General features: G+C 50.8%; 58 protein-coding genes, 1 tRNA gene, 2 rRNA genes and 1 riboswitch. Of the genes, 59 read left to right on the top strand and 2 right to left on the bottom strand.

What is annotated here, in order from left to right; translation table 11 throughout:
• Both CBW46_RS19585 and rrf read left to right on the top strand, forming a co-directional pair.
• Positions 1–81: ribosomal RNA gene (locus CBW46_RS19585) — 23S ribosomal RNA — on the top strand; the annotation flags it as partial.
• Between the two features lie 152 nt (positions 82–233).
• Positions 234–350 (top strand): 5S ribosomal RNA (gene rrf, locus CBW46_RS19590).
• Between the two features lie 304 nt (positions 351–654).
• Here rrf and CBW46_RS21070 read toward each other — a convergent pair.
• The gene (locus tag CBW46_RS21070) at positions 655–1185 is read right to left on the bottom strand and encodes a hypothetical protein (protein WP_165842384.1); all 531 of its coding nucleotides are present in this window, start codon (positions 1183–1185) and stop codon (positions 655–657) included.
• Here CBW46_RS21070 and CBW46_RS21075 point away from each other — a divergent pair.
• The 12 genes from CBW46_RS21075 to rsmI all read left to right on the top strand — a co-directional run bounded on the left by CBW46_RS21075 (position 1178) and on the right by rsmI (position 9857).
• A complete protein-coding gene (locus tag CBW46_RS21075) occupies positions 1178–1546 on the top strand; it encodes a hypothetical protein (RefSeq protein WP_165842383.1) in 369 nt (122 codons plus the stop codon). The genes CBW46_RS21070 and CBW46_RS21075 overlap by 8 nt on opposite strands.
• Before the next feature lie 110 nt (positions 1547–1656).
• Positions 1657–1839: a hypothetical protein gene (locus CBW46_RS19600; protein WP_089201654.1), complete on the top strand. Its 183-nt coding sequence runs from the start codon at positions 1657–1659 to the stop codon at positions 1837–1839.
• Positions 1840–2349: 510 nt separating this feature from the next.
• Positions 2350–2547: a sigma factor G inhibitor Gin gene (locus CBW46_RS19605; protein WP_089201655.1), complete on the top strand. Its 198-nt coding sequence runs from the start codon at positions 2350–2352 to the stop codon at positions 2545–2547.
• Between the two features lie 106 nt (positions 2548–2653).
• Positions 2654–4138, top strand: coding sequence for an aminotransferase class I/II-fold pyridoxal phosphate-dependent enzyme (locus CBW46_RS19610; RefSeq protein ID WP_089201656.1), 1485 nt, complete (start codon positions 2654–2656; stop codon positions 4136–4138).
• 42 nt (positions 4139–4180) lie between these two features.
• Positions 4181–4819 (top strand): dTMP kinase, encoded by a 639-nt coding sequence (gene tmk, locus CBW46_RS19615; RefSeq protein ID WP_089201657.1) that lies wholly within the window; start codon positions 4181–4183, stop codon positions 4817–4819.
• 288 nt (positions 4820–5107) lie between these two features.
• The gene (locus CBW46_RS19620; protein ID WP_089201658.1) at positions 5108–5437 is read left to right on the top strand and encodes a cyclic-di-AMP receptor; all 330 of its coding nucleotides are present in this window, start codon (positions 5108–5110) and stop codon (positions 5435–5437) included.
• A 22-nt stretch (positions 5438–5459) separates the two neighbouring features.
• Positions 5460–5906: a YaaR family protein gene (locus CBW46_RS19625; RefSeq protein ID WP_089201659.1), complete on the top strand. Its 447-nt coding sequence runs from the start codon at positions 5460–5462 to the stop codon at positions 5904–5906.
• 60 nt (positions 5907–5966) lie between these two features.
• The gene (holB, locus tag CBW46_RS19630; RefSeq protein ID WP_089201660.1) at positions 5967–6944 is read left to right on the top strand and encodes a DNA polymerase III subunit delta'; all 978 of its coding nucleotides are present in this window, start codon (positions 5967–5969) and stop codon (positions 6942–6944) included.
• A gap of 1 nt (position 6945) precedes the next feature.
• Complete coding sequence (locus CBW46_RS19635; protein ID WP_089201661.1) at positions 6946–7749, top strand: PSP1 domain-containing protein; 804 nt, start codon at positions 6946–6948, stop codon at positions 7747–7749.
• Positions 7750–7766: 17 nt separating this feature from the next.
• A complete protein-coding gene (yabA, locus tag CBW46_RS19640; protein ID WP_089201662.1) occupies positions 7767–8123 on the top strand; it encodes a DNA replication initiation control protein YabA in 357 nt (118 codons plus the stop codon).
• An 82-nt stretch (positions 8124–8205) separates the two neighbouring features.
• A complete protein-coding gene (locus CBW46_RS19645) occupies positions 8206–8988 on the top strand; it encodes a tRNA1(Val) (adenine(37)-N6)-methyltransferase (protein WP_089201663.1) in 783 nt (260 codons plus the stop codon).
• Positions 8985–9857, top strand: coding sequence for a 16S rRNA (cytidine(1402)-2'-O)-methyltransferase (gene rsmI, locus CBW46_RS19650; RefSeq protein WP_089201664.1), 873 nt, complete (start codon positions 8985–8987; stop codon positions 9855–9857). Before CBW46_RS19645 ends, rsmI begins: the two co-directional genes overlap by 4 nt.
• A gap of 436 nt (positions 9858–10293) precedes the next feature.
• Here the strand turns inward: rsmI and CBW46_RS19655 are convergent, their stop codons facing one another.
• A complete protein-coding gene (locus CBW46_RS19655; protein ID WP_010501678.1) occupies positions 10294–10548 on the bottom strand; it encodes an AbrB/MazE/SpoVT family DNA-binding domain-containing protein in 255 nt (84 codons plus the stop codon).
• A 353-nt stretch (positions 10549–10901) separates the two neighbouring features.
• Between CBW46_RS19655 and CBW46_RS19660 the strand changes: the two genes are divergently transcribed.
• The 45 genes from CBW46_RS19660 (at position 10902) to folP (ending at position 57654) form a co-directional block, all read left to right on the top strand.
• Positions 10902–12191 (top strand): HD domain-containing protein, encoded by a 1290-nt coding sequence (locus CBW46_RS19660; RefSeq protein ID WP_089201665.1) that lies wholly within the window; start codon positions 10902–10904, stop codon positions 12189–12191.
• Positions 12192–12231: 40 nt separating this feature from the next.
• Positions 12232–12999, top strand: coding sequence for a TatD family hydrolase (locus CBW46_RS19665; protein WP_089201666.1), 768 nt, complete (start codon positions 12232–12234; stop codon positions 12997–12999).
• Between the two features lie 221 nt (positions 13000–13220).
• Positions 13221–13421: riboswitch (cyclic di-AMP (ydaO/yuaA leader) on the top strand.
• Positions 13422–13700: 279 nt separating this feature from the next.
• Entirely contained in the window at positions 13701–14840 is a 1140-nt protein-coding gene (locus CBW46_RS19670) for a 3D domain-containing protein (RefSeq protein WP_089201667.1), read from the top strand.
• 98 nt (positions 14841–14938) lie between these two features.
• Positions 14939–15484 (top strand): ribonuclease M5, encoded by a 546-nt coding sequence (gene rnmV, locus CBW46_RS19675; protein ID WP_089201668.1) that lies wholly within the window; start codon positions 14939–14941, stop codon positions 15482–15484.
• Between the two features lie 2 nt (positions 15485–15486).
• The gene (rsmA, locus tag CBW46_RS19680) at positions 15487–16389 is read left to right on the top strand and encodes a 16S rRNA (adenine(1518)-N(6)/adenine(1519)-N(6))-dimethyltransferase RsmA (protein ID WP_089201669.1); all 903 of its coding nucleotides are present in this window, start codon (positions 15487–15489) and stop codon (positions 16387–16389) included.
• 75 nt (positions 16390–16464) lie between these two features.
• On the top strand, positions 16465–17313 hold the full coding sequence (gene yabG, locus CBW46_RS19685; protein ID WP_089201670.1) for a sporulation peptidase YabG: 849 nt from the start codon (positions 16465–16467) through the stop codon (positions 17311–17313).
• 205 nt (positions 17314–17518) lie between these two features.
• On the top strand, positions 17519–17791 hold the full coding sequence (gene veg, locus CBW46_RS19690) for a biofilm formation stimulator Veg (RefSeq protein WP_089201671.1): 273 nt from the start codon (positions 17519–17521) through the stop codon (positions 17789–17791).
• A 124-nt stretch (positions 17792–17915) separates the two neighbouring features.
• Complete coding sequence (locus tag CBW46_RS19695) at positions 17916–18125, top strand: small, acid-soluble spore protein, alpha/beta type (RefSeq protein ID WP_089201672.1); 210 nt, start codon at positions 17916–17918, stop codon at positions 18123–18125.
• Between the two features lie 156 nt (positions 18126–18281).
• Positions 18282–19136 (top strand): 4-(cytidine 5'-diphospho)-2-C-methyl-D-erythritol kinase, encoded by an 855-nt coding sequence (gene ispE, locus CBW46_RS19700; protein WP_089201673.1) that lies wholly within the window; start codon positions 18282–18284, stop codon positions 19134–19136.
• Positions 19137–19249: 113 nt separating this feature from the next.
• Positions 19250–20086, top strand: coding sequence for a pur operon repressor (purR, locus tag CBW46_RS19705; protein ID WP_089201674.1), 837 nt, complete (start codon positions 19250–19252; stop codon positions 20084–20086).
• On the top strand, positions 20083–20469 hold the full coding sequence (locus CBW46_RS19710; RefSeq protein WP_165842385.1) for a RidA family protein: 387 nt from the start codon (positions 20083–20085) through the stop codon (positions 20467–20469). Before purR ends, CBW46_RS19710 begins: the two co-directional genes overlap by 4 nt.
• A gap of 120 nt (positions 20470–20589) precedes the next feature.
• Positions 20590–20874, top strand: coding sequence for a septation regulator SpoVG (gene spoVG, locus CBW46_RS19715; protein ID WP_089201676.1), 285 nt, complete (start codon positions 20590–20592; stop codon positions 20872–20874).
• A 241-nt stretch (positions 20875–21115) separates the two neighbouring features.
• Positions 21116–22516, top strand: a complete 1401-nt coding sequence (gene glmU, locus CBW46_RS19720) for a bifunctional UDP-N-acetylglucosamine diphosphorylase/glucosamine-1-phosphate N-acetyltransferase GlmU (protein ID WP_089201677.1) — start codon at positions 21116–21118, stop codon at positions 22514–22516.
• Positions 22517–22608: 92 nt separating this feature from the next.
• Positions 22609–23211 carry a 50S ribosomal protein L25 gene (locus CBW46_RS19725; protein WP_089201678.1) on the top strand — a complete coding sequence of 201 codons (603 nt, stop codon included), beginning with the start codon at positions 22609–22611 and terminating at the stop codon, positions 23209–23211.
• A 169-nt stretch (positions 23212–23380) separates the two neighbouring features.
• Positions 23381–23941, top strand: coding sequence for an aminoacyl-tRNA hydrolase (gene pth, locus CBW46_RS19730; RefSeq protein ID WP_089201679.1), 561 nt, complete (start codon positions 23381–23383; stop codon positions 23939–23941).
• Between the two features lie 85 nt (positions 23942–24026).
• Entirely contained in the window at positions 24027–24257 is a 231-nt protein-coding gene (gene fin / locus CBW46_RS19735) for an anti-sigma-F factor Fin (RefSeq protein WP_089201680.1), read from the top strand.
• A 356-nt stretch (positions 24258–24613) separates the two neighbouring features.
• Positions 24614–28135 carry a transcription-repair coupling factor gene (gene mfd, locus CBW46_RS19745; protein ID WP_089201682.1) on the top strand — a complete coding sequence of 1174 codons (3522 nt, stop codon included), beginning with the start codon at positions 24614–24616 and terminating at the stop codon, positions 28133–28135.
• Positions 28122–29291: a peptidylprolyl isomerase gene (locus CBW46_RS19750; RefSeq protein ID WP_089201683.1), complete on the top strand. Its 1170-nt coding sequence runs from the start codon at positions 28122–28124 to the stop codon at positions 29289–29291. Before mfd ends, CBW46_RS19750 begins: the two co-directional genes overlap by 14 nt.
• Before the next feature lie 232 nt (positions 29292–29523).
• Positions 29524–30066, top strand: a complete 543-nt coding sequence (gene spoVT, locus CBW46_RS19755) for a stage V sporulation protein T (RefSeq protein WP_089201684.1) — start codon at positions 29524–29526, stop codon at positions 30064–30066.
• 664 nt (positions 30067–30730) lie between these two features.
• Entirely contained in the window at positions 30731–32410 is a 1680-nt protein-coding gene (locus tag CBW46_RS19760) for a putative polysaccharide biosynthesis protein (protein ID WP_243633412.1), read from the top strand.
• Positions 32411–32529: 119 nt separating this feature from the next.
• Positions 32530–34026, top strand: coding sequence for a bifunctional methyltransferase/pyrophosphohydrolase YabN (gene yabN / locus CBW46_RS19765; RefSeq protein WP_089201686.1), 1497 nt, complete (start codon positions 32530–32532; stop codon positions 34024–34026).
• A 64-nt stretch (positions 34027–34090) separates the two neighbouring features.
• Positions 34091–34363 (top strand): HU family DNA-binding protein, encoded by a 273-nt coding sequence (locus tag CBW46_RS19770; RefSeq protein ID WP_089201687.1) that lies wholly within the window; start codon positions 34091–34093, stop codon positions 34361–34363.
• Positions 34363–34647, top strand: a complete 285-nt coding sequence (locus tag CBW46_RS19775; protein ID WP_089201688.1) for an RNA-binding S4 domain-containing protein — start codon at positions 34363–34365, stop codon at positions 34645–34647. Before CBW46_RS19770 ends, CBW46_RS19775 begins: the two co-directional genes overlap by 1 nt.
• 502 nt (positions 34648–35149) lie before the next feature.
• Complete coding sequence (gene yabP, locus CBW46_RS19780; protein ID WP_089201689.1) at positions 35150–35434, top strand: sporulation protein YabP; 285 nt, start codon at positions 35150–35152, stop codon at positions 35432–35434.
• Positions 35431–36000: a spore cortex biosynthesis protein YabQ gene (gene yabQ, locus CBW46_RS19785; RefSeq protein WP_089201690.1), complete on the top strand. Its 570-nt coding sequence runs from the start codon at positions 35431–35433 to the stop codon at positions 35998–36000. The genes yabP and yabQ overlap by 4 nt, the downstream gene beginning before the upstream one ends.
• 26 nt (positions 36001–36026) lie before the next feature.
• The gene (locus CBW46_RS19790) at positions 36027–36356 is read left to right on the top strand and encodes an FtsB family cell division protein (protein WP_089201691.1); all 330 of its coding nucleotides are present in this window, start codon (positions 36027–36029) and stop codon (positions 36354–36356) included.
• Positions 36357–36465: 109 nt separating this feature from the next.
• Positions 36466–36954, top strand: a complete 489-nt coding sequence (locus CBW46_RS19795; RefSeq protein ID WP_089201692.1) for a S1 domain-containing RNA-binding protein — start codon at positions 36466–36468, stop codon at positions 36952–36954.
• 189 nt (positions 36955–37143) lie between these two features.
• Positions 37144–37217: transfer RNA gene (locus CBW46_RS19800), tRNA-Met, on the top strand.
• 463 nt (positions 37218–37680) lie between these two features.
• Positions 37681–40176 carry a stage II sporulation protein E gene (gene spoIIE, locus CBW46_RS19805; protein ID WP_089201693.1) on the top strand — a complete coding sequence of 832 codons (2496 nt, stop codon included), beginning with the start codon at positions 37681–37683 and terminating at the stop codon, positions 40174–40176.
• 265 nt (positions 40177–40441) lie between these two features.
• On the top strand, positions 40442–41209 hold the full coding sequence (locus CBW46_RS19810) for a vWA domain-containing protein (protein WP_089201694.1): 768 nt from the start codon (positions 40442–40444) through the stop codon (positions 41207–41209).
• Positions 41193–42104 (top strand): protein kinase domain-containing protein, encoded by a 912-nt coding sequence (locus tag CBW46_RS19815; protein WP_089201695.1) that lies wholly within the window; start codon positions 41193–41195, stop codon positions 42102–42104. The genes CBW46_RS19810 and CBW46_RS19815 overlap by 17 nt, the downstream gene beginning before the upstream one ends.
• A gap of 50 nt (positions 42105–42154) precedes the next feature.
• The gene (tilS, locus tag CBW46_RS19820) at positions 42155–43579 is read left to right on the top strand and encodes a tRNA lysidine(34) synthetase TilS (RefSeq protein ID WP_089201696.1); all 1425 of its coding nucleotides are present in this window, start codon (positions 42155–42157) and stop codon (positions 43577–43579) included.
• A gap of 59 nt (positions 43580–43638) precedes the next feature.
• Positions 43639–44178: a hypoxanthine phosphoribosyltransferase gene (hpt, locus tag CBW46_RS19825; protein WP_089201697.1), complete on the top strand. Its 540-nt coding sequence runs from the start codon at positions 43639–43641 to the stop codon at positions 44176–44178.
• Positions 44179–44248: 70 nt separating this feature from the next.
• Complete coding sequence (ftsH, locus tag CBW46_RS19830) at positions 44249–46195, top strand: ATP-dependent zinc metalloprotease FtsH (RefSeq protein WP_089201698.1); 1947 nt, start codon at positions 44249–44251, stop codon at positions 46193–46195.
• A 283-nt stretch (positions 46196–46478) separates the two neighbouring features.
• Positions 46479–47417, top strand: a complete 939-nt coding sequence (nadA, locus tag CBW46_RS19835) for a quinolinate synthase NadA (RefSeq protein ID WP_089201699.1) — start codon at positions 46479–46481, stop codon at positions 47415–47417.
• Between the two features lie 38 nt (positions 47418–47455).
• The gene (gene nadB, locus CBW46_RS19840; RefSeq protein WP_089201700.1) at positions 47456–49069 is read left to right on the top strand and encodes an L-aspartate oxidase; all 1614 of its coding nucleotides are present in this window, start codon (positions 47456–47458) and stop codon (positions 49067–49069) included.
• Positions 49062–49931: a carboxylating nicotinate-nucleotide diphosphorylase gene (nadC, locus tag CBW46_RS19845; RefSeq protein ID WP_089201701.1), complete on the top strand. Its 870-nt coding sequence runs from the start codon at positions 49062–49064 to the stop codon at positions 49929–49931. Before nadB ends, nadC begins: the two co-directional genes overlap by 8 nt.
• Positions 49928–50692 (top strand): type III pantothenate kinase, encoded by a 765-nt coding sequence (locus tag CBW46_RS19850; protein WP_089201702.1) that lies wholly within the window; start codon positions 49928–49930, stop codon positions 50690–50692. The genes nadC and CBW46_RS19850 overlap by 4 nt, the downstream gene beginning before the upstream one ends.
• Positions 50693–50737: 45 nt before the next feature.
• Positions 50738–51607 (top strand): Hsp33 family molecular chaperone HslO, encoded by an 870-nt coding sequence (gene hslO, locus CBW46_RS19855; RefSeq protein ID WP_089201703.1) that lies wholly within the window; start codon positions 50738–50740, stop codon positions 51605–51607.
• Between the two features lie 63 nt (positions 51608–51670).
• Entirely contained in the window at positions 51671–52603 is a 933-nt protein-coding gene (locus CBW46_RS19860; protein ID WP_089201704.1) for a SurA N-terminal domain-containing protein, read from the top strand.
• Between the two features lie 103 nt (positions 52604–52706).
• The gene (gene cysK / locus CBW46_RS19865; protein WP_089201705.1) at positions 52707–53645 is read left to right on the top strand and encodes a cysteine synthase A; all 939 of its coding nucleotides are present in this window, start codon (positions 52707–52709) and stop codon (positions 53643–53645) included.
• A gap of 119 nt (positions 53646–53764) precedes the next feature.
• Positions 53765–55315 (top strand): anthranilate synthase component I family protein, encoded by a 1551-nt coding sequence (locus tag CBW46_RS19870; RefSeq protein ID WP_243633413.1) that lies wholly within the window; start codon positions 53765–53767, stop codon positions 55313–55315.
• A gap of 13 nt (positions 55316–55328) precedes the next feature.
• Positions 55329–55910: an aminodeoxychorismate/anthranilate synthase component II gene (pabA, locus tag CBW46_RS19875; protein ID WP_089201707.1), complete on the top strand. Its 582-nt coding sequence runs from the start codon at positions 55329–55331 to the stop codon at positions 55908–55910.
• Positions 55907–56803, top strand: coding sequence for an aminodeoxychorismate lyase (gene pabC, locus CBW46_RS19880; protein WP_089201708.1), 897 nt, complete (start codon positions 55907–55909; stop codon positions 56801–56803). Before pabA ends, pabC begins: the two co-directional genes overlap by 4 nt.
• A complete protein-coding gene (folP, locus tag CBW46_RS19885) occupies positions 56800–57654 on the top strand; it encodes a dihydropteroate synthase (RefSeq protein ID WP_111361098.1) in 855 nt (284 codons plus the stop codon). Before pabC ends, folP begins: the two co-directional genes overlap by 4 nt.
• The last annotated feature ends 17 nt before the right edge of the window (positions 57655–57671 follow it).

Below are 57671 nucleotides of genomic sequence, written 5' to 3' on the forward strand. Positions count from 1 at the left end.
ACGACGAGGTTGATAGGTTCGGGGTGGAAGCACGGTAACGTGTGCAGCTGACGAATACTAATCGGTCGAGGGCTTATCCAACTTACTGTCATGCCAACACGCATGCACAGAGCAAGCGTTGCTCACGCTGTTGTTTCGGTTCTAGTTTTCAGGGTGCATGACGCAATCCGATGTGTGAGGAGCTGGCTTTAGCAGCACGGCTACCATCCGGGAACCTGAATGAAATGAATACGTTTGGTGATGATGGCGGAGGGGAACCACACGTTCCCATCTCGAACACGACCGTTAAGCCCTCCAGCGCCGATGGTACTTAGACCGCAGGGTCTTGGGAGAGTAGGACGTTGCCAAGCAAACAAACAAGCCGCTTTGGATGAATCCAAAGCGGTTTTTTTATATTTCCCTTCGAACGTTCATACCGTTGTGCGGGCACACGATGTGACTGTGCTTCTGCACGTGGGGCTGCGTGTGGTACGGGGGTTTAGCACTTGTTGCTTATTATGCTTCGTGGTTAATACAGGCACAAGCCATGATTCTGTTAGCAAACCCAGCAAACCGGACGTACGCTAGCGGAAACTGGTAACTGGCTAGGAAGTGAACGCCGGCTGCCTTAGGTTTTGTATAGCGGTTTCGATCCAGATGGATAATAAGCTGTAGCTAAGCATGGCTAGATCTGTAATACGAAGAGGAGATGACGAAAATGAGGCTTTGGATCTCATCGTTTGTTATAACTTTGCTGCTTATAGCAGAGTTGGCTGTCAGTGTCGAGGCGAGCGCAAGCACAGGTACGGCAGCTGCTATGTCCACTGGCGCTCCGGCCAGCGATGGCCGGAGCGCAGGCGCCGGCGTGGGCGCTGCGATGTCCTCAGGCCCGGCGCCGGGCGGTGGCACGAGCGCACGAGCAACCGTGGCATGCTCGGTGTCCGCTGGTCCGGCCGTGAGCAGTGACACGAGCGCACGCCCAACGACGGCCGCTACAATACTCTGTGCTCCGGACGTGAGCAGTGACATGAGCGCACGCCCGACAACGGCCGCCACAATGCTCTCTGCCCCGGCCGTCAGCACAGACACGCGTACGAGCGCACGCGCAACAACGACCACTGCAATGCTCTCTGGCCTGACCGTGAGCAGTGGCAAGACGTCAAGCACAGCAACAGCTGAGACGCCCGTGAGCCGAGCCTTGAGCATTGCCGCCTCAGTCAGCCGCATGTCGGCTGTCGCGGTTGACGAGGATTCATCGGACGTAGAGGCGCAATATCGGTCCGGCAGGGGGTCGTATCGCAACCCCGGTTTCAACCGTGGGGGCGTGAATAGAAATCCCGGCGCGCGCCAGCCCAACTATCCGCCGCGGGCCGGCGGTGGCTGGGGCGGCTTCTTTGGGGGAATCGCTCTCGGCACGGTACTTGGCACATTGTTTAACCCGTTTGCGTTTATGGGCTATGGCCCTGGTGCAGGGTCGCCGCTATCATTTATCGCGCTGTTATTTTGGGCTGGGGTCATCTATGTGATTTACCGGATCGTCCGACGGCCTAGAAAGCAGCTTCCGTAGAACATTGGGGGTACAACAATGGCCGCAGAACAAGCACCGCAGCGCAATGGCCGCAGAACAAGCGCCGTCGAACAACTGCCATCACTGCGCGTAGCAGGAGGTCCTGCCAGTTGATCTTCAAAAAAACCGGCGGCCGTGTGCCGGCGCAAGCGGAACGGCATTATAAACCGGGGCAGCATGACCCCGAGGTGCACAAACATCAGGTGCGCAAGCACGTACGGCGAGAGCCAAGGCTAGAAGCAGGCGCACAGGACAACGGTGACCCACAGCAAATGTACATACAGCGCCAGTAATCTTCGCAGCGGGCTATCACCATGGCACGTTATCCAATCCACGCAATCGATGGCTGAAAGCGCATTGCACCAGCGGCCGCCTTCTCTTTTAGATGAAAATACAAAAACGTCAATAGCATATACACAAACTCAATCATGATCATGCTAGCCGACAGTACGAACGGCCGACGGCGTGGCAGATCCCAGATGAAATACAGCGCTAGAACGGCCGCAAATGAGCACGGCATAAGCTAGCTATGGCTAACTCGCTGCAGCAGGCTGATACTGCTACACCGTCGAGTCCTCGGCTAATCGCTGCTGCCTCATCATAAGCTCACGCGTCCATTCGTGCAATTTAGTTCGATCATTTATATCGGCAGGGCAGGCGGGACAGATGAGCCTCGCATTTTCCTTATGGAGACCATCACTCGGAACACTGTACAAGCTAGTTTCATAAAAATATAGCAGCAACGTTTATATTGAGAGAATGCGGACAATACTGATAGAAAACAAGAATAGAGGTGAAAGTCCATGGGCGACGTGTTGCAGAGGCCTCTAACCCACAACTGCATCATCTGTGGTCAAAAGAAAGAGCACGGCATTATGATAATTACTGAGTTTATATGTGACGAATGTGAACACGAGATGGTACAAACAGATGTAAAGGATGCCAAATACTCGTTTTACATCCACCAAATGAAGCGAATCTTCTATAAAAAAGACGCGTAGACGGTCTATGAAAAAAATGCTCTCACCGGGCGGTTGGTGAGAGCATTTTTGTTTGTTACAATAGGATCAATATCTTTTTGATCAGCATCATAGGGAGAACAACGATATGAATAAATTTGAAGCTCCACTGTTTGACCGATTGGTCACGCACGCAAAAGGCGACAACATTAGTTTTCATGTTCCCGGTCATAAATCGGGCCGAGGCTTGGACGAGCCCGCCCTAGCCTATTATAAATCTTTACTTAAGCTAGATATGACGGAGATATCTGGTTTGGATGACCTTCACCATCCGGAAGAAGTAATTTTTGAAGCTCAACGCTTGGCGGCCGACTGTTTTGGCGCTGACGAAACATTTTTTCTAGTGAATGGCAGTACGGTGGGTAATTTGGCCATGATAATGAGTGTGTGCCGGAGAGGAGAACTGCTGCTGGTCCAACGGGATGTGCATAAATCAGTGATTCATGGTCTCATGCTGGCGGGTGCACGGGCGGTGTTTTTGAATCCCGAGATCGATCCGGTGAGCGGCGTAACCCTTGGGCTTAAGGCAGAGTCTGTTCGGCTGGCGCTGCACAAGTATCCTGAAGCCAAAGGTTTACTTGTGACACGCCCAAGCTATTATGGAACTGCCATGGCGTTAGAGCCGATAGCTGCGGTGCTGCACGAGCAGGATAAACTGCTTTTGGTGGACGAGGCGCATGGTGCCCATTTCGGATTTCATGCCGCCCTGCCGGTTTCTGCCCTGGCGTGTGGAGCGGATGCGGTAGTGCAATCTACACATAAACTGCTTACGTCTATGACGATGGGTGCCATGCTGCACGTTCAAGGTGATTTGATCGATCGCAAAGAAATTAAACGATTTTTAACAATGCTGCAGAGCTCGAGTCCTTCGTATCCGCTGATGGCCAGCCTGGATGTGAGCCGCCGGCAAATGCACACGCAAGGGGAAAAGCTGCTGTCCCAGGGTCTCGCGGTGGTACAGCAATTCAGGGACCGGATAAGTGCACTTCCCCGATTCGCTATAAAACAGCCTGTGGACGAACAGTATGGGGTGCGCCAGGATCCGTTTAAGGTAGTGATAGAAGACAGCTGTGGTCTGCTCAGCGGTTTTGAACTTAAGGATGCGTTGGAAAGTCGAGGATGTTACGTGGAATTGGCGGACCCCCGGGCAATACTGCTAGTCTTCAGTCTAGCTTCTAGCGCACAAGATGTGGAACGGCTGATAGCCGCCATGGAAGATATAATTTCGACCGATGTCGGGGCACAACACGTTACAGAGGGTACGCTCACCGCGCAGCATGGTTTTTCATCCTCTGCCCTGCCGGAAATATCCGAACCGGTGTTATTTGGCGAGTATGAATCTAAGCACAAAGGCAACGCCAGTTTGCCTCTGGACGAGGCGGTCGGTATGCTTTCCGCAGAAATGGTCGTGCCCTACCCGCCCGGCATTCCCGTGCTATGTCCTGGTGAACGGATTTCCGAAGACGTGGTGCGCTATCTGGCACAGCTCGTTGCGATGGGCGCCCGAGTGCATGGTCTTGTGCAAGGTGACATGACCATGCTTTCGGTGCTCATTGCAGTAAAGGACCAATAAGGTATACTAGATATAACAACGTGGGAGAGGGAGAAGTTGTAAGTGGAACGTGGTTGCTTTATTACATTTGAAGGCGGCGAGGGCGCAGGTAAAACAACGTTGATCGAGCGGTTGTCCGCGGATTGGACGCATGCAGGGCGCCAGGTTACTTTGACGAGGGAGCCGGGTGGCGTGGACATAGCGGAACAGATTCGCAATGTGATTCTCAACGTGGAAAATACACGCATGGACGGACGGACCGAAGCTCTGCTTTACGCAGCCGCGCGCCGGCAGCATTTGGTGGAGAAAGTGCTTCCTGCACTTGAGCGGGGGGAGATCGTGCTATGCGACCGGTTCATCGACAGCAGCTTGGCTTACCAGGGGCATGCCCGGGGGCTGGGTATTGATCAAGTGTATTCCATCAACCGGTTTGCCATCGATGATATGATGCCTGATGTGACTGTCTACCTGGACCTTCCGCCTGAGGTCGGACTAGCACGTATTAGCCGTGACGGGCAAAGAGAACAGAATCGTCTGGACGTGGAACAGCTCTCTTTTCATAGGCGGGTCCGGGAGGGTTACCTCAAATTGGCGGAGCAATTTTCAAATAGAATCGTGACGATTGATGCTTCCGGTGATTCGGACAACGTATATACCCGAATTAAATCACAATTGGAAATTAGGCTGCGGCTGGGCAGATAAGCACATTATTTGAATACATGGCGAAATGATTATTTTCCAGCGTTTTGAACAGGTTGGCAGATTTACTCATATACTAAGGCAAGCGCCTCACCGTGGGTGAAAATCCGGCCGAATATGTAATATTCTGCATACGCTTCTGGTCTGGCAGCAGGAATTGTGCTTAGGTTTGTCAAATTATTATGTAAACGCCTGAGCTCATTTTGCGTCGTTGAAGAACACGGTGAAGGCGCTCGTAGGCCATCGCACGAACGGCCTTACGGCGTTTACTAATGAAGAGGAGGCACTGCCATGAAATTAGTTGTTGCTGTTGTGCAGGACAAAGATAGCAATCGTCTGTCCAACGCCTTGGTGAAAGACGGCTTTCGGGCGACGAAGCTAGCTAGCACCGGCGGTTTTTTACGGGCTGGAAACACGACGTTCATGATCGGTATCGAAGATGACCGAGTGGAGGAAGTCATGCAGGTCATCCAAGCCAATTGTAAGATTCGTGAGCAAATGGTGACTCCAGTTTCTCCGATGGGCGGTACTACGGATTCGTACATTCCATTCCCTGTCGAGGTGCAGGTCGGCGGCGCGGCGGTGTTCGTTCTCCCAGTAGAGCGGTTTGAGCATTTTTAAATAAGAAAGGTTGGGACGCAGCGTGAAGATCAATCCGGGCTGGCGCCCTTTCGGCAAAGAAATTCAACGTGGCGATAACACAGTCTCACAGCAGCTGCAGAGCAAGTCTTTTTTAGATATGATGCAGCAGCAGGACGAAAGGGCGTCGCAGGAACAGCTGCAGCGTGTTTTGCAGCAGATTCACATGCAAGGCGACCGACTTGCCAGATCGATGACGGTGAGAGAACTGCACCAATACAAGCTGCTCGTGAAGCAGTTTTTGGAAGAGACAGCGCGCCGCGGCATTCAGCTGCGAGATACGCGGGGCTGGGACCGCCGGGGCCGCTCCAAGCGGTACAAGCTCCTCGAAGAAATCGACCGAGAGCTGTTGTCGATGGCCGACGATATGCTGGAAACCGAGCAGGGTCGTATCGAACTGCTGCAAAAAGTCGGTGACATCAGGGGGATGCTGATCAATTTCAGCTTTTGATAGACTAATCATCTCACAAGAGGTTTTTATATAAATAGGAAAGGATTAAACAGGACAACAATGTCTTTTCAATCCATACCAGGACAGGAACGCGTCAAACGTATTTTGCAAAACAGTCTTCGCACCGATAAAGTATCACATGCATACATTTTTTCAGGGCCGTCCGGTACGGGCCGCAGGGCGATGGCGAAGGTGTTTGCACAAGCCATTTACTGCAAGGTTCTTGCTGACGATGCCTGCGGCGAATGTCTGGATTGCCGCAAAGTCGAACATGGCAACCACCCGGATGTGCATTGGATTCGGCCTGATGGCGCATCGATCAAAATAGAGCAAATTCGGGAGCTACAAAAGCAGTTGTCATACCGGGCAGGCGCCTCGGGCGTGAAAATGTATGTGCTAGAAGATGCAGATAAAATGACAGTGCAAGCTGCCAACAGCTTACTCAAATTTTTGGAGGAGCCCTCCTCGCGCGTCGTGGCGGTTATGATATCGGATAACGGTCAAGCGTTGCTGCCGACGATCAGGTCGCGCGCGCAGTGGGTGCCTTTTGTGCCGCTGAGTCGGGAGTTGATGGTGCAGGCTCTTACCGGGGAAGGCCATTCGCCAGCGCTGATCCAAGCTGGAGTACGTTTAGCGGCAGGAACGGATGCGGCGCGGGATCTAATTCAGGGAAATGTGTTTGCAGAAATAAGAAATCTAGTGATACAATTAACAAAGGAAAGCGTGACCCGACTGCCTACTGCGCTGTTAACAGCACAGCAGAAACTGACCAAATCCGAGCTATCAGATCATCTTCCATTGTTTATGGATTTACTGATCTTATGGTTGAAAGATATGGTGAGCTTAAGTCTTGGGAACAGGAATGACCTGGTATATGCCGATCAGACGAACTGGATGGCCGGACAAGCCGGGTCTTATGATATGCAGCACTGGCTGAACTGCTTGGAGCAGGCGATCGAACTGCAAAAAAGACTTCGCTTTCATGCGAATGCTCAGCTGGTGCTTGAGAAGATGTTAATGCAACTGAAGGGGGTGTAAAATGTACTCGGTAGTTGGTGTACGCTTTAAAAAGGCGGGTAAAGTGTATTACTTTGATCCCATCGATTTGCCGGTGGATAAGGATAGTTCCGTCATTGTTGAAACGGCGCGGGGTATCGAATATGGCAGGGTCGTGATTGGTAAACGCACAGTGCAAGAGTCGGACGTTGTACTGCCGTTGAAAAAGGTAATTCGCATTGCGGATGAAACCGATGCGAAGCTGGTCGAGGATAACAAGACCGCGGCGAAGAACGCTTTCGCGCTATGTCAGGATAAAATCAAAGATCATCAGCTGAAGATGAAGCTGGTAGATGTTGAATATACATTTGATCGTAATAAAATTATTTTTTACTTCACGGCCGAGGGCCGGGTTGATTTTAGGGAATTGGTAAAAGATTTAGCGGGCGTGTTCCGCACAAGAATCGAGCTGCGACAAATCGGGGTGCGTGATGAGGCCAAAATGCTGGGCGGCATCGGACCGTGCGGTCGCATATTATGCTGTTCTTCGTTCTTAGGCGATTTTGAACCGGTATCGATCAAGATGGCTAAAGACCAAAACTTATCTTTAAATCCTACGAAAATTTCCGGGTTGTGCGGCCGGTTAATGTGCTGCTTGAAATATGAGCATGATAACTATGAAAGTGCTAAGGAAGATGTGCCAAGAGTGGGGAGCGACGTGATCACCTCATTGGGGAACGGCCGGGTCGTATCCTTAAACATCAGTCAACGCACTGCGAAGGTCCAGATTTATGAGTTGGGCAAAGTAATGGATCTTTCTTTTGACGACGTTGTAGCGCAGCATTAAGTTTCTGAGGTGAAGGTGTGGATAAACGAGATGTTTTTGTGCAGATCGATCAAATGGAAGAGCAAATGGGTGCGGTATACGCACAACTAGGCCAGATGAAGAGACAAATTGTCGAACTGCTGGAAGAGAACAAAAGGCTCAGCCTCGAAAATCAACAGCTGCACAAGCTGCTGAAGCAGGACAAGCAAGAACCTCAGTCGGATGCCGTGCCTCCAATGCCGATCACCGCAGCCCAAGCCAAAGAACAGAGCAGCGTGGGATATGACAATTTAGCCCGGCTGTACCATGAAGGCTTCCATATATGTAATGTGTATTATGGTCATTTGCGCACGGAGGGCGACTGTCTGTTCTGTATGTCATTTTTAAATAAATAGCGAGAATTAGGACAAACCATACCGGGCCGTAGAGAAGCGTTACTTCTCTGCGGTTTTTTTGGAGAAAAGGAAGCATTATAATATGGATAAAGTGTCATTACTGCCCAGCGAGAGGCTGGACGATTTATTGACAGAGGGCTTGAAAATTATTCAAAGCGATGAAGTATTCAGCTTTTCAATGGACGCTGTGCTGCTGGCTCGGTTTTGCCATATCCCGCAGAAGGGCCGCATCGTTGACCTATGCACCGGTAACGGTGTCATTCCGCTGCTGCTGACAACGAGGACGAAGGCGGCTATCACCGGCGTGGAGATCCAGGAACGGCTTGCAGATATGGCACAGCGGAATGTGGAGCTCAATGGGCTTGCGGAGCGGGTGAACATTTTGCATAGGGATCTGTGCGGTATCGAAAAGGAGCTTGGGCACGGCAGCTATGATGTCGTAACGGTCAACCCTCCTTACTTGCCTGTATCCCAGGGTGACCAGAACATGAACCAGCATTTCGCTGCGGCACGGCACGAGGTGTTTTGCACGCTGGAAGATGTTGTGCGGACCAGCAGTTGTCTGGTGCGCAGCGGCGGGAGGGTTGCGATGGTGCATCGTCCCAGCAGGATGGTTGACATTTTTTGCACGATGCGCGCTCACATGTTAGAACCCAAGCGTGTCCGTTATGTACACCCGCGTGCGGGAGAAGAAGCTAATATGGTTTTAATCGAGGCGCTGAAGGATGGCAAACCGGAACTAAGGACGCTTCCCCCGTTGATCGTATATAAAAATAAGACGGAGTATTGCGACGAGCTATTCGAGGTGTATTACGGCAAACGGACTGAGCTGATCGAGACGCCGGAATCGGGGGAATCGCTATGAACGTACAAAAGAGTTATGAACAAGACACTGGGGCCGGCAAGCTGTATCTGGTCGGCACCCCAATCGGCAATCTCGAGGATATTACGTTCCGGGCGCTGCGAACACTCAAAGAGGTGCATTGGATTGCAGCTGAAGACACGAGGCAAACACGCAAACTTTTGGCGCATTTCGATATTTCTACCCGGTTGATAAGCTACCATGAGCATAACAAGCACGCCAGCGGGCCTGAGCTCATCCGGCTGTTGCATTCTGGTGACTCTATAGCGCTTGTCAGCGACGCCGGGCTGCCTGCAATTTCCGACCCGGGCGCGGATTTGGTCAAACAGGCTGCCGATGAGGGCATTGATGTGATTCCTGTGCCAGGTGCTAATGCAGCTTTGTCGGCGCTGATCATGTCCGGGCTGCCCACGGATCGCTTCACGTTTCTCGGATTTTTACCCCGGGAAAGGAAGACTCTGCTGGAAGAGCTTCAGGCGCTGCAACAGCTGAAAGAGACGCTGATCTGCTATGAGTCACCGCACCGTGTGGTGAAAACATTGGCAGCGATGCTGCAGGTGTGGAACCCCGAACGCCGGATGTGCTTGGTGCGTGAGCTCACGAAGAAATATGAAGAAGCGGCGAGAGGAACGATACAAGAGTGCTATGACCTGCTGCAGGAGCACCCCCCGCAGGGCGAATACTGCTTGGTGGTAGAAGGTGTCACCGAGTCTGAACAGACGTCCGCCGCCGCTTGGTGGGAGGCGTTCGGGCTGGAGGAGCATGTCGAGCACTACATTGTTCAAGGCTGTAATCGAAAAGAAGCCATCAAACGGGCTGCGGCCGACCGTCAAATGCCTAAGCGTGAGCTGTACAATTATCTGCACAAGTAACTTGTTTCTTCTATTATATATGGCGTGTGGGTAAGTATCTGATATGCATGCCGTACGAGTAATTTCTGATACGGGCATATATGTGCTCACGGTTGGGCGCGCCCACGGCATAAGGGCCGTTCACCATTATCACATTAACCACGCGCTGCTAGGTTAATCCCAAGAGGGGTGCGGTGGGTTGAGGCTGCGCAGCGATGAATCCTTGCGCCCTCGCCGAACGTGCGAGGTGCGGTCGACGCCCGCTTTACAGGTGGATTACCTGCACCTGTATACTCAAGTCATGGAGTGACTATTTTTACCCCAGGTGAAATCCGCTCAACATATAAAAAAGACCCCTGATCCGCAGACAAGCTGCAAACCAGGGACATAGAGGAGATATGAAAAAGGTTAGAATTACCTTAGTAAAAATTGCTATCCTTATTATAACCTATTTTTTTTATTTTGTCACAGGTATTGGCATTTCAGATAAACATTCATGGCAAACAATTTTTCCTTTAAAATAGGATACGTTTTCAGCGTTGCCACAGAAGATACATGCAGGCTCATATTTCTTCAACATGATGCGTTCGCCATCCACGTATATTTCCAAGGCGTCTTTTTCGCCAATGCCCAAAGTGCGGCGCAATTCGATCGGAATCACCACACGGCCCAATTCGTCAACTTTTCTAACTATACCAGTAGATTTCATCATAAATAGAAGACTCCTCTCGGAAAATAAATCGCCATCGTTCGACATAATTCTTAGTATTATGATACCAACCATTCCCATAATAGTCAACCTGCTAAATGCTAATATAACACTAAAATTATGGAAATAAAGAAGATTCATAAAAGAGATGACATTACATAGGCGGATAAACCTTGTCAAATCAGCGTTTTATTCAATTGTACACGCACAAAGCAGAGGCAAAACGATAAGCGTCTACCATAAAATAAGTAACCAATGGTGCATTTTATGGAAGTTGTAATCCGATATAATTCGACAAATATTATACCATGTACGACGACCAATGTCGAAAACTAACCTCTGGGAGGGAAAATACAATGGCCAGCCCGCTAAAAGAAGAAAAAGTATTTAAAGATCCGGTGCACAAGTACATTTACGTACAGGATCAAATCATATGGGATCTAATCAACACCAAGGAGTTTCAACGACTGCGCCGGATTCGTCAGCTGGGTACATGCTTTCTGACATTTCACGGCGCCGAACACAGCCGGTTTTCCCATTCTCTCGGAGTATATGAGGTGACCCGAAAGATCATCTCGCAATTCGAACGCAACGGCTACGAGGGGTGGCCCCAGCAGGAGCGGCTGCTATGCCTATGTGCCGCATTGCTGCACGATGTCGGCCATGGCCCGTTTTCCCACTCGATTGAGAACACGTTCGGCACACATCACGAGGATTGGTCATGCCGCATCGTTCTCGGCGATACGGAAGTAAACCGGGTGCTTCGACAAGTTTCTTCCGAGTTTGCAGCCCAGGTCGCTGAAGTGATTTGTAAAACGTATCATCGTCAGATCGTCGTCAGCCTGGTCTCCAGCCAACTGGATGCCGACCGGATGGATTATCTGCTCCGGGACGCGTATTTCACCGGCGTGAACTACGGGACGTTTGATTTGGAACGTATTCTGCGTGTCATGCGGCCGTTTCAAGGGCACATTGTCGTCAAAGAAAGCGGAATGCACGCAGTCGAAGACTATCTCATGTCGCGTTATCAAATGTATTGGCAGGTTTACTTCCATCCTGTCACGAGAAGTGCAGATATCGTGCTGCACAAAGTGTTCCAACGTGCGAAGCAGCTGTATCAGGAAGAGTATGCTTTCGACTTCATGCTGCCGCCTCTCCTAAGCCTGTTCGATGGCTCCCTGACCACACATGAGTACCATTTGTTGGATGAAGCGTTCATGCAGACTGTCTTAACTCGATGGTCATATGAGCGGGATCCGATTTTGTCGGATCTGTGTTCGCGCTTTTTGAACCGACGGCTATTCAAATATGTACAACTGGAACATATGGACATGCTCCAAATCGGCCGGCTGAAGGAATTGATGCGCAGCATCGGCTTTGATCCGGATTACTATATAGAACTTGATTTCCCGTCTGATCTCTCGTACGATGTGTACCGTCCCGGCCAACAGGATGAAAAGCTGCCTATCCTTTTGCTTGACCACAAAGAGACGCTGACAGAGATTTCTCAGAAGTCTGAAATTGTCAAATCCATAAGCGGCATTCATATGGGAAAACACCATTTGTACTTTCCTGATGAACTGCTTGAGCGGCATCGTTCACAGCTTGTGTCACGTGACCTGCATCAACTGCTCGGTTCAGAATAGGAGTCACATACCAGAAATCCCGCAAAGGAGACAACTAAACATGCTCATAGACACCCACGCTCATCTCAACTCACCCGATTTCGATGAAGATCGACACGAGGTTATTAACCGCGCGATTGATAACGGAATCAGTCGAATTATTAATGTCGGTTTTAATAGGGAGACTATCCCCAGCTCGATTGCGCTGGCGGAACAATATGATTTTATTTATTCGACTGTCGGTTGGCATCCGGTGGACGCGAAAGATATGACCCCGCAAGATCTGGACTGGATCGAACAGCTGTGCAGCCATCCGAAGGTTGTCGCCATCGGGGAGATCGGCCTCGACTATTACTGGGACACCTCTCCGAAGGATGTACAGGCGCGTGTGTTCCGGGAACAGATTCGACTCGCGCGCAGAATGAACATGCCGATTGTGATACATAATCGTGACGCACACCATGATATCGTGCAAATCCTCCGGGAAGAAAAGGCAGACGAGGTAGGTGGTGTGATGCATTGTTTTTCCGGCAGTTGGGATACCGCTCGGATGTGTCTGGACATGAACTTCTATATCTCATTCGGAGGTCCGGTAACATTCAAAAATGCGAAGCAGCCCAAAGAGGTTCTGGCTAAGGTCCCGTTGGACCGCCTGCTGATTGAAACCGATGCGCCGTACTTGACTCCCCATCCGTTTAGGGGCAAACGCAACGAGACTGCGTATGTGAAATTAGTCGCAGAAACTGCAGCAGAAATCCGGGGCTTAACCCTTGAGGAATTGGCTCGCGTGACCACACAAAACGCAGTTACATTATTCGGGTTGCTTTAAATTAATAAGGGGGCGGGACAGCTCTTTTTTCGTCGAAAACACGATAATCAAAGAAATAGCATGATTCGGTACGATGTGCGGAGAAAGATACCGATTCATTGAATAAAATCAATGAGAATATTTCAAAACGGCTGAAAACAGATGTTTTTTGGTCGGTTTGTATACTTTACAACCACGTATCAGACAAAGTAAACTCAATATTAACTTAATACGGCTACCAATTTTTCCTTTCGCTGAGTTTCCATATGGGAAACGGGGGATCCGCAACGTAGCTTGGGCATTCTTTTCAATCAGCCTAAAGTTACATTTTCAGGGGTGAATCTTGAGCATGGGCCGGCTTTGAACGAAGGCCATTCTCAGGTAGGGCGACTCTCAAGTCCGAATCCGTCAGCTAACCTCGTAAGCGTCTAGAGAGAGGTAACGATTGTCGTGTACTTTATTTCACATCTTGTGTGAAATACATAAGTCACGGGAAGAGTCCTCTTTCCGCTGACTTTTTTTGTGTGCTCACGCCTTAACCGCATCAGTCGGGGACGAGGAAAACAAGAGGAGGAGGTGTCCACAGCACGCACGACGTACGATATGGAGCGAAAGTTGGGAGCCCTGAGTTGACAAACGAGAAGACAAAACTTAACCATAGTCGCGTCAGATGGAATCATGCGTAACACTCGACGGCGAGGCTTTGAAGGAGGACCGAACAAGTGGGAGCTATTCAACATGAGCAACCCCATGTAAGACGATCATCCAGCATGTCCTTCGCATTGCGATGGAAGCATGAAAAATTGCGTTTGATATCGATCAGTGCACTTATTTCAATCGCTATCGTTTTCATGTTTATGTTGTTGCTAAATTGGACGGCTACCAAAAAGGTAACCGTGGTGGTAAACGGAAAAGAATCGGCTATTCTCACGAAACAATCGGATTTGCAGAGCTTGTTGAATGAGCAAGGCATATCTGTCGCAGAGCATGACCGGGTGTCAGCAGCGCTGACCGATCAGCTCAAATCCGGTGACAGGATCACTATAGAACATACAAAGCCGGTACAGTTAACGGCTGATGGAGAGACGAAGACGGTACATACCGTCGCTGCAACCGTGGGAGAGGCACTGCAGGAATTACAGATACCCGTAGGTGAGCTCGATAAGGTGACACCGGCCGTAGACTCGGAGTTACCGTCGGGCAGTGCAATTCAAATCGTTCGAGTCAAGAAAGAAACAGAAGAGGCAACCGAACCGATTGCGTTTGATGTAGAGAAGAAAAACGACCCGCAGTTGTTGAAGGGTAAAGAGCAAGTTGTGCAAGAAGGCAAAGAAGGCGTGCTTCTGAAGACGAAGGAAAAAGTGTTCGAGGATGGCCAACTGGTGGCCGAGCAAGTCATCAGTGAAAAAGTACAGTCGGAGAGCGTGAAGAAAATAGTTGCTGTGGGATCGAAAAATCCGGTAGTGGCGCTGTCATCTTCCTCACCGGCAGTGAAAGATGTTTCAACAAGCGGTGTTAAATTCGGTGCAAAGCAGGTCATCAACAACGTTACATTGACCGCTTACACTGCGGGACCGGAGTCGACCGGCAAAAGCAAGTCCGATCCGGGTTATGGAGTAACATCCACAGGCACGAAAGTAACGGAAGGTCGAACAATTGCAGTGGACCCAAAGGTAATTCCATTGGGTTGGTGGGTTTACATCGAAGGGCTTGGATTTCGCAGGGCCGAAGACACCGGCGGTGCGGTGAAGGGGAACAAAATCGATGTGTATTTTAACAGCGACGATTATGCGACCCGCTTCGGTAGAAAACGTGGTTACACAGTATATGTGATTGGGCCAACAAAACCGGCAGTGGACTAAGGGCGTGCAATTGGGGTAGACTCTTTATATAGATCGACGGGAAGGAAGAGGAAAAAACCTCTTCTTTTTTCTGCTTTTTTTCGAAGGAAGGTAAGAACGTGATAAAAGAAATCATTGTAGTCGAAGGCAAAGATGATACCACAGCCATCAAACGTGCGGTCGAAGCGGAAACCATTGAAACCGGAGGCTCCGCGATTAATAAGGAAGTCATAAATAGGATCAAGCTGGCACAGCAGCGCAGGGGTGTTATTGTGTTCACCGACCCGGATCACGCCGGCGAGAGAATCCGTAAAATCATCAGCGCGCAGGTGCCGGGGTGCAAGCATGCATTTCTCACGCAGGAGGAGGCGACAAGCAAAGGGGATGTCGGGGTGGAGAACGCCACCGTTGAAACCATCCGCAAAGCTTTAGCCAACGTACGCACAGAATACGACATCGCGGACTCGGACATCGGCTGGGAGGATCTTATCGAGGCCGGATTGATCGTTCATCCGCGGGCAGCGGTCAGACGCATGATCATGGGCAGGATATTGGGAATTGGTTACTGCAATGGTAAGCAGTTCTATAAACGGTGCCGAATGTTTCAAATTACTAAGGATGAATTTACCGCTGCGTGCAAGCAGATGGACGAAGAAGAGGGCTAACTATGGATAAAATGAAACCAACTGAAATGGAAGATATAGCATCTCCAAGGCGTACGACTGAGCTGCTTAAGCGGCATGGTCTCGTGCTCAAAAAAAGCCTCGGTCAAAATTTCTTAGTGGATCCGAATATACTGCAAAAAATTGTAGCGGCGGCCGGACTAGACCGGAGTCGTGCTGTTTTAGAAATAGGCCCCGGCATAGGTGCTCTTACACAACAATTGGCTAAGCTAGCCGGCAAAGTCGTCGCGGTTGAGATCGATCAGCGGCTTCTGCCCCTGTTGAAAGAAACGCTGAGCGCATACCCACATGCCAGTGTTGTCCATGGCGATGTCCTCAAGGTCGATTTGCGCGGCTTGTTCGAAGAACAGTTTGAAAATTTCGAGCAGGTGAGCGTTGTTGCCAATCTGCCATATTACATTACAACTCCGATCATTATGAAATTGCTCGAGAAGAAGCTGCCCCTTGAATATATTGTAGTTATGATTCAGAAGGAAGTGGCCGACCGGATGTCGGCCAAGCCAGGTGGTAAGGATTACGGGAGTCTCAGCATTGCCGTGCAGTATTATTGTGAGCCAGAGATCGTCACAATAGTGCCGCACACCGTGTTTGTGCCGCAGCCGAATGTCGATTCAGCTGTGATTAAGCTCGCCGTCCGCAAGCAGCCGCCTGTGCAAGTTCAGGATGAAGAATTTTTCTTCGATGTCGTCCAAGCCTCTTTTGTACAGCGGAGGAAGACAATTTATAATAATTTGGCTGCCCGCTTTTTCAGCAAGGAGACGAAGAGTCAGCTGGAGCCGGTGCTGCGGCAGGCGGACATCGACCCGTCCCGCAGAGGCGAGACACTCTCCATGGGGGAATTCGCTAGGCTCAGTCACTGCCTGGCCGATGCCCTGAAGCGCGTGTAAGAGAACAAAATTCGAGTTGGGCGCTGCACCAAACGCCCATTCCAGCCATAGGATACACGAGGAGGCGATTTGCCCATGAAACAGGGAGACCTGGTTACTCGAAAATCCTATGGCGGCGACATCATATTTAAGATTCAGGATATCATACAGAGGAAAGCCGTGCTGCGCGGGGTGGATTATCGTCTGCTTGCCGATGCACCGCTGCATGATCTGAACATGGCGTCGCACTACGATCCTTATTTATTCGCCAGCGGCGGTGTGCAGCCGAAATGGATGGACGTCATGCGCAGAATGCCCGGTGGAGCGCACCATCAGTGGCTCATTCCGGTGACGAAGACCGCTGCCGGCGAGTATTTTGACATACCAGGCAAGGTGCTGCATCTCGATGGAGATCCCGCATATATGCGCAAATGCATGTCTCTCTACGCGGAGCTTCGCGTGCCTGCCGAAGGTTTTTATGTTGCGGAAGCCAACATGAGTGAGGCTCTGTATAGTCTGCTGCCGCAAGTTCAACCTGATATTGTCGTCATCACCGGGCATGACGGCATCCTGAAAAGCCGGCGCAACGGCGATATCAGCCAGCTGAGCAGCTACAAAAATTCACATAACTTTGTGAATGCAGTAAAAACGGCCAGACAATACGAGAAGAATAAAGACGCGCTCACTGTCATTGCGGGCGCCTGCCAATCTCATTTTGAGGCGCTGCTGCAGGCAGGGGCCAATTATGCGAGCTCGCCGGCCCGTGTGCTGATTCACGCTTTGGATCCGCTGTGCATTGCTGCAAAAGTGGCCTTCACACCAATAAAAGATACCGTGAACATTGTGGACATCATCGGATTGACTTACAGCGGCTTGGAAGGCATGGGAGGACTCGAATCCCGCGGCAGCTATCGCAGAGGAGCTCCGAACTACCAAAAAAAATAACACAGTATCAAGCGCCGTATGGTGCTTTTTCTTTTAATTGCGACAATTGTGTGAACAACGCGTAGTTTCACAAATGCCAACCGGGGGCAAATTAAGGAAAAATGGCGTTGACAATAGGTTTGCGAGGCTGATATAATATTTAACCCAATTTGACATACTACCTCTTATTGCGGTATACTTTATAGGGAAAGAGGTGGAATGGTCAATGGCTAAAAATGCGCTGTTGGAGATCAAACGTAGTTTGGAACCTCACGTCGGACAGAAAATCATGTTAAGAGCAAATGGTGGTCGCCGGAAAACGATCGAAAGATCCGGAGTCTTGGAGGAAACCTACCCTTCCGTTTTTATCGTCAAGTTGGATCAGGAGCAGAACGCATTTAAGCGCGTGTCTTACAGCTATGCTGACATATTGACGGAATCCGTGGAAGTCACGGTGTGCAATGATGAAGGGCAAGTGCGGATCACTATCGAACAATAGATTACATAAACGGCACACCTGAGCAGGGTGCCGTTTTTCGTTGCTCCAGCGTCCGCCGGTATGCTGCATGGGAAAGGTAACATCAGGGTACAATACACGTAGTACCTGAGGAGGAGGTTCACGTATGTCACGCAGAAGACGTCGTGGTGTCATGTCGGAGGAGTTCAAATACGAGCTTGCGAAAGACTTGGGGATTTACACGACTGTGCAACGTGAAGGCTGGGGAGGTATACGCACGAAGGATGCGGGCAACTTAGTGAGGCGAGCGATTCAAATCGCTGAGCAAACCGTAATGCGACAAGCGCAGCAACCACAGCGGCCGCCAGGGTATTAGAAATATTGCAAAAAAGCTAGAGCATGCCGGGAGGCAGCTTTAGCTTTTTTTTGTCACAAGTTTGGTATAGTATAGGGAATAGAACTCGCTCAGGGGTTATTTTGGTCGCTCTTTGTGACCGCCTGCGAAGCAATACAGCTGCAAAGAAGGTGTCGTATGAAGGTGTTAGAGAAAGCGCCCGCCAAGATCAATTTACTATTGGATGTGCTGCACAAACGGGAGGATGGCTATCACGAAGTTGAAATGATCATGACAATGGTTGATTTGGCTGACCGCATAGAAATGCAAGAGCTCCCGCGCGATACGATCATCATTTCCAGTCAAGCCGGCTACATTCCGTTAGATGAAAAGAACCTGGCGTTTCAAGCGGCAAAATTGATTAAGGATCGTTATGATGTGAAACAAGGGGTCTATATACATTTGGATAAAAAAATACCGGTAGCTGCTGGACTCGCCGGGGGAAGCAGTGACGCCGCAGCGACATTGCGCGGGTTGAACCGGCTGTGGAAACTCGGTATTCCCACACGCGAGCTCGAGAGCTTGGGGGCCGAGCTCGGATCGGACGTGCCGTTCTGCGTCACGGGCGGAACCGCCGTTGCTCGCGGCCGAGGCGAACAACTGCAGCCGATTGATTCCCCGCCGCAATGTTGGGTCATATTGGCAAAACCGCCCATCAACGTGTCAACTGCCGATGTGTACGGCCGGCTGCGCGCCGGTGAAATACAGCAGCATCCGTCGACGGAGGCCATGTTGGAGGCGATCCGGCTGAAGCGCTTCGACCTGGTCTGTGAGCGCCTGGGGAATGTATTGGAACAGGTAACGCTCGATATGTACCCCGAAGTAAAGCAGCTCAAGGAGTGCATGCTGCGGCTTGGAGCGGACGGCGTATTAATGTCTGGCAGCGGCCCGACAGTATTTGGTTTGGTTTCCAAAGAAGCCAAGGTCGCAAGAATCTATAACGGGCTTCGCGGTTTTTGCAAGGATGTATTTGCTGTGCGATTGTTGACTTAGCAGGTGTGGACTCGGGCCGAAGACACACAACTTGATAAAACACGTATAAAAATGGTATATTCTCTACATATTATTCGGGTTTTCGGTAGACCTTAAGAAGAGGGGGTGTTTGGATGAAAAAGTTGAAAAGAAGCGCAAGGCTGGTTGAGATGACGCAATACCTACTTTTTCGCCCCCATACACTCATTCCTTTAACCACATTTGCAGACCGCTACAATTCAGCCAAATCATCGATCAGTGAAGATTTAGCTATTATTAAGGAAGTGTTTGAGGAGGAAGGGCTGGGCGAGCTTAACACGTTGGCCGGGGCAGCCGGCGGGGTGAAGTTCATTCCCAAAGTGGCGAAATCGGAGTCCCTCAGGTTCATCCAGGGTCTATGTAAGGAACTGGAGCAGCCGGAACGTATACTACCAGGCGGTTATCTGTACATGTCGGATATTATGGGCAAGCCGTCGGTTTTAAATGAAGCGGGGAAAATGTTTGCAACGGCATTTTCCGCCCAGGAGATTGATGTAGTCATGACAGTAGAAACCAAAGGTATTCCCCTGGCCTACGCAACCGCTTCCTATCTGAATCTGCCGGTGGTGATCGTGCGGCGAGACAATAAAGTCACCGAGGGTTCCGCCGTGAGTATCAATTACGTAACAGGCTCCAACAAACGGATTCAGACGATGTCGTTGTCCCGTCGGGCGTTGAAGGAAGAATCACGGGTATTGATTATCGACGATTTCATGCGCGTGGGCGGTACCGTGCAAGGGATGATGGATTTGCTCAAGGAGTTCAGGGCCACGGTGCAAGGGGTTGGCGTTTTAGTCGAGTCCGGAGAGGTAGAGGAACATTTGGTGGAGGATTACGTGTCGTTGGCGAAGCTGTCCGCTGTCGACCCGAAAACAAAGCAGATTACCGTAGAGCCAGGCAATTATTTTTCCAAGGAGAGTGACCTATCATGACTTTCAAAACAATCGCAACCAATCAGGCTCCGGCCGCTATCGGCCCATACTCGCAGGCTGTGCAATATGGCAGTCTGCTTTTCACATCCGGACAAATTCCGCTCGGTTTGGACGGGCAAGTTGTGCCGGGCGGTATTGAGGAGCAAACCCATCAGGTATTTCGAAATCTGGAAGCTGTTTTGGCTGCGGCAGGCGCGGATTTTGCAAGCGTAATCAAAGCGACCGTCTTTATCAAGGATATGACCCAATTCGCAGAGGTCAACGAGATATATGCATCGTACTTTGGGGACCATAAACCAGCCCGTTCTACCGTCGAAGTAGCCCGTTTACCTAAGGATGTGCTTGTCGAAATTGAGCTAATTGCACGGATTGATGTCGAATAATGGTATTTTGATCAAATATTTATTAAAAAGTAGAAAAAGTACATATAGAAAGAAGGATTTTGCGCCAAAATGTGGAATTTGTAGAGCAAGACTTCAGGATGGAAAAAGGTGGTGAACTTAGTGCAAATTACAGACGTGAGACTCCGTCGGGTTAACTCCGAAGGAAGAATGAAAGCCATTGCTTCCATTACCATCGACAACGAATTTGTGGTTCATGACATTCGTGTAATTGACGGTAATAACGGCATGTTCGTGGCTATGCCAAGCAAACGCACTCCGGATGGGGAGTTTAGGGATATCGCGCATCCCATTTCCTCTTCTACCCGTGAAAAGATCCAGGCGGCAGTCTTGGCCGAATACGACCGTGCAGCGACGGAAGAAGAAGTGATCGTTGAGGGTGCATAAGGAATTGGATGTGAGGGAGCTGACTGCGGGCTCTCTTTTCTTTTTGCATAATTTCGTTTATATTGGGTGCAGGGCGTGCTCTTACTCAAATGCTACATAGTCGCAAACAGCTGTCATAGATTGGCGTGCGTATGTTTTGGCTTACGTGAGACCGTTTCGGGCCCAGCCCCCAGAAGTGGATGAATTCCAACGAAGGGGTCTAGAGACTACTAAAAAAGTGGGATAAAGGAGTGGGCATTTTTTGAATATCATGGGGATTGTACTTGCCGCTGGGCAGGGAAAACGGATGAAATCCAAGCTGTATAAAGTTCTTCATCCGGTTGGCGGCAAGCCGATGGTAGGCCATGTCATTGATGCGCTAGAACAGATAGACACACAGAGAACCGTAGTGGTAGTAGGACACGGAGCCGACGCAGTGAAAGCGTATCTCGGGGACCGTGTTGAATATGCTATGCAGGAGCAGCAGTTAGGTACAGGCCATGCGGTGCTTCAGGCGGAAGCCCTGCTGGGCCAAGAGGATGGCCTGACCGTTCTTTTATATGGAGATACACCGCTTATCACTAGCAATTCATTGCGGCAAATGATCGAGCTGCACCGCGAGAAGGGAGCGGCGGCAACTGTGATGACGGCAATCATGGACGATCCCACAGGGCTAGGCCGCATTATCCGTGACGAACAGGGCCGTGTTTCGCGCATCGTGGAGCAGAAGGACTGCAGTTCTGAAGAGCGTGAGATCAAAGAAATTAATTCAGGTATGTACTGCTTCTCTAATCGCAAATTGTTCGATGCCCTGAGCAAGGTGACGAACAACAACGCTCAGAATGAATACTACGTGACGGACGTGGTCGGGATTTTAGTTAACCAAGGTGAAGTGGTTGAAGCGTATTGCACGCCCGATGCGATTGACACGTTCGGAGTAAACGACCGCGTGGCTCTGTCCGAAGCTGAGAGGATCATGCGTGCCCGCATCAACAAACAGCAAATGATCAACGGCGTGACATTGATCGACCCTGCGAACACTTACATTGACGCGGACGTACGGATCGGCAGCGATACGGTCATTCTCCCGGGTACGGTCATCAAAGGGAAAACGGTAATAGGAGAAAATTGCGTGATCGGACCAAACACGGAGATTACTGACAGTACACTAGGCAGTAATATCCAGGTAAAGCAATCGGTATTGTTGGAGGCAGTTGTTGGGGACAGCTCCACAATCGGGCCGTTTGCATATCTGCGTCCAGGTGCAGAGCTCGGCCACAGCGTGAAAATCGGTGATTTTGTTGAAATCAAAAATGCTAAGCTGGCGGATGACGTGAAGGTGTCTCACTTGAGCTATATCGGTGATGCAGTGGTCGGCAAAAATGTTAACTTTGGCTGCGGCGCAATCACGGTGAACTACGATGGGTTCAACAAGCAGCTGACCGAGGTAGCGGACGATGCATTTATCGGCAGCAATGTGAATTTGATCGCTCCCGTGAAAGTCGGCAAAGGAGCTTATGTGGTCGCCGGCTCGACAATCACTAACGATGTGAACGCTGACGATCTCGCGATCGCCAGGGAGCGGCAGATTAATAAGCCGGGCTACGCAGCGCAATTGCGGGACAAATTCCGCGCGAAAAAGGAACAGTCGAAGCAAAGCTAGCTGTTTGACTCTCTCTCATTTTGGGTAAATTGATATATGGGGCACTACCACCTGTTATTCGGTTTGCGAAAATGAAGGAGGTCTAACCTATAATGGCAACGACTATGAAAGCAGAAGAACGCAAGAACGGAACAAACGCATCACGCAGAGGGCTGCGCGAGAGTGGGAAGATTCCGGCCGTTATTTACGGCAGCAAAATCGAGAGTCTGCCTATCGCGATAGAGGAGAGGGAGTTACTCTCTGTGCTGCGCACAAATCCACACGCGATCATTGAACTGGATGTGCCGCAAATGGGCAAGCAGCCTGTGATGATTAACGAGGTCCAGCGTGACACGATCAACAAAAATGTGATTCACGTAGATTTTCATCAAATAGATATGGACGAGCCGGTATCTGCCGCGGTGCGCTTGGAATACGTGGGCGACCCTGCGGGAGTGAAGGCCGGAGGTGTTCTTCAAATACAACACCATGAGGTGGAGGTTCGCTGCCTGCCGAAGAATATGCCTGCGGCAATCGAGGTAGACATCAGCCATCTGGAGGTTGGGATGAACATTCTGGTCTCCGAGCTCAAGGTGCCAGATGGCGTCGAGGTAAGAACGGACGAGAATGACGTGCTTGCCACGGTGTTGGCTCCTACGAAAGCCGCTGAAGATGCGGAGGCGGCTCCTGAGGCCGAGGCGGAAGCGAGCAGCTGACAGAGAGTTGCCACCGCAGCCGGCGGCCAGGATGTAATAACCAGCGGCAATCTTCGCTACTGCCGCATATCTTGTCGAGGAGCGTATCGGACGCGAATTCCGGTGCGCTCCTTTTGTCGCGTTCAACAAATTTTGTTTTTATTCTGCTTTGGAAGAGGAGAAGTTCAGCGTGAAATGGTTCGTGGGCTTGGGAAATCCCGGCACTCAATATCAATCCACAAGACATAACATCGGCTTTATGGCCATTGACCGGTTTGCGGAAAAACACGGCATTAAGGTCACACAGAGCAAGTGCAAAGCGCTGGTTGGGGAAGGGCATGTGAATGGCACAAAAGTATACTTGATAAAGCCTATGACCTATATGAATTTATCCGGCGAATCTATACGGGCATTTATGGACTTTTACAAAGCATCGATCGACGATTTGGTCGTCATTTATGATGATTTGGATACCCCATTCGGTCAAATAAGGCTGCGCTATCAAGGCAGCGCCGGAGGCCACAATGGAATCAAATCCACGATTCAGCACCTTGGCACGCAATCGTTTAACCGTATTCGAATGGGCATCAGCAGACCGGCCCCCGGGCACAATATAGCGGATTACGTGTTATCTTCTTTTTCCAAGGAAGAGTTCAAGACTATGCCTAAGGTGCTGGAAACCACCTGCGACGCGATGGAATATTCTCTCGACCAGCCGTTTGAGAAGACAATGGCGAAATTTAACGGATAATGGATAACGCCGGCATCACACCTCCCCGCCCCTTGGCTAAAATTCTCTTGCCCTGGGCATAATGGTTGAAAAGGAGGGGTGCGTTGTGGCTGTCACTTACGAATGCCGGCATTGCCAGTCGATGATAGGTCGGCTCCAGCAGCAGTACGCCAATGAGGATCTGCTCGGGTTCCGTTTCTTGACCCCCGAGGAGCGTCAGAGTATAATATCGTATAACCCGAATGGGGATGTAACCGTAAAAGTAATATGTGATTACTGCAAAGAAGCGTTGGATAACAATCCGGAGCTTTCGCTTCTCACCAGCCCGCTGCAATAAGCGCAAATTGTATGGATAACCGCCTAGGCTAGAAAGTCTAGGTTATTTTTGAGTGTTTCGAGCATCTGGCTCGGATAAAAAGTGCGTATACGGAGATGTTAGGCGCAAAGCATAGGGGCCTCACCTCGTATGGTGGAGCTCCTTTACACGTGTTCACACCTCCGAGAAGGCGCGCAGCGGGCTAAGTTGACCGGCGTTTACCAGGCACGAGAGCCGGCCGCCGCTGGAATCGTAATTGTATTCGAGAGAGGAACATGTTTCCGTTTATTTTCTCGTGATAGATGTGCAGAGTATGCTGCCTCGCAGGATTTGCATCTTAAGAAAGTTTTGTTTATGGTTGAGAGGGGGTACAGTTTTTGCAAGCGTTAATTCAAGCATTCTCAGCGGATCCGGATTTACAGAGCGTAGTGTCGGGTGTGCGATCGGGAATGCGGGAGCAGCTTATATCGGGATTATCGGGGTCATCACGCCAGGTGATGCTGGCGACCTTGTACGAGGAGCTGCGACAACCCTTATTTATTGTCACACACAACATGTTTTCGGCACAAAAGATATTCGAGGATTTAATGGAATGCCTGCCGGCTGACAAAGTCCTCATGTTTCCCGCTCAAGAGCTGCTGGCAGCGGAGACCGCTGTGGCGAGTCCGGAAATGCTCGCCCAACGCATCGATGCATTGGCCAGGCTGGCGGCCGGTTTTGATGGAGTGGTGGTGGTTCCGTACGCCGGTGTACGGCGGGTGCTTCCACACAAAGAAGCCGTGGCTGAAGCCCGGATTTCCATCGAGGTCGGACAGACGCTCAATTTGGATGACTTCGTTGCACAGATGGTGCATTTGGGTTATGAGCGCGTGGAGCGCGTGGAATCGAAGGGCGAGATGAGCGTACGCGGAGGCATTATCGACTTCTTTCCGTTGTACTCGATTCATCCGTATCGAGTTGAATTGTTCGATGTCGAGGTAGACTCCATCCGAACGTTTGACATTGCGGACCAGCGTTCGATAGAGAAGGTAAAGGGGCTTGTGATCACGCCCTGCCGTGAAATTATTGCCGATAGAAAACGGTTACAATCGGCCGCGCAGCACGCTTATGAGCTGTTGCAGGCGCAGCTTGAGAAAATGGCGGACCGCAACGCGAAGGACCGGCTGCTTGAAGAAATGGGGCATGAGATAGAATTAATGCGGGAAGGGCAGGTTTTTTCCGGCATTTTCAAATACATCTCTTTGCTGTATCCGGAACGGCAGACTTTACTCGACTATATGCCGAAGGATACGGTGTTGCTGCTCGATGAGCCGGCTCGGCTATTGGAAACCGCAAAACAGCTGGAGCGTGAGGAAGCGGAATGGATGACCACATCGCTGCAGGAGGGCAAGGGGATGCCCTCACTCGTGTTCTCCAAGCAGTATGAAACGTTGCTGCATCGCAAGCCTTATCCTACGCTGTATATGTCGCTGTTTCTGCGCCAGGTGCCACAAACTCAGCCGCAGAACATCGTGAATTTTATGTGTCGGGTAATGCAAAACTTTCATGGTCAGATGAATGTGCTGAAGTCCGAGATGGAACGGTGGAAAAAGTCTAACGCGAACGTGCTGATTCTGGCCAACGGCGACGAACGTGTGGAGCGCGTCAGGAGGGTTCTGGCGGATTACAACATAGAGCCACCGACAATCATAAATGGAAATCTGCAAACGGGATTTGAGCTGCCGAACATTCATTTAGTGGTAATCACCGAAGGCGAAATGTTCACACAAAAACAGCGCAAGGTTCGGAAGGTAGACAAGAAGATAGAAAACGCCGAACGGATCAAGAGCTACCAGGAGCTCAAGGTAGGCGACTATGTGGTTCACGTCAACCACGGTATCGGCAAATTTGTCGGCATCGGCACTTTGGAAATTAATGGTATTCATAAGGATTATTTGCACATACTTTACGCGGGAGGCGACAAACTGTCCGTTCCCATCGACCAGATCGATCTCATTCAAAAGTACGTGGGATCCGAAGAAAAGGAACCCAAAGTATATAAATTGGGTGGGGCCGATTGGAATCGAGTGAAAAGCAAAGTTCGGTCTTCTGTCGAGGACATTGCCGATGATTTGATTAAGCTGTATGCAGCGCGGCAGGCAACACCGGGCTATGGCTTTAATCCCGACAGCAATTATCAGCAGGAATTCGAAGGCATGTTTCCATATGAGGAAACGGCGGATCAGCTTCGGGCGATTGACGAGATTAAGCAGGACATGGAGAAGCCCCGCCCTATGGATCGTCTGCTGTGCGGCGATGTAGGTTACGGCAAGACGGAAGTTGCCATCCGTGCTGCGTTCAAGGCTGCTATTGATGGAAAGCAAGTAGCGGTGCTGGTGCCGACGACGATTTTAGCCCAGCAGCATTACGAGACATTCCGCGAGAGATTCGCTGGTTATCCGTTTAACATTCAGGTGCTTAGCCGCTTTCGCTCTAAGAAGGAGCAGTCGGAAACGATGAAGGGCGTCAAAGCGGGCACCGTGGACGTCGTCATCGGAACGCATCGGCTTCTGTCAGCGGACGTAAAATTCAAAGATCTTGGTTTGCTCATTGTGGATGAGGAACAGCGCTTTGGCGTGTCCCACAAAGAGAAATTGAAGCGTCTGAAAACAAATGTGGATGTCCTGACGCTCACGGCCACCCCAATCCCACGTACTCTGCACATGTCCATGCTGGGTGTGCGTGACCTGTCGGTCATTGAAACGCCGCCGGAGAACCGTTTCCCTGTGCAAACCTATGTGGTCGAGCATAGCAACGCTTTGGTTAGAGAATCGATAGAGCGGGAGTTGGCGCGCGAAGGCCAGGTGTACTATCTCTACAATCGGGTGCAGGGCATCAACCAGATGGCTGAGCAGATTTCAATGCTAGTGCCGGACGCACGTGTCACGGTAGCCCACGGTCAGATGTCAGAGCAGGAGCTGGAAAAAACGATTCTGGATTTTCTGGACGGTGAGTACGATGTGCTGGTCAGCACCAGCATTATCGAGACCGGCGTGGATATCCCCAACGTCAACACGCTCATTGTCCATGATGCGGACAAAATGGGACTGTCCCAGCTGTATCAGCTCCGAGGCCGGGTCGGTCGTTCGAATAGAATAGCCTATGCATATTTTACGTATCAAAGGGATAAGGTACTGACCGAGGTGGCAGAAAAGCGGCTTCAGGCAATTAAGGAGTTTACAGAGCTGGGGTCAGGGTTTAAAATTGCCATGAGAGACTTGACCATCCGCGGCGCCGGCAACTTGTTAGGGGCTGAGCAGCACGGTTTTATCGCTTCGGTAGGTTTTGATCTGTACTCGCAAATGCTGGCTGACGAAATCGCCAAGCGTAAGCATGAGATTACCGGCGAGCAGCAGGAAGCGCACAAGCCTTGGGTCACGCAGTTGGACATTCAGCTGGATGCGTATATCCCTGCTGACTATATTTATGACAGTGTGCAGAAAATCGAGATTTACAAAAAGGTGGCGGCGGCTAAGACGTTGGAAGAAATCAGCGAGCTGCATGACGAGCTGGTTGACCGTTTCGGCGATCTGCCTCAGGCGGTGAGTAATCTGCTGGCTGCGGCGAGATTGAAAGTCTATGGTGCAATGTATGCCATCGAAAGCATTTCGCAAAAAGGCGCCGATTACGAGCTGAAACTTCATCCCGACCAAACTGGCAATTTAGATGGACAGACATTAGTGAAGATCGCGAATGAGTTTGATAACCGGATCAAGTTGATTGCCGGGCCGCAAATTCATATTCAAATCAAGGGCAAAGGGCTACAGCCGGAACAATCCATCGAGCTGCTGGAAAGGTTTTTGGTGCAATTCAACGGTGCTCTAAAATCGAAGGGAGAACTGCAGAATGCTGTCAAATAAATGGATCAAAACGAAAAAAGGGCTTATCGTCATGTTGGCCGCGATCGCTCTCACCGTTACAGCAACAGGCTGCGGCAAGAAGGATGCCGATCCAGCCGCCGGAAACGCTGCGGCGACCCAACCTGCGGCCACTAACGCCGACGAAGTATTGGTAACTTACAAGGACGGCGGCCAAGTCACGCGAGGCGAATTTGATACTTTCGTGAATATTAATACATTTTTCTATCAACAATATGCCCAATACAAAGACGATCCGGCATTCCAGCAGGACATGATGAAGCAGTTGGTTACCTTCCGCGTGCTTTCCTCCCGCGCCGATGATAAGGTCAAGGCCGAAGCTGAGGCACGAGCTCAGGAGCAGATGAACCAAATCAAGGAATTTCTAAACCTGCAGGAAGGCGGAATGGAGACTCGACTGAAGGAAGCAAATCTGACCGAGAAGGACATTCATGACTTCGTGCTGCGCAGCATGCAGGGCATTGGCGCCATGGAAAGCAAAGTGACCGACGAGCAGGTGAAGGCTGCGTATGATCAGCGTTTGGCACAGGACAAAAACGCCTATGACACCGCAACTGTCAGCCACATCTTGATTCAAACGTCGGATCCTGCCTCCGGCAAGGAAACCCGTTCTAAGGAAGATGCGATGAAGCGGGCCAAAGAAGTACAGGACAAGCTGAAGGCTGGCGGTGATTTTGCAGCTCTGGCCAAGGAATACTCCGAAGATCCCGGCTCCAAGGACAACGGTGGCAAGTACGAAAATGCCGAGGTGTCCAAATGGGTGCCGGAATTCAAGAAAGCGGCCCTGGAGCTGCCGATCAATCAGATCAGCGATCCTGTTGAAACGTCTTATGGTTATCATGTGATGAAGGTTGAATCACGTTCAACGAAAACTTTCGATGAAGTAAAAGGTGATTTGCGTTCAGAGGCTGCAGAGCCGTTGGTGTACGAATTCGTCGAGCAGGAGCTGCCTGGCTTGATTGAGACCAACAAATTGCCGCAGCCGCCGGCGACACCGCCGGCTGCACCGGGGGCGACGCCTCCGGCTAACGCGCCGACCACCGACGCACCGACCACAGACGCGCCGACAAAGGAAGCCCCGCCAGCGGTTGCACCGCCTGCCGAGGCCCCGAAGACGGAAGCACCGGCTCAGCAATAATTACCAGGGTGCCCGCATGGGCACCCTGTTTTTATTTCTCAAATATGGACATAATGAAAGCAACGACGTCACAGGTGCACATGACTCGGCTGACGTATCAAAAGAATTACATGTATAGGCCGTTGGATGTCGAAGGATACTATGGTCACTAGTCGGATACTCTCCATTTAATACAAACGCAGAAATGCAGTCCTACCCTAATTCCTCTGGAAAGCGAGGCATCTAGAAAAACATGAAAGCAACGGGAATTGTTCGTCGTATTGACGATTTAGGAAGAGTGGTTATCCCCAAGGAAATTCGCCGGACGCTGCGTATCAGAGAAGGTGATCCCTTGGAGATTTTCGTGGACCGCGATGGAGAAGTGATTCTCAAGAAATATTCCCCAATAGGTGAATTGGGTGATTTTGCTAAGGAATACGCGGAATCATTGTATGAGAGCACCAATCACATTACTATGATCTCGGACCGTGACAACATCATCGCCGTCGCCGGTGGCTCGAAGAAAGACTATCTGGAAAAACAGGTCGGTTCTCTGGTGGAAACATGCATGGAGAATCGCAAAACCGCGTTAGAAAGCAATCCAGGTCAATTTGAAGTCATCAAGGATAATAACGAAACATACTCCGCTTACGTGATTGCTCCGATTATTGCCGGCGGCGACCCGATTGGCGCGGTGATTTTGCTGAACAAGGAAGAGAATATTAACATGGGGCAAATGGAAGTGAAAATGGCGGAAACTGCAGCCGGATTTCTAGCCAAACAAATGGAGCAATAGTTATTTTTTCATGGCGGCGCGCGCTGCGTCTGCCCACACGAACAGCCGCAAGACGCGGTATGTTCATCTGCTGTGCTAGACTATGCGCCTGAATGTGCGTACAGGCAGACTCTGGCACATGTGGAAGCTCCATCAGGCTGCGCTGCGTCCGGTATGTCACGCGCTCGGAGCGGCTGGCATGGTTTCTTCCTTTGGGGCGTGGAAAGCTGGGGACGGTCTTGCAGAGGCTGGCGGGTCTGTTTGTCAGAGTTCAGCGGTTGATCTGCGCGGTGCGTCTCGGCCTTAGCAGCAACACACATAAGTTTTGGTGCTCGGAGTGCGTGCAGCGGTCGATGGCAGTGCTGAGCCCGGCACGGGCGAAAACGAATCTGAGGATGCGATATATGGCGTTGCTCGAAGAGCTGGAAAAAGTGTTGTCGAGGCCGCATGAAAGGGGATCACAGGTGCCCCTTTTTTGCTGCGTTCACGTGTTTGGCTTTCTGATCGGGCTATGGGGTGCGCGGCGCAAGTACCGTGACAACGTTGCCCACCTGGTATTATCATATTTGGTTCCCCGGAGCGCCTTCTGGTATTCATGGGGCCGAGCTGGTTTTTACAGGGGGTAAGGGATGGTATATAATGAGTTGGTTATAAGGCCCCATTCAAGGTAAAAGGGGAAATGGCGATGGCTGAGCAATCGAGAGTTGAACCAACTGCAAGGAAGAGCACGGGCGCTGCGCTGTTAAAGGGGGCCGCCGTTCTCGGTGTCGCTGCGGTAATTTCTAAAGTTATCGGAACGATGCAGAAAATCCCACTGCAAAACATGGCGGGAGATGCCGTATTCGGTATTTATAACGCGGTTTATCCGCTGTACATATTGATTTTATTTTTGGCTACCGCCGGCTTTCCTCTGGCGGTGTCCAAGTTTGTAGCGGAGCATGCGGCAGAAGGGCGTGACCACGAGGCGCGCCGTGTGCTTCGAGTCTCTTCAGTAGTCTTGACAGCGACCGGATTGATTTTCTTTTTACTTCTATTTCTAGGAGCTGATTGGTTAGCGTGGCTCATGGGTACCGCTCAGACCGGAATGGCAATTCGCAGCGTATCTTTTGCGCTGTTGATTGTTCCCGTGATGTCCGCTTTGCGCGGATATTATCAAGGTTACCAAGATATGGTGCCAACCGCCGTCTCCCAGGTCGTGGAGCAGACCGTTCGGGTATTCACAATGTTTGCACTGCTCCTGCTCTTCGTTCAGCTCGGTCGTGGTCCTGATTGGGTTGCGGCGGGCGCGACCTTCGGCTCGGTCACGGGTGCGCTGGCAGGACTGCTGGTCATGCTGTCTTATGACCGCAGGGAACGCGGTGCGTGCACACCAAGCCGTTCGCTGCAGCGCGAAATGCGCACCTCTGTGAGCAAGAACAGGAATGAAAGCAGTTGGAGCTTGGCGGGTAGACTGCTGCGCTATGCGCTGCCCATTTGTCTGGGGACTATCGCGCTGCCGGTTTTGACGTTGGTGGATTCCTTCACGGTGCCCCGGCTGCTGGCGGCATATGGGTTGGATGAGCATCGCGCGTTATATCATTTCGGACTTTATCATCACGGTCAACCGTTGGTTGCATTGGTCTCTATGATCGCTTCGTCGATGTCAGCAGCGTTGGTGCCCGCAATTGCAGAGGCGAAAATCAAGGGCGACTGGGATTCGCTGCGCAACCGGGCGGCCATGGCACTCAGGTTCACTTGGCTGATCGGAGCGGCAGCTTCTGTGGGGCTTGCATGCTTGGCGAAGCCGATGAACATCATGTTCTTCGACACTGCTGAAGGCTCCTCGGCGATGTCTATCCTGGCGTACACGGCCCTGTTCAGCACGCTGAACATCGTGGCCGGCAGCGTACTGCAGGGCGTCGGCGCCGTGATCGCACCGGCGCTGTACCTGCTCGCCGCAGCGGCGGCCAAAACCGCGGCGAACGCCGCCCTCGTGCCCCGCTGGGGCATCGATGGCGCCGCAGCCGCGGCAGTGGCCGCGTACGCGCTCGCAGGTGCGCTCGCCCTCGCGCACGCGCTGCGCGCCACCGGCGTCACGCCGGCCGTCGGCCGCACCATCAAACCGCTGCTGTGCATTGGTTTGATGGCCATCGGCGTCCTCGCCGTGACGCAAGGCCTGCCCGCGCTGCTCGACGCACTCCTCGTGACCGTGCCCCCCAGGGGCGTGGCCACGGTGGTGTCGCTCGCAGGCGTTGCTCTGGGCGCGATCGTGTACGCTCTCGCGCTGATTCGTTTCGGCGTCGTGACCTCCGCCGAACTCGAGCAAATCCCGGCGCTTCGAGGAAAGCCCCTCGTGCTTTTGCGCAGGTGGAGACTGCTGCGCTAAGCCTCCTTTCCGGGTAAACAGTGCAGTGATTGCGATGTTTACCTCAAGTTACCATCTATAGCAGGCGCATTATCTTCTGTGTCACCCTCATTAATTTATTGCAGGAGGCGAATTCTTTTATGCAGCGGCAAATTATCGTGGTCGGCTTAGGCTCAGGCGATGAAAATCAACTCACGCTGGGCGTGTGGAAACAGCTGCAAGCAGCGGACAAGCTGTATCTCCGGACAGACCGGCATCCCATGATAGCAATGCTTCGCAATAATGGTATTAAATATGAATCGTTCGATAAGCTGTACGAGAGCCACAGTACATTTGAACAAGTATATGAGGCAATTACCGATGCTTTATTGGCACTGGCCGCAGCCGCACCAACGCCGGTAGTTTACGCGGTGCCGGGGCACCCAATGGTAGCTGAGATGACCGTACAACTGCTTCGGGCACGTTGTCCTAAGCAGGGGGTGGCGCTGCAGCTGCTTGGCGGAGAAAGCTTTTTAGATCAGGCGTTTCTCAGTTTGGGTTTCGATCCTATCGAAGGGTTTCAGCTGCTGAACGGCACCGATTTATCGGTACACAGCTTGAATCCTCAGCTGCACACGGTTATCGGGCAGGTATATGATACCCACACGGCATCAGATGTGAAATTGACACTGATGGAGCTGTATCCTGACGAGACTGAGGTCGTGGTTGGACATGCATTGGGCGTGAATGGCGAAGAGAAGATCCATCGCATACCGTTGTACGAAATGGACCGCCTGACGGACTACGGGAATCTGTCGCTTGTCTGGGTGCCGCGTTCAAATCAGGAGCGGGCGCGCAGCCGCACCTTCGCCCGTCTCCACGAGATCGTCGAGATACTGCGAGGCCCAGAGGGCTGTCCATGGGATCGGGAGCAAACGCATCGTTCGCTGCGCAGAAACCTGATCGAAGAGGCTTACGAAGTGTTGGAGACGTTCGATGAAGAAGATCCGGAGCATATGGCGGAGGAGCTGGGCGATCTGCTGCTGCAAGTTATGCTGCACTCGCAAATCGCGGCCGACGAAGGCGAATTTACCGTGCTCGATGTCATTCAAACTCTGAACGAGAAACTGATTCGCCGGCATCCCCACGTATTTGGTGCAGCGCAAGCGGACGATGCAGCTGATGCGCTCGCGAACTGGCAGGAGATTAAGCAGGAGGAGAAGCGCAGCAAGGGCATTGATCCGGAAGCGCTCCCGCTGTTGAGCGGTATCCCTCGTGAACTGCCGGGATTGATGAGGGCTTACAAGCTTCAAAAGAAAGCCGCCCAAGTGGGGTTCGACTGGCCTGAATTAGACGATGTGTTGGAAATTGTCGAATCCGAGTGGGAGGAATTAAAGGAAGCAATTTCGATATATTCCCACAAAGAGCAGCATGAGGAGCTCGGTGATCTGCTGTTTTCAGTCGTGAATTTATCCCGGTTTCTCAAAATTGAACCTGAAGAAGCCTTAGCGGACGCCAATCGCAAGTTTTTTGACCGTTTCGGTTATATTGAGCAGCAGCTGCGTTTAAAGGGCAAGCGATTTGACCAAACTGATTTACAAGAGATGGAATCTCTGTGGCAGGAAGCAAAAAAAGTTTTAAAAATCGACAATACGTAGCAGGATTTTCCTGAATCACAAAGAATACATAGCATTAGTGTTATTTTTGAGGAGGAAATTATTGATGAACAAAACAGATTTGATCAACAACATTTCGGAAAAAAGCGGCTTAATGAAGAAGGACGTGGAAACCGTTCTTAACAACTTCCTTGGTGAGGTAACTGAAGCTTTGTCAATCGGTGACAAAGTGCAGTTAATTGGTTTTGGCACGTTCGAAACTCGTAAGCGCTCCGGCCGCACAGGCCGTAACCCTCAAACAGGCAAGGAAATCATCATTCCTGAGTCCAACGTTCCAGCTTTTAAAGCGGGCAATAAGCTTAAAGAAGCGGTAAAATAATGCGGCTTGATAAATTCCTCAAGGTTTCCCGGCTCATCAAACGGCGCACCGTGGCGAAGGACGTATCCGATCAAGGACGCGTTTGGATCAACGGCAGGGATGCCAAACCGAGCAGCGCCATAAAAGTAGGCGACGAATTGAGGATCCAATTTGGACAAAAGAGTATCACCGTTCGCGTGGAGCAGTTAACTGAATCGACCCGCAAGGAAGATGCGGCGAACATGTACACTTTGCTCAAAGAGGAAATGCACCATAATGATTTTTGGCAAAACAAAGGAGACTGACTGGTTCAGTCTCTTTTGCCGTCCTCCAGGAATCATGAGGCTGCCGACATGCCGTCGGCTTCCGCATTTCCGCCCCGCCTGGCAAACGCCCGACTCCGCCACTGACCTCCCCGTGTACCACATTGATCCTGTTCTCGACTGCACCCCACGCCTCATCCGATTCACGCGCTGCCGCGAATCGTTGCTGCGCTCTGCGGTTTGCTGCAGCTGAATCGCGCTAGCATCCGCCGCGCTGCCATGCCCATGCGTCTATTGCTGGCGCCGACCGGACAAGCCGTGCTCTTTAGAAAAAAAGACATAGCCCCCACCCACCCATGGTTCTAATCCCGTAGATCCCCCCATATTTTTAAGTAAACAAGCTTTGCGCATCTGTTGTCATACCCGTGTTCTACAGCGTGCGTCGTGCTAATGCAGCGATAACAGCTCGGCACAGAACGCGCCGGTTATGCAGCTATGGCAGCAACCGATATTTAAACTGCAAAAGCGGCCAGGAGGGATACCCATGGCAATTGAGCCGGGAAAAGTCAAGCGACAGGAAATTAAGATGCTGAACCGCAAGCTGCTCGAAGTATCCGGCGTCATTAACGTCGAGAGTTTTGACAGTGAGGAATTTTTATTGGAGACCGAATTCGGTTTCTTAATGATTAAAGGCCAAAACCTGCACATTAAAAATCTGAGCTTGGAGCAGGGGCTGGTCGTGATCGAAGGATTAGTCAATGAGCTGGCTTATGTAGATGCACAGTCCCAGGGCAAGTCCAAGGGATTATGGGGTAAGCTGTTCAAGTGACGCTCCACGTGCAGTTTGTCACCATGGGTATGATGGTGCTGGGAGGATTGTCATTAGGCGGATTGTACGATTTGTACCGGGTGCTTGCAGGCCAGCTCAGGGCACCTCGCTATGCCTATTACCTCCTTGATGTAATTTTCTGGCTTGTGGGAACGCTGCTGGTTTTTAAGCTGTTGTATGAGAGTAATCTGGGTGAAGTGCGGTTGTTTATTTTCATTGGGTTGCTCATCGGAATTGTCGGTTATTTTCTGGTGTTTAGCCGAACCGTAATCCGGTTAATATTATGGATGATCCGTGTAGTACAAACCATGGTTCGCATCGGTAAAAAAATAATAGAGTTGTTCATAATCATGCCGACGGTGTGGCTGTATAGGGCAACGCTGATTTTTTTAGGATTTTTGGCTGCTATAGCTATTTTCCTGTATAGAATTATGCTACAATTATTTTATCCTGTCTGGAAATTGCTGCTATGGCTATTCAAGCTTCTAACTCGGCACATGGTTGTTCCAGCATGGTTACAAAAAACCGGTCACAAGATTTCGGCGTTCATCCGTCGTTTTTTTTGAGCGATTGCAAGGAGGATCTACAGCTTATGAGTTCTGCCCAGGCAGCAGGTACCCGAACCAAACAGAATAATAAGGGCTCATATCGCCGGCGTCGGCTGGTTATGATTATTCTTGCTTGCTTTTTGTGTTGGGCCGGCGCGACGCTGTGGAATCAGATAGGCAAGATCGAGGAACGAAGCGAGAAGGTTGCTGCGTTGGAGCAGAAGAAAGAGCAAGCTCTGCAGATGAATGAAGCGGCCAAGCGCGAAATTATACGATTGAATGATCCTGAGTATGTTGAACAAAAGATAAGAAAAGAGCTGCATTATGTGAAGCAGGGTGAAACCTTATTCTACGTTCCGAAAGAGCAGAACTGATCAGTCCAAACGGGCTGGGCAAACCTTTTGTTGACCGTATGTAGCCCGTAAGTTATAATCTCCATTGTCGAGGTTTTGCTAACTATTTAAGGGAGGAACATTTTACTTTATGGCAATTGAAGTGGGCAGCAAGCTGGAAGGAAAGGTTACGGGCATTACTCACTTTGGGGCATTTGTAGAGCTACCTGAGGGCGGTACGGGCCTGGTGCATATCTCGGAGATTGCAGATAACTATGTTAAGGACGTCAACGATCATTTGAAGTTGAATGACATAGTTACCGTCAAAGTGATTAATGTTGACAAGGACGGCAAAATCGGTCTATCGATCAAGCAAGCGGTGGATAAACCGGTGGAAGCGAAGCCCGCTCGTTTTGAAAGACAAGGTGGCGGACCCGGCATTGGCGGCAGACACGAAGGTCGAGGCGGTTTCGGCGGTCGTGGCGGAGATCGCGGTGGTCGTGGAGGCAGGCCCGCTGCAGGTAAGCTATCATTTGAAGATAAAATGTCGCGTTTTTTGAAGGACAGCGAGGAACGCATCTCGTCCCTGAAGAAGAACACTGAAGGGAAACGTGGAGGACGCGGCGCGCGGCGCGATTAATCATATTATAACAGCCGTATAGGCGGGCAACCGTTTATGCGGCTTTTCAGTGAGTGCAACGTTAGTTCACGTGTTTCATGCTTGCACCTCAGTCAGCAACCTATTCTCGGTGCACGGGGCGAACGCTATATGTGCAAGTCCCAGCAACTTGACAAACCTCCCGCGCTGTTATATACTTTTGCTTATTGTGGCGGTGTAGCTCAGCTGGCTAGAGCGTACGGTTCATACCCGTGAGGTCGGGGGTTCGATTCCCTTCGCCGCTATTGTCAAGACAACAAAAGGCGTCCTACCGTGACTTGCTTCCGGTGGGGCGTTTTTTTATTGTCTAAGCCCTCGGGATGGCTGCCCAACGGATAGACCACTCAGCACACTCCGTGCAACTCCAACCGAAAGCACTACTGCAGCAATGCGCGTTGCGCAGCTAACCCCGCCGATTCAAAGCTTTTGTCGCAATACATATATTTTTTTTCTAATCGACAGCATACACCGAGGATCAGTGATCATTTTCTAACTCAAACCCAAGAACGCATGTTTCCAATCCCAGCATTTTACAGTATTGTGGTAACGTTTTCATTTTGATTATTACTGATGATATTTGATTTGCGCGCAGCCGCTTATTTTTGTCGGAAAAAACTTTCAATCTACCAACCCATTGTGACAAACTTTATGCTAGAGTGCCGATATACTAGAGAACACTAAATAGCTTATGGGTGGTGTTCAGAAATTATGCAAAAAAAATTAGGTCTCTCGCAAATTGGCTTCGGTTGGAGCCGCCGGATGCAGCACGCAAAAAGCCATGTAACGAACGTGTTGGTGGAAAATCGTCTCACCCAGTCGGTAGTCGCTAAGAAATGGTCAGCTCTTCTGTTAGTGATGGCTTTCCTCTTAGGTCGGGCTATGATACTGGATCAATTGGCTCCATTCGCGATAGCGTTTTTCGGGGTGATCTATTTTCTTCGCAAGGAGCTGCTGTTATGGACGGCAATCTGCCTGATCGGGGGAAGCCTTTTATCTGCCGACCCTGGGCACACAGGATTTATGGGCACATCTATGCTCGTATTCATCTTGATCCAAAAAGGCGTCGAACGCTTCCAACGTTCGGACATCTCCTACGCGCCGATTATTGCTTTTGTATCTACTTTTTTCGTGCAACTGTTTGCTGATTTGGTCACGGTGCAACTGAACTGGTATACCTTTATGCTCACCGGGGTGGAGGCGCTGTTGAGCCTGATTTTGACGCATATTTTTTTGCAGGCGATACCGGTGTTCACATTAACCCGAAAAAATTACTCTCTCAAGCATGAAGAGGTAATTTGTTTAATCATACTGTTGGCTTCCGTTATGACCGGCACGGTGGGCTGGCTGGTGGGTCCCGTCACTGTGGAGCATGTACTTTCGCGTTATCTCATTCTCCTGTTCGCCTTGGTTGGAGGCGCCCCGCTAGGCGCATCTGTAGGTGTGATAAGCGGACTCATTATCAGCTTGGCCGACTCTAACGCGATCTACCAGATGAGCTTGCTAGCGTTCGCCGGCCTGCTCGCCGGTCTGCTTAAGGAGGGCAAGAAGACGGCTGTGTCGCTGGGTATGCTGCTCGGGTCGTCGATCCTTTCGTTTTATATAGGAAATCAGACGGACGTCATTCATTCCACATGGGAGTCCCTCGCAGCCGTGCTGCTGTTCTTTCTCACTCCGGGCTCAATCACACAGGCGTTAGCTAAACATGTGCCGGGCACACATGAAAATATGAAGTCGCAGCATGATTACGCCAAAAGAGTGCGTGATATAACTGCGACGCGAGTCGAGCAGTTTTCGGAAGTGTTTCGTCAGCTATCCCGCAGCTTCAAGCAGGTTACCGTGGATATGCACCCCATTAAGAAGGAAGAAGACGTTGGACATTTTATGAACGCCGTCGCCGAGCGCTCCTGCTCCACGTGCTGGAAACGCATACAGTGTTGGGATGAGCGGTTTTATCAGACGTACAAGTTTATGACCGACATGATGACCGAGGTAGAGCTGCACGAGGCAGTGAGCCGCAAGGATATTCAGCCGCAATGGAAAAGACTGTGCGTAAAACCGGACCAGGTACTCGAGGTAATGAAACAGCAGTACGATTTGTATCAGCATGACCAGCATTGGAAAAAGCAAATCTTCGACAGCCGCCAACTGGTCTCCGAGCAGCTGTCGGGCGTATCGCAGGTGATGGAGGATTTGGCCAAAGAGATTAAGCGCGAGGGACAAGAATTGTACCTGCAAGAGGAGCAGATCCGGGCCGGCCTGGAGGGGCTCGGGCTGTCCATCCATAGTATTGACATCATCAACTTGGACGAGGGCAACGTAGAGATTGAAATTATTCATCAGTATACAAAGGGCTTCGACGAGTGCCGGAAAATTATCGCTCCCTTGTTGTCGGATATACTTGGAGAGCATATTGCGGTGAAAGATGAACAAATGCTGGAGCGCAAAGAGGGCTACAGCACGGTGGTGTTCGGCTCGGCTAAGGAATACGAGATCGAGACCGGTATAGCAGCGGCGGCTAAGGGCGGGGACCTACTGTCCGGAGATAGCTTCAGCACTGTCGAACTCGGGAACGGCAAGTTCGCTGTCGCACTCAGCGATGGAATGGGCAACGGGGAGCGCGCGCGCGCGGAGAGCAGTACCGCGCTTACCATTCTGCAGCAGCTGCTGCAGTCCGGCATGGATGAGAGGCTGGCCATTAAATCCGTGAATTCGGTGTTGATGCTCAGGTCATCCGATGAAATGTATGCAACCGTAGATGTAGCGCTGATAGACTTGTACAATGCGAATACGACGTTTTTAAAGATTGGGTCTACACCGAGCTTTATCAAGCGGGGCGACGAAGTCTTTCCAATCACAGCCAACAACTTGCCTGTAGGCATTGTGCAAGACATTGATGTTGATCTGGTCACGCTGCAGCTGCAGCCGAACGACATATTAATCATGATGACTGATGGCATCTACGATGCCCCTGGACACGCGGTGAATAAGGAATTGTGGATGAAGCGGATGTTGTCCGAGATTGCTACAGATTCACCGCAGCAATTCGCAGACGTTCTGCTGGAGAGGATTGTGAGACATCATCACGGTGAAATCCACGATGATATGACTGTAGTTGTTGCGCGTGTGGATAAGTACAAGCCGCAGTGGGCCACCTTCAAGTGGCCGGGCCTGCAGCGGCTCGAACGGCCGAAAACGGTCAGCTGAATGCGCCAAAAACACACGGCGTATGGTTGTGGATAAGGCACGTGTCTCCCCACACTCAATTTTTGCACCATTCGGGCGGATATTGCTGATTTGCGCGGAAGATTGAGCGGGCAGGTAAAGGCACCCGCCAATCCTTTATTTTTGCTAACGCCAGGCATTGATATAAACAGCGATATATGCCGCCCCTTGCCTTTCCAGCCGGTTTAGAATCTTGCAATCTGGCAAAGCTAATAGAAAGTAGCTTGATAGGGGAAGGATGAGGGTTATGAAACAAATCATTTTGATTACGGACGGCCTGTCCAATGTAGGAATCAGTCCGGTGATCGCTGCGGCACATGCGAAAGCGGAAGGCATCATCGTTAACGTGATAGGTTTGGTCGACTCGGATGGTTTTGACGATGCGGCGCAGGAGGAAGTTACTGGAATTGCCCATGCGGGAGGCGGTATGAGTAGAATGATTTCTAAGTCGAAGCTTTCGCAGACAGTGCAGATGATGACCCGTCAGACCGTAACACAGACCATTCAGCAGGCTGTCGGCAAGGAACTGAGCAATATACTAGGCAATGACCGTTTAGAGAGCCTGCCTCCGGAGCAGCGCGCAAAGGTTGTGCAGGTCATGGACGAATTGAGTGAAACGGCTGCGTTAAAAATTGCATTGCTGATTGACACGAGCGCTAGTATGAAGTCCAAGCTTCATGCGGTAAAGGAAGCGATCTATGACCTTCAACTCAGTTTGCAAGCCCGGAGCGGCGTGAGTGAAACTGCAGTTTTCCATTTTCCGGCGTCCGCCGATAGTTCCCGGGAAGTTGAAATGGATTTGGCGTGGACTCGCGACCTTGCAAATCTGAACCGTTTGTTTTATAAATTAAACATGAAAGGGACGACCCCTACCGGACCGGCGCTGACAAAAGTAGTGCATTTTATGACCGACGGCGAGGAGCTGAGCGGAGCAGGTCCTCGCGGGTCTAAGCGAAATGGGCCGGCGCGCCTGTCGACCAGCAAGGATGGGATATTAAGTGACTACGTCGTTTGAGCGTGAATGGCAGCCGGGCACCACACTAAACGGCAAATGGAATAAAAGGCAATATCGCGTGGAGCGGGTGCTTGGCGCCGGAGCTAACGGTAAAGTCTATCTGGTGAGTCGCGGTAAACTCGCCTATGCGTTAAAAGCCGGGTACAGCCCTGCAGAACATCAATCCGAGGTAAATGCGCTAAAAGTGCTGTCCGAATCAAACACTTCGTTTCAAAATTATTTGTTTGACGTGGATGATTATCATTTCGACGGCACAGATATTCCTTTTTATGTTATGCGCTACGTCGACGGACAGAGCATGACAGATTTTTTGCTGCGTCACGGTCGGGATTGGGTGTATCTCATCGGGTTGAACACGCTTAGGAAGTTGACGGAGCTGCATTCGGAAGGGTATGTATTCGGCGACATCAAGCTGCAGAATATGCTCGTAGGCGGGTATGGCGACGTCGAGTTAATCGATTTCGGAGGCGTAACACCTAAGGGACGGTCGGTGAAGCAGTTCACCGAGATTTACGACAGAGGCTATTGGGGAGCGGGGGCACGTATTGCTGATGAGGCCTACGATCTGTTCGCGTTCGCAGTGCTGGTGATAAGCAGTGTACAATCCGCACACCGCATGGCAGTTATCGACAAGCTGCTTCCTCAGACGCGAAGTGTGGATGTACTGCTCGACATGCTGAACACAACTGCAGCATTGCAGCCGGTGGCTGTGCCTCTGCGCAGGGCACTGTTGGGTCAATACCACACTTCCAAACAGGCATTGGCAGACTGGCGCAAACAAAGCTTGCGTCAACCGTCACTGGCTCATCCTCCGTCAGGACGCGCGTCTTGGTTGAGATTGTGCTTCGCCGCATCTCTGTTGCTTTTCGGGTTCAGTTTATATATGTATTGGTGATGAGCCCCGTCTGGAGCTCCGGTGGGCGTCAGGAAGAGAGGACTGACAGGATGAATTTGCTCAACAGGATTGAACGAGAGATTATCGCCGAGCGGCTTTTAGAACGAGGGGACTGTATTGTAGCTGCGGTGTCAGGTGGACCTGATTCCGTAGCGATGCTGCATGTTCTTTTTTCGTTATCGGAACGCTGGGGCTGGAGAATTATAGTAGCGCACGTGGACCATGGCTTTCGGGGCGAAGAATCGGCGGGTGAAGCGCAATTTGTGAGCGCACTTGCGGATCGGTTCGGCCTGCCATGTGAGATCGTACACGTGGATGCGCCGGCATATATTAAGGAAAGCGGCATGAATCCACAGGCTGCTGCACGTGAGCTGCGATACCGGTTTTTGTACCAGGTGGCGGCAGCGTCTGATGCGAACCGGATCTGCCTCGCGCATCATGCCGATGATCAAGCGGAGACTGTGCTCATGCGCGTGCTGCGTGGCACCGGCCCTGCCGGATTGACTGGAATTCCCAGGAGGCGCACGGAAAAAGATATGGAACTTGTCCGCCCTCTGCTCCGTATATATAAAGATGAAATCTTAGAATATTGCAAAGTCCACAATTTGGAATACTGTGTGGACAGCAGTAATCTAAAGCGCAGCTATTTGCGCAATGAAATACGGCTGGATCTGCTACCACAGCTGCAGCAGCGTTATAACGAGCAGCTGCCCGAAGCTTTGAACCGCCTCGCGGACATGATGAGCGCAGAAAACGACTATCTGGAGGCACAGACACGCAGCTTATTTGATCAGTTTGTCAGAAAAGAAAACGATTGCGCGGGCTGGTCCAGAAAATGGTTTTGCAGTGTCCATGTTTCTTTACAAAGGCGTTTGATTAAATTAATATTAAATTATCTTGCTGTTGAAGCGGATTCCATAGATTTTATCAAGCTTGAGCAGATACGTGAAGCTATTCTCAGGGAGGAGCCCTCCAACCTGAGCTTGGATATAGGCGGCAACGTCAAGTTGACAAGGGAATATGATCGGATTTTACTACATATTTATGTGGTACCGCCTATCCCGTTTGCCTATCCGGTACAATTTCAACAAGGGAGTGTAGTCGTTCCGGAGACGGGCGTGAGAGTGGAGTGCGTTTGGATGGAGCGGAATTCATCTGCCGCGGGCACCGAGATTTCCACGCAGGACCGGAATGTCGCCTGGTTTGATGCGGAGAAACTTCATTTTCCGCTGCAGGTTCGGAGCCGCGTGCCAGGGGATAGAATGAGTCTTTACGGACTAAAGGGGTCCAAAAAGGTAAAGGATATCTTCATTGATGCAAAAGTTCCACCAAGCGTGCGCAATCATGTGCCGATTATCGCCGACGGTGACGGTTCGATTATATGGCTGCCCGGTGTTCGCAGATCATCGCATGCACCTGTGACCGCCGATACCCAGTTGATTTTGTGCATGAAGCTTCAGTTGCCGGGCAAGTAAGTGTCCGCGCGCGATGGTAGTATAATATGTTTTAATCATTCCAAGTAGGAGGTTCTCTCTTGCAAAACGACATTCAAGAAATACTGTACACCGAGCAAGAAATACAAGACAAGGTTAAGGAAATGGGCCAACAGCTCAGCCGTGATTTCGAGGGTCGCAATCCGCTAGTGATCTGTGTGCTGAAAGGCGCATTTATTTTTATGGCGGATTTAGTTAAGCAGATGACGGTCCCTTTGGAGCTGGATTTTATGGCTGTTTCCAGTTACGGTCAGTCGACGAAATCTTCAGGGGTTGTGAAGATCATCAAGGATCTGGATGTGCCGGTCGAAGGCCGCAACATTATCATTGTGGAAGATATCATCGACAGCGGACTTACCCTGAGTTATTTGATCGATGTACTTGAGCGTCGCAATGCACTATCGATTACCGTGGCGGCTTTATTCGATAAGCCTGCGCGTAGAACTGTGGAGTTGGATGCAGACTATAAAGGGTTTGTTATCCCCGATGCCTTCGTTGTTGGATACGGCCTGGATTTCGCCGAAAAGTACCGCAATCTGCCGTATGTCGGGGTGCTAAAACCGGAGGTGTATTCCCATTAGCATTTCTTGTGATGCCAAGACTTGCTGTGGTACAATAAAAAAAGTTGTCGTTTTTGAGAGGAGGTAGGGGATGAATCGAATCATTCGCAATACAGGCTTTTATTTGCTTATTTTTTTGGTCACTGTCGGTATTGTTCACTTTATCAGCACGCAAAATGATCAGAGAGACGTAATCAGCTACGACGAACTCCGGCAGACCTTAATACAAAATAATGTAGAATCGGTCAATGTGAGATTTGACGGATACACATATTTGGTCCGCGGTGATTACAAGAATCCACCTGCACCGGATAAACAGACCTTCGAGACCAGAGCACCTTATGATCCGGAGGTTATCCGTTTGATCGAGGCTAGTGAAGTGCCTCCGGGTGGCTTTGTCGTGGAGGAGATGGAAGAGGGTAACGTTTGGATCAGTTTCCTCACCTCCATCATTCCGTTCGTCATCATTTTCATCCTGTTCTTCTTCTTGTTGAATCAGGCACAGGGTGGCGGCGGTAAAGTCATGAATTTCGGCAAGAGCCGAGCTAGGCTTTATAACGAAGAGAAGAAGCGTGTCACCTTTGAAGATGTTGCGGGCGCGGATGAGGAGAAGCAGGAACTTGTTGAGGTCGTTGAGTTCTTGAAAGATCCTCGTAAATTTGCCGCTGTCGGGGCACGAATTCCGAAGGGTGTATTATTGAACGGCCCCCCTGGAACAGGGAAAACCTTGCTTGCCCGAGCGGTAGCAGGTGAAGCGGGCGTGCCGTTCTTTAGCATAAGTGGTTCGGACTTTGTAGAAATGTTCGTCGGTGTCGGTGCATCCCGTGTGCGCGACCTGTTCGAAAATGCGAAAAAGAACGCTCCATGTATCATATTTATAGATGAAATAGATGCGGTGGGCCGTCAACGGGGCGCCGGTTTAGGCGGCGGACATGATGAGCGCGAGCAAACTCTCAATCAGTTGTTGGTTGAGATGGACGGTTTCGGCGCCAACGAAGGTATTATTATAGTGGCTGCCACCAACAGACCGGATATTTTGGACCCTGCTCTATTGCGCCCAGGCCGTTTTGACCGTCAAATTACGGTGGACCGTCCGGATGTGAAGGGACGGGAAGCGGTATTGAAGGTTCACTCACGCAACAAGCCGTTGAACAAAGATGTGAGGATTGACGCATTGGCACGGTACACCACTGGCTTTACCGGTGCCGATTTAGAAAATCTGTTGAATGAAGCAGCATTGATCGCAGCACGCCGCAATCGTAAAGATATTTCAATGGATGAGTTGGATGAAGCGTTCGACCGTGTAGTGGTAGGTACGCAAAAGAAAAGCCGTGTGATAAGCGAACGTGAGAAGCGGATGGTCGCCTTCCATGAAGCCGGACATACCATCGTTGGCTATCACGTCGAAAACGCCGAAATGGTGCATAAAGTGACGATCATCCCGAGAGGTCGTGCAGGTGGATATGTCATGATGTTGCCGAAAGACGGCGAAGATCGTTTAATGAACACCAAGAACGAGCTGCTCGACAAGGTAACCGGACTTTTAGCCGGCCGCGTGGCGGAGGAATTGTTTATTGGAGAGGTTGGCACGGGCGCGTACAGTGACTTCCAGCGTGCAACAACGATTGTGCGCAAGATGATCATGGAATACGGTATGAGCGACAAACTGGGTCCTATGCAATTCGGTAATGTGCAGGGACAGGTGTTCCTGGGCCGTGACTTAGGCCACGAACAAAACTACAGTGACGCTATTGCGTATGAAATTGATCAAGAAATGCAATCAATTATCCGCTCCTGCTACGAGCGAGCGAAAGAAACGTTGGAGAAATACGCGGACGAGGTTCGCTTAGTCGCAGAGACGCTTATGGTGCGTGAAACCTTGGAGAAAGACCAGATTAAGCAGTTGATCGAAACTGGCAAACTGGATGATGTCGCAGCAGATGTGAAAGTCAATATTCAAGGTCAGCAGACGACTTCGGAAGCAAACAAATTGGGTTTCGATAAGCCTGCAGCCGAAGACGAAAACAAAGACACTTAAAAGCTATTCTCAACAAGTCGATGGCATATCATTATGCTGTCGGCTTTTTTTTATCGGGCATCGGTCATCTATGACATTTGTTGACAAATCATGTGGTTGGAGGAGTGTGTCGACATAGGGCGGTAAGGGCGCGTGAATCCGGGATTTTCGCGTTATTTCATGATTGACAGCGCCCGTGATGTTGTGTAAATTAGGTGTAAATCTAAACAATATGTGAACTATTTCACAGGTGTATCAATTGCTCATTCTGCGGGTACGGTGACCGAAAGGGGACGTATGGTAAATGGAGGCTTTAGCGTTAGAGCGGAAAGAGGACCAGAAGCGGCAGTTGAAGGAACGAATCGCGCGGCTAAAAAAAGAACGAAACGCCATTATTCTCGCTCATTATTACCAACGGGATGAAATTCAAGAGATTGCAGATTTTCGCGGCGACTCCTTTTTGTTGGCTCAGAAAGCGGCTTCAACCGACGCGGACGTCATTGTTTTTTGTGGAGTTCATTTTATGGGCGAGAGCGCAAAGATTTTAGCTCCTAGCAAGACTGTGATAATCCCTGACGAGCGGGCCGGCTGTCCAATGGCGGACATGGTGAACGTGGAGGGCCTCCGAGCGTTGAAGCAGCAGCATCCCAATGCAAAAGTAGTCGCTTACATCAATACGTCAGCGGAGGTTAAATCGGAAACCGATATATGCTGTACGTCCGCTAACGCTATTAAGGTCATCGAATCCGTAGATGCGGATGAGATTATCTGGGTACCGGATAAGAATTTGGGTGATTACGTGTCCAAATTTACGAGCAAGAAAATGATCATCTGGGAAGGTTACTGTAATACACATGATATGCTCACCGTCAAAGACGTGGAGGAAATGAAAACGCAATATCCTGACGCGCAATTCGTCGTTCATCCGGAATGCAGGCCGGAGGTCGTCAAGCTCGGTGATTTTGTTGGCAGTACTACCGCCATTATCAAATACTGTAGGGAATCGGATTGCCAAGAGTTCATCGTAGGTACGGAGGATGGAACGGGTTATCAACTTCAGCTGGACAGCCCGAACAAAAAGTTCCATTTTGCCACCAAATATCTCGTTTGTCCCAACATGAAGGTGAACAATTTAAAAAAGGTTGTCCGCTGTCTTGAGACAATGCAGCCTCAAATTTATGTTCCGCCGCAGGTCGCCGATCAGGCCAGAGCGTCCTTGGAGCGCATGTTACAAGTGAAGTAGCATGCGCTGCTCTCTTGTAGATGGAGGAGAGTGTGCTGATGATTCCGCGCTATTTGGTTGATTTTAATCTCAATGAACTGCCACGAGTACGGACTGAAGTCCTCGTGATTGGTGCTGGAATTGCGGGTCTTTTTACCGCTTTAAAAGCTGCCGAACGGTATAAGGTGACTATGATCACCAAAAAAACACTGCTTGATAGCAATACACGCTATGCACAGGGCGGAATCGCGGCGGTAACAGCACCTGACGATTCGCCTGCTTGTCACAGCCAGGATACGCTGCTCGCGGGTGCTGGCCTTTGCTCGCGATCGGCCGTAGACGTTCTGGTTCATGAAGGCCCTGCAGGGGTAAAAGATCTGATAAGCATGGGTACGCAGTTTGACCAGGAACACGGAACATTTGCTTTGACTAAGGAAGGTGCGCACAGCAGGCGGCGCATTTTGCACGCCAATGGGGACGCGACCGGGGCGGAGATTGTACGAGCGCTCTCCACACGAACAAAGCAGGATAACAATATTGAGGTATGGGATGACCATTTTGTCATTGATTTGATCACTGATAGCGGCGAATGCATGGGTGGATTGGTGCAGACACCTAATGGCCGGATGATTTTCGTACAGGCGGACGCTACCATTTTATGCACAGGGGGTGCGGGACAACTGTTCCGCTACACAACGAATCCCGACATTGCCACTGGAGATGGTATCGCAATTGCTTACCGGGCCGGAGCATTGATACAAGACGTGGAATTCATACAATTTCATCCCACGGCGTTATGTTACCCTGGGGCACCGCGTTTCCTCATTTCAGAAGCGGTGCGAGGCGAAGGGGCTGTTTTGCGGAATATCCACGGCCACCGTTTTATGGAGAAATATCATCCGCTGCTCGAACTTGCCCCACGTGATATTGTTGCTCGCGCTATCGTCGATGAAATGGAGGAAACAAAGTCCACCTTTGTCTACATAGATTTTACGCACGAGGCCGAACACACGGTCAAGCAGCGCTTCCCCACCATCTACGAGTTTTGTTTGACTTATGGCCTTGACTTATCCTCGGATTGGATACCTGTAGCGCCCGCAGCCCATTATATGATGGGCGGGGTGAGAACGGATTTACACGGGGAAACAGAGGTGAGGCGCTTATTTGCATGCGGCGAGGTGTCATCCACGGGAGTGCACGGGGCTAACCGGCTCGCCAGCAACTCCCTGTCGGAAGCCATCGTGTTTGGGCGTAGAATCATAGATCGCATCCATCAGCTCGCCCCTCTCGCACGCAGGATATGCATCATGGATTACGAAGCGCGGACGGAACCTGCAAGACAACCGATAGTGGAAAAGAAGCTGAAATTGCAGAAGCTTATGTTGCGACATGTAGGTGTGAAGCGCACAGCTAAGGGTTTACAACAGGGCTGCCGTGAGCTGCGTCGGCAACTTCCCATTTTTAGTACATGTATGACTAAGCGGGAAGAATATGAGTTTGCCAATTTGCTTACGTGTGCGCTTTTGATCGCAGATGCGGCGCTGCTCCGCGAAGAGAGCCGTGGCGGGCATTACCGTGAGGATTTTCCGGAGAAGAATGATCTCATCTGGCAAAAGCACACCGTTTTTAGCCGAGAACATGGGGCGTTGGGGGGACGAATCGAGGATGTATGAGCTGCCAATGGAATCTGTGAAAAGAAGCCTCCAGCTATGGTTGGAGGAGGACATCGGCATGGGTGACGTGACGACTATGAGCACAATCAAAGAGCAGCACCGCTCTAAGGGAATCATTCACGCTAAGGACGACGGTGTAATCGCCGGCCTGCCAGTAGCGCAAGCGGTATTCAGCCTGGTGGATGGCGGCCTGCATTTCGATCTTAAGGTGGCCGAGGGCCAGCTTGTCACCAAGGGTACAATACTGGCCGAAGTATACGGCAGCACACGCAGTATATTGCTCGGAGAACGGTTGGCACTGAATTTACTGCAGCGGCTTTCCGGCATTGCTACGCGTACGCGGCAGTATGTGGATGCCCTGCGGGGTCTGCCGGTCAGACTCGTGGACACACGCAAAACCACCCCCGGACACCGGTTGCTAGAAAAATACGCGGTTCGCGTAGGCGGCGGACACAATCATCGTTTCGGGCTATTTGACGCTGTCATGATCAAAGATAACCATATCAAAGGCTCCGGCGGCATAACGGCTGCGATTCGTGCCGCACGTGACCGAATTCCGCACACGATGAAGATAGAGGTTGAGGTTGAGAGTATGGAGCAGCTTGAGCAGGCGTTGTCTGCCGGGCCGGACGTGATCATGCTCGACAACATGTCACCTGAACAAATGCGTCAGGCGGTGGCGAGAATGAAATCTCAAGCGCCGCATATTCTGATAGAAGCGTCTGGCTCGGTAAACTTGGAAACGATTCGCGCTATCGCTGAAACGGGTGTCGATGTGATATCCGTCGGGCGGCTCACATACTCCGTGCAGTCGCTCGACATTAGCTTGGACCTCAATGAGCAGAAGGGAGCGCCTGCATGATTTTAGTAATAGATGTGGGCAACACGAACATTGTACTAGGCATCTATGATGGAGAAAAGCTCCAGCATCACTGGCGGCTCAGCACCAATAAGTCTACAACGGTGGACGAGTATGGCATGATGATTTATAACTTATTCCAATTTGCAGGCATTGAGCTGCAGCAGGTGCAGGGTGTGATCATTGCATCCGTGGTGCCGCCACTAATGTTTGTGTTGGAACAATTATGTACAAAATATTTAAACAAGGTGCCCCTTATCGTTGGACCTGGGATAAAAACAGGTCTCAACATACGTTATGAAAACCCCAGAGAAGTCGGTGCCGACAGGATCGTCAATGCTGTAGCCGCCATCGAACTATACGGGCCGCCTTGTATAGTGGTAGATTTCGGTACGGCGACTACATTTGACTACATAGATGCAACGGGGCAGTATATAGGAGGGGCGGTTGCACCTGGCATCGGCATTTCGACGGAAGCTTTGTATCAACGTGCGGCGAAGCTGCCGCGAATCGAGCTCGTGCCCCCAAAAAGCGTCGTCGGGCGCAACACGGTGGCCTCTATGCAGGCGGGCATCATCTATGGCTTCGCCGGCCAGGTCGATGGCATCGTTCAGCGCATCCGGGAGGAATATCAGGTGAAGCCTCGGGTAATCGCCACAGGGGGATTGGCTGAGCTTATCTCCCGCCATTCCCGCACAATCGACAGTGTTGATCAGCTGTTGACGCTGCAGGGTTTACGTGTAATTTATGAGCGAAATCAGTGATCAAAAACACCCAGTACTATCACACCACCAAGGAAGGACACTATCATGCGTGACTATCTAATACGAGCTACAGCAATGGAAGGAAAAGTGCGGGCCTTTGCCGTCCGTGCGACAGGGATTGTCGATGAAATCAGGAGACGTCACGAGATGACACCTACGGCTACGGCGGCGGTGGGGCGAACCGTGGCAGCCGGACTGATGATGGGCGCAATGCTCAAAGGTGAGGAGAAGCTCACTATATTGGTCAGAGGCGGCGGACCTATCGGTCAGATCGTGGTCGACGCAAATGCTCGTGGAGATGTGCGGGGGTACGCTGACAACCCGCATGTAGATCTTCCGCTCAACGAAGTTGGGAAGCTGGATGTGGCCGGCGCGGTGGGCAGAGACGGTTTTTTGAACATTATTAAGGATCTAGGTTTGAAAGAGCCGTACCGCGGTAGCATTCCGATTATTTCCGGAGAGCTGGCTGAAGATTTCACTTACTACTTTGCCAAATCGGAGCAGACTCCTTCGGCAGTCGCCCTAGGTGTTTTGGTTGGGGTGGACTTCACCGTCACTGCGGCCGGAGGTTTTGTAATTCAACTTTTGCCCGGTCTGACGGATGATGAGATTGGATTGATCGAGCTGCAGTTGTCACGGATCGCGCCGATCACCACGATGCTCGAAGCAGGTATGGAGCTGGAGGATATATTACATAGGGTTCTCCCTGAGGTTCAGGTGCTGGAAAATATGGGTGTTCAGTTCCGCTGCAAATGTTCTAAACAACGTGTGCAAGATACTCTGGTGTCTCTGGGCCGCGCAGAGCTGCAGCAGATTTTAGAGGAAGACGGCAAAACGGAAGTGGTGTGTCATTTTTGCAATGAGACATATCATTTTGGGGAAGAGGATCTGACAAGACTGATCGCTCAAATGTAATCGGAACAGTGAGTGAACGTGGTCACCAGCTTAATCGAGAGTGAATATACGAGGGGATTGGAAATGCGAAACATTAAGGTCTTGTGGGGAGTCAATGCGGTTTTGCTGATTGTTGTTGTCATCCTTTCCTTCGTATTGTTTGCCGGTTTCTTTACCGAAACCAATGTCGACATGGATCCTGATCACTCTGAACAAAATGAATCAACAAGAACTATTGCGACGATCGGGGAGAAAACCATCACCAGCGCGGATTTGGAGAAGCAGCTGTTACAGAAGTACGGGCGGGAATTGTTAAATCAGATGGTGGATCATGAAGTGGTTCGTATGGAAGGCAAAGCACTAGGCATTACTGTGGAAGAAAGTGAAATCCAGAAAGAACTGAAACGTATGCAGCAGGGGTATGACAGCGAAGACCAGTTTTATCAGGCTATGCGGGAACAGCTTGGTATGACGATGGACGCTTTGAAAACGGATGTGTATGACAAGCTCCTGCTCGAAAAGCTCGCTACCAGGCATGTCACGGTTACGGACACACAAGTGGATGAGTACATTGCTGCTCATCCAGATGAGTTCAGAATAACGCAGCAGCTCCGGTTACAGCAGATCGTGGTCGGCGGGCCGGAGCAGGCTGCCAAAGTGATGGCGGACATAGACAGAGGGCTTGATTTCGCACAGGTCGCTCAGGAGCGTTCCCTCGATGATGCAACTCGGAACAGCGGTGGAGATTTAGGTTGGATCGATGAGGATGATCCGTTTATTGCCGAACCGCTACTGAGTGCGGTGAAGCAACTGCAGATCGGTGACATCAGTGAAGCAATTGCCATTAATGATCATTTCTACATTTTAAAGCTGGTCGATCGAAAGCAGCATCCTACTATGACCCGGGAGCAGATAAGGGAATCCGTGAGAAAAGAGATGGCTTTAAGGGAAGCGCCCCCCCTGAAAGAAGTGCTGAAGATGCTGCGGGAAAAGTGGAACGTTAGCATCCTGATGTAGGGCAATTTGATGTTGACAACCCGTGTTATGGTTGATAAGATAAAGAGAGAATACCTAGGAGTTTACTCGGATATTATTCATTCTTTTTAGGGGGAACGTTTCAATGGCTAAATTAGTGCAGAACATCACGGATTTAATCGGCGGCACGCCGCTCGTGAAATTAAATCGTGTTGTGCCGGAAGGCAGTGCTGAAGTTTATGTTAAGCTGGAGTACCAGAACCCGGGCGCCAGTGTCAAAGACCGCATTGCCATCAGCATGATTGAAGTAGCGGAGAAAGAAGGCCGAATCAAACCGGGTGACACTATCGTAGAGCCTACAAGCGGGAACACGGGCATCGGGCTTGCGATGGTAGCGGCGGCCAAGGGATATAAGGCGATTCTGGTAATGCCGGAGACCATGAGTATGGAACGCCGCAACTTGCTTCGTGCGTACGGAGCACAGCTGGTTTTGACACCTGGAGCGGAAGGTATGAAGGGTGCTATCAAAAAGGCTGAAGAACTGCAAGCTGAGAATCCATCCTACTTTATACCTCAGCAGTTCAAGAACCAAGCCAATGTGAAAGTTCACCGTGAAACGACCGGACCGGAAATCGTGGAAGCCATTAACTCCCATGATGGTAAATTGGACGCCTTTATCGCAGGTATTGGAACGGGGGGAACAATCACAGGCGCAGGCAGTGTTTTGAAGGAAAACTTCCCAAATGTTAAAATTTATGCAGTTGAGCCCAGCGCGTCTCCGGTGTTGTCCGGCGGTAAGCCTGGTCCTCACAAAATTCAGGGGATTGGAGCAGGCTTTGTTCCGGATATTCTGGACACGAAGCTTTATGACCAAGTCATTCAGGTCGACAACGATGCTGCATTCGAAACAGCGCGCCGCGTTGCAAAAGAAGAAGGCATTCTTGGCGGCATCTCCTCTGGGGCGGCCATTTACGCTGCTCTGCAAATCGCTAAAGAATTGGGAGCGGGCAAGCGCGTGGTTGCGATCGTTCCAAGTAACGGTGAAAGATACCTAAGCACGCCATTGTACCAGTTCGAGGACTAATTCATACAGTACCCAAGCCCTTCACACAATGAGGGGCTTTTTTTCATAAGTGAGATCAAGTATACTTAGTCCAACTTACATTGGGCACAAGATATGCAAACGGGGGATAACTCTTGACTATGATAGCTTATCAGCAATGGCAGCAATGGGCCGGCAGCTACACTATGCTGCCCTATGTTGACTGTTATCCGCTGGAATCGGATCGTTTGATTTCCTGGGAACTGGCGTGGCGGGAAGCTTCGCCCGGATCATTCGTCCTAGAGAGCGGTAAGGGTGGACGATACACATACCTTGGCCTTCAGCCTGTGTCGGAGATCCAGGGTAAGGGCAATCAGGCGACGATAACTGAGTTGGCTGAAACTACCGGCGAGTCCCGGCCGAAACGTGTGCACGGTGCTCCCTTACATTTGGTGAGAAGTTGGATGGAACCATTCCGTTCGCCGACACTGGAGGGGATGCCGAAATTTATGGGTGGCTGCGTGGGGTACTGGGCCTATGATGTGGTTCGCAGTATAGAAAATTTACTGGCAGCCGCTTTAGATGATGTGTGCATGCCGGACTACGCTTTTGCCCGGTTCGACCAACTGTGGGTGATAGACCATGAGGCACAGATGCTGTATTGTGTGGTGCATACGCCGCTATTAGCTGAGCCCGTATTCTCGTTGGAGCAATTGTATCAACACGCGCGGCTCACTGCCGCACGGATGAAAGAGCAGTGGGATCGTGCTGCAGCAGTGAACCACTCGGCTCGTTTTGCTGCGCAGCGCGCTGCGAGATTGGCTGCAGCGCAGCATGATCTGCTGGAAGTAGACATCGCGGCCATAGAAGGGATCCAGGCAGATTTCTCAGAGCGAGATTATATTACCGCTGTACGCAGGATACAAGATTACATTGCTGCGGGCGATGTGTTCCAAGTAAATCTGTCCGTTCGGCAGCACAAAAGGTTGAAACAAACACCGGAGGAGATTTTTGAGTGGCTTAGGGTAGTTAATCCTTCACCGTACATGGCTCTGCTGCGTTTCGCCGATTTTCAGTTGGTTTCGGCATCTCCGGAGCTGCTCGTGCAGTTAGAGGGCGATACGGTCAGAACCCGACCGATAGCGGGAACGAGGCCGAGAGGCGGGAATCCGCAGGAGGATCTGCAACTAGCGGACGAATTGATCCACCATGAGAAGGAGCGCGCAGAGCACATCATGCTGCTCGATTTGCAGCGAAATGATCTGGGGCGAATCTCGTCGTATGGGACTGTCCGCGTGGAAGACTTTATGGTCATTGAATACTATTCTCATGTGATGCACATCGTCTCCCAAGTCGAGGGCCGACTGGCAGATGGAAAGCACGCGTACGATGTGATAGCGGCTTGTTTTCCGGGCGGCACGATTACCGGCGCACCCAAAATTCGCACTATGGAGATTATTGAGGAGTTGGAGCCTGTCCGGAGGGGACCTTACACCGGATCATTGGGCTGGATTGACTACAACGGCAATATGGAATTTAATATTATTATTCGTACCTTGTTGGTTGCGGATGGAGTGGGATATGCACAGGCCGGTGCCGGAATCGTGATTGACTCGGTGCCGGAGAGGGAATACACGGAGTCGCTGAACAAGGCGAAAGCGATTTGGAAAGCGATTCAGTACAGTGAAACGGCTGTGAAAAATTTGGTCTAACGGAGGTCCGAGCATGATCCTTGTCATCGACAATTACGATTCTTTTACGTATAATCTGGTCCAATATTTAGGCGAACTGGGCGAACGCGAAGAGGTGCGCCGAAACGATGAAATTGATATAGCGGGCATTGAGGCGCTGCAGCCTGATCATATATTGATATCTCCCGGGCCTTGCACGCCTAATGAAGCGGGCATCAGTTTATCCGTGATTGAGCATTTCAAAGGGAAGATTCCGATTCTCGGCGTTTGTCTCGGCCATCAAGCGATCGGGCAAGTGTTCGGAGGCGATGTGGTGAGGGCGGAACGTCTGATGCACGGCAAGACATCACCAATTATGCATGACGGAAGAACATTGTTCCAGGGTCTGCCCTCCCCCTTCACAGCAACGCGCTATCACTCGTTGATCGTCAAGCGGGAAACTTTGCCTGATTGCTTGGAAATCAGCGCAGAAACCGCCGAGGGAGAGATTATGGCTCTTCGACATAGAGAATATCCGGTGGAAGGTGTACAATTCCATCCTGAATCAATTATCACAGACCACGGTCTGCAAATACTGCGGAACTTTTTGCGCGAAACGGCAGTGAAGTCAGCGTGATAATTAACGTCAATGGAAAACTCATAGATGAAGACAAGGCCGTGGTCTCCGTATACGATCACGGTTTTCTCTACGGTATCGGGTTGTTTGAGACGTTTCGCACTTACAACGGACTGCCGTTCTTATTAGACGAACACATGATTCGCATAACTGCTGGCTGCCAGCAGCTGGGAATAGGTTATACTGCCGACCGAGGGGAGTGGCTCCGCATCATCAAGCAGCTCTTAGATATCAATGGCCTGAGCGATGCGTACATTCGCTTTACCGTCACTGCCGGCACTGACATCCTAGGGTTGCCGGGCGAGCAGTATTCGCAGCCGAATGTGATTGTCTACATCAAACATCTCCCTCCGCGTGATGAAGATTTGTATCTCGCCGGGAAGCCGCTTCAGCTGCTGCGTCTGCCGAGGAATACGCCGGAGGGGGCCGGCCGACTCAAATCACTGCATTATTTGAACAACATATTAGCGAACAGAGAGCTGTCACAATACCCCTGGGCTGCCCAGGCTGAAGGACTGTTTACCGATGCACAGGGATTTTTGGCGGAAGGGATTGTAAGTAACTTATTCTTCTGCGAGGACGGGCGCGTGTGTACTCCTGCCTTGGACAACGGTATTTTGCCGGGCGTTACGCGTGCACTGGTTTTGCGCTTGGCGGCGCAAGCGGGCATCGCAGCTGAAGAAGGCTGGTATACATGGGCGGATTTGATTTGTGCGGATGAGGTCTTTATCACCAATTCCGTCCAGGAGATTATTCCCATTTCCACCTTATATAATACGGTTGGTATGAGTCAGCTCATCGGGGCCGGCAAGGCGGGGGAACTGACACGTCATTTGATACAGATGTACAGAGAGCACATTGAATATTTGGTAAATGAAGGTGAAAAGCAATGATTAAATGGCCACAGGGCATCGATTCACTGCACTGCGGGGGAATTTCATTAGACATAAAGAAGAAGACGCTGATTATGGGAATCTTGAATGTGACTCCGGATTCCTTCTCCGACGGCGGACGTTTCACCGATGTGAACGCGGCCGTAGAGCAAGCCCGACGCATGATAGCCGAAGGCGCTGATATCATTGACATTGGAGGCGAATCCACCCGGCCCGGCTTCCAGGCGGTATCATTGCAGGAAGAATTGAAGCGAGTAATCCCAGCGATTAAAGCCATACGCTCAGCCGGAATTACGGTACCCATCTCCGTGGACACTTATAAGGCCGAGGTGGCGCGACAGGCGCTCGAAGCCGGGGCCCATATCGTCAATGACATCTGGGGATTGAAAAAAGATTCGGCCATGGCGCACATCGCTGCCGAATATGCTTGTCCTATTGTGTTGATGCATAATCGTGTGGAAGCAGTGTATGATAACTTTATTCCTGACGTCATCCATGATTTACTGGAAAGTATTGGACTCGCTCATGCTGCAGGAATCAAAGATGAAAATATTATTTTGGATCCGGGCATCGGATTTGCGAAGTCTTACGAGCAGAATCTCCAACTCATGGGCGAACTGCATCGCATTGTGGATTTGGGGTATCCTGTTTTGTTGGGAACCTCGCGTAAGAGCATGCTGCGCCAGACACTGGACCTGCCACCGCACGATATAGTGGAAGGCACCGCGGCAACGGTTACGATGGGCATCATGCAGGGCTGCCGAATTATGCGAGTGCACGATGTCAAAGCGATGAAACGTGTAGCCTTAATGACAGATGCGATTCTCCGGCAGCAATCACCTGCGCAATAAGAGCGAATTGAATGCAC

Source organism: Paenibacillus xerothermodurans, from assembly GCF_002220865.2.
In the GTDB taxonomy this organism is placed as follows: Bacteria; Bacillota; Bacilli; order Paenibacillales; family NBRC-103111; genus Paenibacillus_S; species Paenibacillus_S xerothermodurans.

Excerpts from the sequence above, each read along its gene's own strand:
- CBW46_RS21070 (WP_165842384.1), bottom strand. The coding sequence starts at position 1,185 with ATGCTCAAGGCTCGGCTCACGGGCGTCTCAGCTGTTGCTGTGCTTGAC.
- CBW46_RS19605 (WP_089201655.1), top strand. The coding sequence starts at position 2,350 with ATGGGCGACGTGTTGCAGAGGCCTCTAACCCACAACTGCATCATCTGT.
- CBW46_RS19610 (WP_089201656.1), top strand. The coding sequence starts at position 2,654 with ATGAATAAATTTGAAGCTCCACTGTTTGACCGATTGGTCACGCACGCA.
- CBW46_RS19620 (WP_089201658.1), top strand. The coding sequence starts at position 5,108 with ATGAAATTAGTTGTTGCTGTTGTGCAGGACAAAGATAGCAATCGTCTG.
- holB (WP_089201660.1), top strand. The coding sequence starts at position 5,967 with ATGTCTTTTCAATCCATACCAGGACAGGAACGCGTCAAACGTATTTTG.
- CBW46_RS19635 (WP_089201661.1), top strand. The coding sequence starts at position 6,946 with ATGTACTCGGTAGTTGGTGTACGCTTTAAAAAGGCGGGTAAAGTGTAT.
- CBW46_RS19645 (WP_089201663.1), top strand. The coding sequence starts at position 8,206 with ATGGATAAAGTGTCATTACTGCCCAGCGAGAGGCTGGACGATTTATTG.
- rsmI (WP_089201664.1), top strand. The coding sequence starts at position 8,985 with ATGAACGTACAAAAGAGTTATGAACAAGACACTGGGGCCGGCAAGCTG.
- CBW46_RS19655 (WP_010501678.1), bottom strand. The coding sequence starts at position 10,548 with ATGATGAAATCTACTGGTATAGTTAGAAAAGTTGACGAATTGGGCCGT.
- CBW46_RS19660 (WP_089201665.1), top strand. The coding sequence starts at position 10,902 with ATGGCCAGCCCGCTAAAAGAAGAAAAAGTATTTAAAGATCCGGTGCAC.
- CBW46_RS19665 (WP_089201666.1), top strand. The coding sequence starts at position 12,232 with ATGCTCATAGACACCCACGCTCATCTCAACTCACCCGATTTCGATGAA.
- rsmA (WP_089201669.1), top strand. The coding sequence starts at position 15,487 with ATGGATAAAATGAAACCAACTGAAATGGAAGATATAGCATCTCCAAGG.
- yabG (WP_089201670.1), top strand. The coding sequence starts at position 16,465 with ATGAAACAGGGAGACCTGGTTACTCGAAAATCCTATGGCGGCGACATC.
- veg (WP_089201671.1), top strand. The coding sequence starts at position 17,519 with ATGGCTAAAAATGCGCTGTTGGAGATCAAACGTAGTTTGGAACCTCAC.
- CBW46_RS19695 (WP_089201672.1), top strand. The coding sequence starts at position 17,916 with ATGTCACGCAGAAGACGTCGTGGTGTCATGTCGGAGGAGTTCAAATAC.
- ispE (WP_089201673.1), top strand. The coding sequence starts at position 18,282 with ATGAAGGTGTTAGAGAAAGCGCCCGCCAAGATCAATTTACTATTGGAT.
- purR (WP_089201674.1), top strand. The coding sequence starts at position 19,250 with ATGAAAAAGTTGAAAAGAAGCGCAAGGCTGGTTGAGATGACGCAATAC.
- CBW46_RS19710 (WP_165842385.1), top strand. The coding sequence starts at position 20,083 with ATGACTTTCAAAACAATCGCAACCAATCAGGCTCCGGCCGCTATCGGC.
- CBW46_RS19725 (WP_089201678.1), top strand. The coding sequence starts at position 22,609 with ATGGCAACGACTATGAAAGCAGAAGAACGCAAGAACGGAACAAACGCA.
- CBW46_RS19750 (WP_089201683.1), top strand. The coding sequence starts at position 28,122 with ATGCTGTCAAATAAATGGATCAAAACGAAAAAAGGGCTTATCGTCATG.
- spoVT (WP_089201684.1), top strand. The coding sequence starts at position 29,524 with ATGAAAGCAACGGGAATTGTTCGTCGTATTGACGATTTAGGAAGAGTG.
- CBW46_RS19760 (WP_243633412.1), top strand. The coding sequence starts at position 30,731 with ATGGCTGAGCAATCGAGAGTTGAACCAACTGCAAGGAAGAGCACGGGC.
- yabN (WP_089201686.1), top strand. The coding sequence starts at position 32,530 with ATGCAGCGGCAAATTATCGTGGTCGGCTTAGGCTCAGGCGATGAAAAT.
- CBW46_RS19770 (WP_089201687.1), top strand. The coding sequence starts at position 34,091 with ATGAACAAAACAGATTTGATCAACAACATTTCGGAAAAAAGCGGCTTA.
- CBW46_RS19775 (WP_089201688.1), top strand. The coding sequence starts at position 34,363 with ATGCGGCTTGATAAATTCCTCAAGGTTTCCCGGCTCATCAAACGGCGC.
- yabP (WP_089201689.1), top strand. The coding sequence starts at position 35,150 with ATGGCAATTGAGCCGGGAAAAGTCAAGCGACAGGAAATTAAGATGCTG.
- CBW46_RS19790 (WP_089201691.1), top strand. The coding sequence starts at position 36,027 with ATGAGTTCTGCCCAGGCAGCAGGTACCCGAACCAAACAGAATAATAAG.
- CBW46_RS19795 (WP_089201692.1), top strand. The coding sequence starts at position 36,466 with ATGGCAATTGAAGTGGGCAGCAAGCTGGAAGGAAAGGTTACGGGCATT.
- spoIIE (WP_089201693.1), top strand. The coding sequence starts at position 37,681 with ATGCAAAAAAAATTAGGTCTCTCGCAAATTGGCTTCGGTTGGAGCCGC.
- CBW46_RS19810 (WP_089201694.1), top strand. The coding sequence starts at position 40,442 with ATGAAACAAATCATTTTGATTACGGACGGCCTGTCCAATGTAGGAATC.
- tilS (WP_089201696.1), top strand. The coding sequence starts at position 42,155 with ATGAATTTGCTCAACAGGATTGAACGAGAGATTATCGCCGAGCGGCTT.
- ftsH (WP_089201698.1), top strand. The coding sequence starts at position 44,249 with ATGAATCGAATCATTCGCAATACAGGCTTTTATTTGCTTATTTTTTTG.
- nadA (WP_089201699.1), top strand. The coding sequence starts at position 46,479 with ATGGAGGCTTTAGCGTTAGAGCGGAAAGAGGACCAGAAGCGGCAGTTG.
- nadB (WP_089201700.1), top strand. The coding sequence starts at position 47,456 with ATGATTCCGCGCTATTTGGTTGATTTTAATCTCAATGAACTGCCACGA.
- nadC (WP_089201701.1), top strand. The coding sequence starts at position 49,062 with ATGTATGAGCTGCCAATGGAATCTGTGAAAAGAAGCCTCCAGCTATGG.
- CBW46_RS19850 (WP_089201702.1), top strand. The coding sequence starts at position 49,928 with ATGATTTTAGTAATAGATGTGGGCAACACGAACATTGTACTAGGCATC.
- hslO (WP_089201703.1), top strand. The coding sequence starts at position 50,738 with ATGCGTGACTATCTAATACGAGCTACAGCAATGGAAGGAAAAGTGCGG.
- CBW46_RS19860 (WP_089201704.1), top strand. The coding sequence starts at position 51,671 with ATGCGAAACATTAAGGTCTTGTGGGGAGTCAATGCGGTTTTGCTGATT.
- cysK (WP_089201705.1), top strand. The coding sequence starts at position 52,707 with ATGGCTAAATTAGTGCAGAACATCACGGATTTAATCGGCGGCACGCCG.
- CBW46_RS19870 (WP_243633413.1), top strand. The coding sequence starts at position 53,765 with ATGATAGCTTATCAGCAATGGCAGCAATGGGCCGGCAGCTACACTATG.
- pabA (WP_089201707.1), top strand. The coding sequence starts at position 55,329 with ATGATCCTTGTCATCGACAATTACGATTCTTTTACGTATAATCTGGTC.
- folP (WP_111361098.1), top strand. The coding sequence starts at position 56,800 with ATGATTAAATGGCCACAGGGCATCGATTCACTGCACTGCGGGGGAATT.